Below are 57671 nucleotides of genomic sequence, written 5' to 3' on the forward strand. Positions count from 1 at the left end.
GCTGATGTTGCCGGTGTAAGTGCTGATGTTGCTGAAGTTCAAACTGGACTAGCAGACGACATCGCCACCGTTCAATCATACTTGGCTGGCGATATCGACGCCGTTGAATCAAGCCTAGGAAGCAACATCGACGCCGTTAAAGCAAGCTTGGCTAGCGATATTGACTCCGCTAAGGCAAACCTAGCTTACGACATCGACGCCGTTAAAGAGGACCTAGCTTACGACATCGACACCCTATCATCAGATCTAACTTGGAAGATAGGAAACGTGAAAACTGATGTCGAGAATCTAAACGCAGAGATCGTCAACGACCTAACCGATGACATCGCCACCGCAACTTCTGCAGCTAATGCAGCGGGAGCCGCGGTTGATGGGCTGTCAAGCTCACTGGGTGATCTACAGAGTTCGGTGAGCGACATCGCGGATGTCGCTGACAACGCAGAGTCTGCGGCTAATGCTGCAGCCACTGCTGCCTCCAACGCTGCGAGTGCCGCTGAGAATGCGAACACTGCTACTAGTGGTTTGACATCTCTGGTCTACGGCGCTATTGGCGCTTCGCTGATAGCTGCCCTTGCGGCAATAGTATCTCTAATGCAAATAAGCAAAAGAATAGCGGGTTAATCACCCGTTACTTCCCTTTTATTTTTTTTACCCCTTTTCTAGTGGAAACTAGGGTCCGCTGGTAGACACCTGATATCCGTGCAGGGGAACTAGCTGAAAACCGGAATTCACAATCTAGAACATGAACCACAGAGTTTTAACCTATAACTGCCAAGACAGATTGCAGAGGAATCTATTTGTCCAAACCGGATCCCCCCGGAAATTCACCGCAATCCTTCGATCTCACCGCTCTGGACCTTGACCACCTCCTAGGCCTCTTCATAAACATTCTAACCGCCAAGGCCTGGCAGTATATGGGCCTCCGCCTTATCCCCGGCAAAGAGGAGGCTGAGAAGGATCTCGTGAAGGCAGCCGCTGCAATAGATAGCCTCTCAGTGATGGTGGACAAGCTGGCGCCGCGCCTTCCTGAGGAGGACCTAGCTGGCCTTAGGGCAATACTGACCGACCTCCAGATAAACTACGCCAGACAATCATGACTACCTTCTGAGGAGATTTCATGAGCGTCTCTTACGAATACTGAGCATGATAGAGCTCTTGGACTTGGTTCTAGATCTAATATTGAAATATGGGGGCTTAGACGTTTCTGACTTTGTCCAGGTAGAGCTTTCTCCTATAGAGGACCCCCATCACGTCGGCAGCCCTTTTTGGTGTGATGTATACTGGGATCTGTGCGGACTCCATGATCATGGCGGACTCGCGCTCCACGTCAGCTGAGGGGTCTATCACGATCACTGGTTTCCCATACTTTTGGTATCCGGTGATGAGCTGACCGTTGAGCCATTGGTAGATGCCTGCGAGGTCCTCTGGAGGGACGTCGGGGAACATTGTCTTGAGGATGGCGGTGCCAAGACCGATGGTGACCAGACCGTGTATCTCCGGCTGCTTCAGCACCATCCCTGGGACATTCAGGAAGCTGTTCATGTTCAGGGTAGCAGTGAGGTCCACCGGGTTCTTTGGGTTCCCAAAGGCTGGGATTACGCCGAGAATCTCTTCTTGTGCCTCTTCACAAAGGATAGGGACCTTCATCCCATTCTGTATGAGGCGGTCCGCAGTTTCCACGGCCACGCCACCACTGTTGGAGACGATGCCGATGTTGGGGCCTAGGGGGAGGTCACAGTATAAAAGCCCTTTAACGTAGTCGAACATCTCCACGGCATCTCCTGCCCTGATTACACCCGCCTGCTTGAAGGCTGCGTCGTAGATTTGGTCGCTCCCCGCGATACTCCCGGTGTGACTCGCAGCGGCCTTGGAGCCTTCATCTGTGACGCCCACCTTGATGACCACAATGGGCTTCTCTGGGGTGATCTCCCTAGCCTCCTCGTACCACCTACGCCCGGCTTTGAGCCCTTCAATATACATCGCGATGACCTTAGTGTCCGGGTCTTCCCCGAAATATTTCAGGTACTCCCAGCCCTTCAGGTCGGATTCGTTGCCGCTGCTCACAAACTTTCCCACCCCGACTCCCAGGGCGGAGGCTCGAAGATATAGCTGGAGGCCGTAGCCGCCGCTCTGGCTTATGAACGCGACATCCCCAGACTCATGGAGGAAGGGGATCATGAGGGCACTAAGCTTACCGGGGCTGCTGGTGACTCCCATACAGTTGGGACCGATGAATCTGAGTTTCCCTTGAGAGATCTCCTGGATCTGCCTGATAGCATTCTGCCCTTCTTCCCCGGTCTCCCCAAATCCACTTGTAATGACGACAACCCCCTTAATCTCCTTCGCGACTATATCCTCAAAGACGCTGGGTACGAAGCGGGCAGGTACCACAACGAGGGCGGAGTCGATCTCGCCTGGGATCTCCCGAACATTTCCGTAGCATTTTAGCCCGAGGATCTCTTCGGCCTTGGGATTTACGGGGTAGATCTTCCCCTCAAAGCCGCTTTTCTGGATCGCCGCCAGGAGCATGTTCCCCCACTTGAAGGGATCCGTGGATGCTCCTACGACGGCAACACTCTTAGCCATAAGTATCTTATCAAGGGCCTCCCTAGCGTCCATCCTTAGAACCTCTGAGACGAATCATCACAAAGCACCGTACCTCTATATAAATTTGGGTGACCAAGACTCCGTTACCAGCGACAATAGGGGAGCAACAGCCAGCCGCGCGCTGCCATCATGCAACCTATTTAATAACAGTTCTTTCTAGATGATGGAACATCTGAGGAGATTAGATGGTTAACTTCCTAGGCTTGGATTATTGGACCAAGGTAGAGGGTATCGCGAATGGGGACGAAGAGTTCAAGATCAAGTCCCGTGCTTTTGTTGCAAGCTTCACTTTCAACGTCACTGATAGCTCCGTCCTCCCGGCAATCTACATGAAATTCGATGACGGGAAGGTCACAGAAGTCAGGGAGCTCGCGGAGGGTGAGAGGACCGACTTCACGTTGGAGGGGCCCTATGACATTTGGATCCAAGTAAATAAGGGGGAGATTGAGGGCGCCAACGCGATCATGACTCGCCAACTCCAGTTCAAGGGGAACGTGAGCGAGATCATCCGCTACAGCAAAGCGTTCCTGAGGCTCTTCCAGGTGATGCAACAGGTCCCCGTTGAGTACTAAGTCAACATTCTGCAATATCCTTATTTTATCATCATGTCAGTCAGGCTGATCTTCAGGCCTTACCACTATTTCTTTTAAATCCTGAATCATGGCATAGGGATATTCATCCTTTCAGTGCCTCTCTGTAGAATTCATAGACCCAATATCTTGGTGGGAATGTCGACTGCGATGACCAGTTTCCCTGTATCCCTAACGGCGTAGAGAACGTAAAGGATCTCTTTAAACTATTCACCGGGCTGATGGTGTTGCCGTAGAATCAGGTATTCTCCTTCAGGTCCCACTGATGAAGTTCGCGAATTATCACTAGTATTCTCTTTATATCTGGAAAATAGTTTATCATGACTATAGGGGGGAGATTCTGAATGAACCTAGAAACACACCTCAAAGGACAAGACGAGGACCTTAGGCGGGTGATCCTCAAAATCAGCAAAGTGGCTAAGACAATTAGGAGGGGATTCAGCACTAGACAGGGTTCGTTGGCCTCCTCTAACGTCTACGGCGAGCATCAGGTTGCCATGGACGTCTGGGCCGACGAGCTGCTGATCTCCGGGCTGAGGGACGCTGGGCTAGTAAGACGCGTCGCCTCTGAGGAGCAGCCTGAAGTATTGACTTTTCACAACTCCACTTCGAACCTAGAAGTAACCCTCGATCCCCTAGATGGCTCCTCCCTCATCGGCGTCAACCTCGCCGTGGGAACTATCGTAGGGATCTACAGGGGAAACCTCCTTAGCCCCGGGAACGAGCTGCTCGGAGCGATATATGTCCTCTATGGACCTGTCACTACACTCACATATTCCCTGCGAAAGGGGGTCCACGAGTTCGCCCTGGATGACCTGGGAGATTTTGTCCTGCAGGAGGAATACGTCACTATCTCTGAAGGGAAGATATACTCTCCGGGTGCTTTAAGGAGGGACTACCTTCCGACCCATAGGGGATTTATCGAGGAGCTTGAGGATGATGGATATAAGCTGAGGTATAGCGGCTCCTTCGTGGCTGACGTCCATCAGATACTGCACAAAGGGGGAGTCTTCACATATCCCTCTTTCACCGGCAACAAGAATGGTAAGCTAAGGCTACTCTTCGAGGCAATCCCTATGAGTTTCATCATTTCCCAGGCTGGGGGCGCTGCAAGTGATGGCTATCGAGACCTGCTTTCAATCAAGCCCGAGGCGATCTCCCAGCTTGTTCCCGTTTACATTGGCGGAAAGAGAGAAATAGAGTTAATCATGAGAATGAACGAGGGATGATCAGGATGAACGAGCCAATACCTGGTAATTTACTGTTCAACAGTCTACGGGATAAGGATGCGATAATCCTCGCGTCAAACATCAGGATCCCGGCTGGTCTCCTTGAGGGGCTATTTAGGGCGGCAAAGAATTTAGATTCAGCTATAATCTTCGAGATCGCCCGATCGGAGTGTAACATCGGTAGGGGTTACACAGGTATGGTGCCAAATGAGTACGCCGAGGCGGTAAAGATGGCCGCGGAGGAGGTGGATTTCGACGTATGGGCGCTCCATGCCGATCACATCACCTTGAAGGAGGGTTCCCCCAAAGATATAGCCGAGACGGAGAAGCTTGTTGAAGCTCAGATTGACGCAGGGTTCACCTCGTTCGCCATAGATGCCTCGTATCTCTTCAACCATCAGGGCGGGAACGTTCGAGAGGAGCTGGCTCGGAACATCGATGTCACCACGGAGCTCGCTAAGCACATCGAGTCTCGAATGAGGGGGAGACCCTTTGGTCTTGAAGTGGAGGTCGGGGAGATAGGGAAGAAGGACTTCCAGGGTCAGGTAGTTACAACTCCTGAAGAGGCAGTTACATTCGTAAGAGCGTTGAACGAAAATGACGTTTACCCCCAAGTGCTGGCTATTGCCAACGGAGCCTCCCACGGGAACGTCTATGACACGCACGGAAACATGATGGAGCAGGTCTCCATTGACATACCCCAGACGAAGGCCGTCGCTAGGGCCCTGAGGGAAAACTATCTGGACGTGAGGATCGCCCAGCACGGCATAACCGGCACACCCCGGGAACTCATAAAAAGAGTCTTCCCCCGAGGGGATATAATCAAGGGCAACGTCGCCACCTTTTGGCAGAACCTAGTCCTGAACACCTACAAGGTGTATCAACCTGAGCTGTACCAGGATATCTATAACTGGACCCTCGAAACATATAGATCGAAGGACCCGGAAATCTCGGATAAAGAGCTCTTCGGGAAGAACGTGAAATACGCCGTGGGGGAGTTCCGGGAGCGCATTGACGATGTAGACGAGGAGACCGTAGACGCCATTGAGGCTCTTTCCTACGGGGAGTGCTTGATGTTCCTCAACGCGTTTGGCTCCAAGGGGACTGCTTCCATCGTCAGGAAAATGCTGTAGTGTATGTGTTTCCGTAATGCCACCCTATCTTGCTTACTTTATTTTGTATTGGTTTCCTAGGCGCGATTCGAAATCCCACAAAAGTTTAGGCCACTACAGATTGCTGTGCCTAGTGCTTGAGGGAGGTTTTGTGAGTATATCCTCCGGTGTCGTGGCGTGTACTAGATCTTGAATGCTCTTTTTCATTATCCCACTATAAGAGGAGAAATTTCAATCATGTCTTTTCCAACTAGACCCTCTATTACTTTTTGCATATTATTATCAGTATAAGCTTCGATAATAATATCGTATATGCCATAAGTTTCTAACACTTTTTCTACTCCTTTTATATTTTCTATTTTTTCTGTTATATCACTTGTTGATTGAGGTTTTACTTTTAAAAGATAAAATCCTTTTTCCGGACCCACATACTGTGATATTAAAGCAGTCGAAATTTTTACATTTATGACATCGTATATTAGATTCCTTATTTCTCGGTTGTATAATTTCCTGTTTAATAACGCTGATCTTCTGACAATTAAATTAATTATTTTCTTAACATTACTATCATTAACCTCATAAGTCTTTAATAACTGTTTTATTAAACGTTCACTCACAAATTCTCCTATGTCAAAAATCACTCTATTGTTAAAATCATATTCCAATTTTTTTTGTGGAATATAACCTTCTGGATTATTCAGTTGTTGTGCCTGGTGGGTGCCAGCTTTCTCCGTTCTGGCAAAATCTGATAGAGGGTGGTTCCAAGGTATTGGGATCTTTGTGGTGCTCTCAAACGTTTTGTATAGCTTTAGGAAACTCCCTCTATTTTCGCCGGTTTTGATATCTGAATTATCGAGCAAATTGGAGCTGAGTTCATAGTGATCCGTGATGCCTGCTCCAGCTCCCAGTCCATAAATGCTCACATGAGGCTCCGAAACTAGCCCTCGCTTGATCACAGCCTTAGTGTTTCCTAAAGCATTTCCGTAATCGTTATGAAAATGGGCCGATAACTCTTTATCGGTTATTCTATTGGCAAATTCAAACATCTCAATGGCTTCGTCTTCCTCTAGTAGACCAGCGGTATCGGGTAAACTGATGTTCGTTGCACCTGCTCTGTCCGTTTCTTCTATAATCTTTTTGAGATGGTAGAGATGATCCTCAACACTTTTACTCTTTGAGAAGAACCTTGATGCGTCTTCTAGAACCGCTCTCCTATATTTGAAGCCGCATTCTTTTAGGACGTCCAACGATTCAGTAAACCGTGTGACGGTATCCTCAACTGATATACCTCTTAATTTATTATTTCTATGCTCTTCTGATATGGCTAAATAAACTCCACATCCATCAACTTCCATTTTCTGAGCGATTTCTACATCTTCTCTGAGAGCCCTGCACTGAACAATTATAATTGAATCCTTGGTGCCTCCCTGAATGGTTTTCAGAACATCCCTCATCTCTCCGATACTTTTCCCTCTCTGAGGATATGCGATTGAAAATTCTATTCTGGGCGTCCCCAATTCAACTAAGGCTGATCCGATGGTCTCGAATTTATCTAAAGTGTAATATACACTCGAATTAAGTTCACCCTCTCTTAAAGTTGTATCTAGAATATTGATTTTTTTCCCTGCCATATCATATACCCCTGAGGCCAACACTACGTAGCCCATCTTGTTTTCGTAGTTTTAATAAAGATATCGGTAAAGATGATTGATTATCCTCAAACAATCGTTGAACTAATCAGTTTTTCGTAATAACTTTACAAAACCCTCACAGGGTAAATGTCCCATTCCTTATTTTCTGGATATACCACGCCCCTGATTGATATAGGCGAAGCTGATCTGCTCTTAATATGCTCAAGAAACTCAGAAGCATTACACTCGCGAAAAAATAGGGGTGGGGAGAGGCTCCTAAATTGCCTTCTTCAGCAGACTGCCCAGGATCTGGATACCTTCTACAATATCCGCCTCAGAGGGGTGACTGTAGTTGAGCCGCATATAGTTGTGCACCGGCTCGGCAAAAAAGTTGGAGCCCGGGATGTAGGCGACGCCATTCTCCACAGCATTCTTCAAGATCTTTGTGGTGTTTACGTGCTCCGGCATCTTCACCCAGAGGAAAAGCCCCCCTTTTGGGTCGTTCCACTCCGTCTCCTCTGGAAAGTTGGTTGCCATTGTTTCAAGCATTAGATCCCTCTTTCGTCTGTATATCTCTGTCACCTTTGATATTTGCCTCTCCACGTCCCCTCTCTTGAACAACTGTGTGGCCAAATATTGGGTGATCCCATCGTTGCAGATGCTAACATTACTCTTCGCCTCCACCATCTTTGTGATGAACTCACTGGGGGCCACAAGCCACCCGATCCTCATCCCTGGGGACACGATCTTGCTAAAGGTACTCGTGTACATCGTCCTTCCCGCCCTGTCCAGCCCCATGATCGGTGGTGGCATCTCCCCCTCAAAGCTAATGTAACCATAGGGATTATCTTCCAGGATGATGAAGTTGTGCTCCTCGGCTAGCTCCACAATCCTCCTCCGCCTTTCCTCCGTCAGCATTGTGCTCGTGGGATTCTGGAACGAAGGTACCAGGTAGAGGAGCTTGGCCCATTTCCCCTCCCCCTCAATCTCCTCAAGCTCTGCCTCAAGGGCCGTAATGTTCATCCCACCACCATCGATCTCCACTGACCTGATCTCTGGATTAAATTGCCTGAACGCTCCTAGAGCTGAGAGATACGTGGGAGCGCCCACGATAACGACATCTCCGGGATCCAAAAATACTCTCGCCACAAGATCCAGCGCCTGCTGGGACCCTGTTGTTATCATGATCTCTCTTTCAGGGTCGGCCTCAATCTCGTGGCCGGCCATGAACTTTGAGAGCTCCTCCCTGAGCTCCGGAAATCCCACTGTGCCCCCGTACTGGAGCATCGTCTTCCAGTCCTCCTCAGAGGCTTCAGCCAAGATCTCGCTGACCTCCTCCCCTGGCAGAGACGGTGGATCATACATGCCTCCCGTGAACCCAATGATCTTTTTCCCCTGCTTCGCCATATTCATCGCGGCGAGGACTACCCGGGTAATGATCCCAGGCTCGAAGGTTTTTCCCAGCTCCGAATAAAAATTTTCAGCATCAACCATTTAGATACTAGCTGTAGGCTTCAAAAGGTGTATAACTATTTTGCGACTAATCAAGGATGGCAAAAAGCCGTCTTCTTCCTAGGGAGAACGAATGAACGAGGAATTGAATCGGCTGCACGGGAGCCGATGACTATACAAGGAGTCAAGCAGATGAAGCCATACCTAATCTCGTGTTGGAAGGGCCAGTTTACTTCGGACTTTGAGATAGGCGAACTTTATGGCCCTTCGGTGCCCCTGATGGGGCTCGTAGACTCCTCCGCTGCCGTTCTCCTCTTAGGGAGGTCCCCTGTTATAGGCGACAATTCATACCTCTCAAACATCTGCATGATGGGGCACTCCTCACCCTTTTCGCGTACACCACTTTAGACCCCTTGAGGGATATGTGACATAGGATCCCATGCAGGTCCTCTAGTGGAACGCCTACCATCTAGGCCCCGGCGCGCGTGAAGTTACTGTCCTTGGTTCTCCTCACGGCTAACTTTGGCCTAATTCATCTCATCCTCAGTGACCGATTTTCCATCAGCATTGTATTTAAGCTCATATTCAGACGATTCATGAGAACTTCTACCAGAGAATTACTGATTTAACCTAGATCATCTTCTCAATTGACTTCAAAAGAAGCCTAATGTATCCAAGCTCCCCGTGCACGCGAAAAAAAGGCTAATCTTCAGCTAATTCAACAAAAAGCGCCTAAACAAGTCCCCTGTTGTGAGTGATTCAAGTAGTGGGCTTTACTAGAGGCCTGAGCACCAAAGATATCAATAGGTCTCCGTTATTCAAGGGTAACCACGGGATGGATTTTTGATATGTTATCTAAGATCGGGATTGAGGTGGTGGACGCTCATGCCCACTATTTCACCGCTAGCACGCTTAAGGCTTGGAGCCTAAGGGGGAGGAACCGGGAGAGCTTTGAGAATCGGACCCGCTCCAGGACGGACATGACCTCGATCGAGCTCCCCGACGAGTCCACAGACGTTGCCCAGCAGTGGGTGGACGAGATGGACCGATACGGAATCACTGCGATGGGATTCATGGTTGGCGCTGACGCATATGACGAGTTCCTTGAGACAAAGGCAAGGTTCCCCGGGCGCTTCATGGGATACGCCAACATCAATCCTGAAGACCCTGATGCAGCCGAGAAAGTTGGAAAGGTGTTCCGTGACGGTCTCCAGGGAATAAAACTCTACCCTTCATCATGGCCAGAGCTCCACGCCTATGATGCCGCCTGCTATAGTGTTTATGAGGCGGCATTGAAGCATCGGTTACCAATCTTTCTTCACTTCGGCATCACTATTGGGGGCCAGGCCGACCTCCGCCATGGAAATCCCTTGGATATCCAGGTTCCATCCCGTGACTTTCCCGATCTGAACTTTATAATCGCCCACTTCGGGGCCGGGTTTTTCAGGGAGCTCCTGCTACTCCAGTATCAGGCTGACAATATCTATATGGATTCCAGCGGCTCCAACTCATGGATGAGATATCTCCCATATGACCTCGACATCAGAAAGATATTTGAGAGAGCTATCACTGCTGGGGGTGCTAAGAAGGTAATCTATGGAACCGACTCCTCTTTCTTCCCCCGGGGTTATAGGATCAACATCTTAGAGCAGCAGTACGAGGCTGTTAAATCGCTGAGCGAGGGACCTGACGCCATCGCGAGCACTGAGGACATCGACGGTATATTCCGGGGTAACATTCTGGGGCTCACTGGCTTTATCCCCAAGAAGCTATAAGCCTCATTCTCTCAAGAAAAGGATATCATCCACTGCCTAGAACTGATCGTGGGTCTATCCCCACCGTACCGTCTCTACCGTAGAGACGCCATCCCCCCTCAGGGAGTCTCCGTCTTAGCCCTCGGCGAGGAAATTCTGTATGTCTTCAACAGGAAGGTGATCTGAGTGTTAGTGAACAGTCTGATGCTAGCTCGCGTAACAGGAAAAAGCAGACTCTTATCAAGACAACAAGTTGGAGTGAGATTTCCGGACAGAATACTGCGTTCGTGAATGATCGATTCTCTTTCTTTCACCTTTAGACCTCTGAGCCCCGAAAAACGATTTAAGACCTGACTAAGAATCTAATACGGGGAATCCAGATGGATCTAGACTTTCTCTTCGTGAATACTAAGGTGATTGATGGGGCTGGGAACCCCTGGTTCAGGGCTGACGTAGGTATAAAGGGGGATAGAATCAAGGCGGTGGGATCTCTATCAGGGGCTAACTCCGAGAGAACCATCTATGCCGGCGGGCTCGTGGTGGCCCCTGGCTTTATCGATATTCACAGCCACTCAGACTATAATGTCCTCATTGACCCTAGAGTGGAGAGTAAGGTTCGCCAGGGGGTTACCACCGAGGTAGTGGGAAACTGCGGGAGCTCCGCCGCTCCCATGAACGCCTGCGTCAAGGCATATAGGGAGAGATACATGAGGGCACGCCTAGGCGACGACTTCCATTTCAGCTGGGAGTCTATGGGAGACTACCTTGGGATCATCGACGCCTCGGGAGCCTCTTTTAACGTAGTCTCTCTCGTAGGTCAGGGTACTATCCGTCAGAACGTGATGAGATACGAGGACAGGGAGCCCACAAAGTCGGAGCTAGATGATATGAAAGCGCTTGTTGCGGGGGCAATGGAGGACGGGGCTTGGGGGATGTCTACAGGCCTAATCTACACCCCCAGTGCTTATGCGGGGACCACTGAGATAATTGAGCTCACGAAGGTTATCAGAGGTTATAGCGGGGTTTATTTCAGTCACATTCGTGGTGAGGGGGAAACACTCCTTGACGCGGTGAACGAGGCAATCCATATCGGTAAGGAAGCTAACGTACCCGTTCAAATAGCCCACTTCAAGGCGTCCGGGAAACCTCACTGGGGGAAGACTGTAGACTCCTTGAGGCTCGTAGCCGAGGGCCGCGAAGCAGGAATTGATGTCACATTTGACCAATACCCCTACATCGCTTCAAGCACGGGTCTCGCAGCATACATGCCTCACTGGGCCCAGGAGGGAGGAGCCCATAGACTCTTGGAGCGCCTCAAGAACCCAGAGATTAGGGAGAAAATCCGGGAGGACCAGGCCGTTATCTATAGGAACTGGGATATCATCATGGTGGCATCCGCAAAGAACCACCCCGAGTACGAGGGTAAACGCATTAGCGAGATCGCAGAGATTGAGGGGAAAGAGCCCTACGAAGCGGTTTTCGACCTTCTCCTAAACGAGGACGCTCAGGTCTCTGTGGTAAGCTTCGGGATGTCCGAGGACGACGTTCGTCGCGTCATGAGGAGTCCACACGGGATGGTGGGCTCCGACGGGAGCGCCGTCGCCTCCTGGGGTATTCTGGGGAAGGGAAAGCCCCATCCCCGATTCTACGGCACCTTCCCTAGAGTTATTGGTCACTACGTGAGGGAGAGGGTCCTGACCCTCCAGGAGGCGATCCGGAAGATGACCTCCGCCCCGGCCCTACGCCTTGGCCTTAGGGATCGGGGGCTCCTCAGGGAGGATTTCAAGGCTGATCTCACCGTTTTCGATCCAGAGAATGTGAATGATGAGGCCACGTTTGTTAATCCGCATAGGTTTGCTTCTGGTATACCCTATGTCATGGTGAATGGGGAACTTGTGGTGGATGGGGGAAAACACACAGGGGCCCTCCCCGGGAGGGTTCTGAGGAAATCCCACTGAGTCATCTATTTGCTCTATTGAATAATAAAGTAGGTCAGAACATATCGTCTTGCATTCGAAAGTCCTCTAAAACTGTGGTTAGGACTACATGGGTGTTTGTTCTTTCTACGTAAGGCATAGTGAGGAGTTTTTTGGTGAATTCACTGAGGGCGCTCCGGGTCCTGAACTTTGCGATCACCATCGCGTCGGTTTCCCCAGTAATATCATAAACAGCACAGACGTTTGGGATCTTTGAGATCTCCTCATCCGTCTCCAAGAGCTTTCCTTTTGAAACGATGATCTCAATTATCACCGTGAGCTCGTAGCCAAGCCTCTCGTGATCAAGTCGGACCGAGTAGTCCTGGATAATCCCCCCCGACTCAAGCCTCTGGACGTGATTGATCACCGTTGCGGGTGAAACTCCTATGGCCTTGGCGAGCTCCCTGAAGGATCTTTTAGAGTCTACTAGTAGCTCCTTGAGGAGCTTCGTGTCGATTTCGTCCAATGCAAACATATTTCCACCTTCTTTTCATGTGTGTTTTATATCTACATTATGTTGAACAGTTGTATATGAATTTACCTTTTTGCTTAATATATATTTATCAAAGAAACAACTTCATGCACACCCGTAAGCAACAAACTTCATACACTTCATTGAGGTTATTCAAGGTTTTTTTCGTTTATCATTTATGCATATAAATCGCCCCCCTTGGAATCCTCAATATTTCCTTAAGTCTAAACTGAATTTGTTTAGAAGAACGCCATTATGCCTTATAATACTAAACAAATATATAGTGTTTTACACTGAAAGCAATCATATGTATCGTTTTCACTCATAAATGTTAATATATGAGAAGTGCTTTGGTCAAAGCCACTATGGTTGATTTCAAGTTGACCCAGGGAGAAGCTGTCGAGGCCATCGACAGCCTACTAAAAAAGTGGGATATTAAATACATCCGGCTTATTGTAGTGGACCTTGACGGCAAACCACGGGCCATGCTCATCCCCGAGTACGAAATGGAGTTTGCCCTCACCTTCGGGATAGGCTTTGACGGCTCCAGTATTGCTGGGTTCAGAGATGTGAACGAGAGCGACCTTGTTGCGCATCCCGATCCCTCGACGTTCCTAGTTCCCATGTGGGAGACCCCTGGCATCGCCACAATGTTTTGCTATATCGGAAAACCCGATGGACAACCCTTCGAGGGGGATCCTAGGGGACTCCTCAAGAAGACTGTTTTAGAAATCGAGAACGAAGGCTACGGCTACAATACAGGTCCAGAACTCGAATATTTTTACATATCCGAGGAGAATGGAGGATACGCACCTTTCGGCTCAGGAGGCTACTTCGATCTCCCTCCTCTAGACCCTACCGAGGAAATCAAGATGGAGACTATGATGTGCCTCGAGGCTGCAGGCTTTCAGCTAGACAAAGTCCACCATGAAGTAGCCCAGGGCCAGCAGGAGATCAACTTCCGCTACTCAGACGCTCTCAAGACAGCAGATAATGTGCTCCTCTACAAGTTGTGCGTGAAGACTATCGCCCAAAAGCATGGCAAGCTCGCTACCTTCATGCCTAAGCCCTTCTGGGGTGTGAATGGGAGTGGGTGCCACGTCCACCAAAGTCTCTTGGATCTGGAGACTGGGACAAACGCTTTCTCGGGCTCAGTAGAAACTGGAGGCCTCTCGGAGATGGCTATTAGGTACATCGGGGGTATCTTGAGCCATGCCCGTGGCATGTCTCTCATAGTGGCCCCACTGGTCAACTCCTACAAACGTCTCGTGCCCCATTACGAGGCTCCAGTCTATATTGCTTGGGGATTCATGAATCGGTCGGCCCTTGTCCGGGTGCCCAGGTATCCTGAGGGGATGGATAAGACTGCTAGGATCGAATATCGCCACCCCGACCCCTCCTGTAACCCCTACCTCGCTGCGGTTGCCATGATCAACGCGGGAATGGACGGTGTAAAGAACAAAATCGAGCCTCCCGAACCCCACTCCGACAACGTGTATGAATTCTCCAAGGCGGAGCTCGAAAAGCTGAACATAGAGATGCTCCCTGAGCACCTTGGAGAAGCTATCGACTCCTTCCTGAAAGATCCGGTAATCACCGAAGCCCTAGGGGATTATCTTACTGAGAGTCTGGTCAAATTGAAGACGAAGGAGTTCCTTGATTACGGGGAGAACACGGGAAAAAGCTGGGCGGAGAGCCGGCCCGGGATCACCCAGTGGGAGCTAGACCGATATCTAGTGAGCTGCTAATCCTAAAGGTCCATGTAGCTCCTCCCTATCTCGTTTAGCTTCTCTAGGCGTGCATCCGGTTAGCTGCTCATCCTCTTACAACATCTATCCAGGGATACTTTTATGATCTTTTTCATGATTTTAGGTGAGACGGGCCGATAGAGGTACCGGTATCTCCCCAAGGCCGATGAGTGGCTCTTCCCTGTTGGCGAGCCCCTTATCTACGAGGTTCCGGAGGACCCACTGGGCCGTGGACCTGCTCTTCCCAAGCCTTTCCGCGATCTCGGACCATGGAAGATTTTCTTGTCAAGACCGCTCAATATGCCTCAAACTTTGGTTCTAACTCCAAGAGTGTGTCGCATGATCTCTATTGCGCTCATGGCGGGGGTGGTGATGAGGGACTGGAGGTCTTTTGGCGACATTTTATGTTCAATGGTGTTGAGTATCTGTATTATCTTTATATTTCACCCGGACGAAGCACATTCTCGATTATCATGGTTGTAGAAGTCACCGACGAGACCTTTGACAGCTTCGTTGCCAGCAATAAACACGCGGTAATCGATTGTTGGGCGGTTTGGTGTGGGCCCTGCAGGATGCTGAGCCCCGTTATCGAGGAACTATCCCAAGAGCGTGAAAAAGTCGCTTTCGGGAAGCTCAACGTCGACCAGAACCGGGCAACTCCTATGAAGTACGGCATCATGAGCATACCCACCCTCCTCTACTTCAAGGACGGACAACTAGTAGACAAGACCATAGGCGCCTTGTCAAAGTCTGCCCTCGGAGACAGGCTAGACAAGCTCACGGTATAATTTGCTTGATGGGAATAGGCGAATTACCCTCTTTCTTGTATTCACGCGCGCGAATTGGAAGCCGGCAATTATCATGAAGGTGTATGTCCCGCTAGTAACTCAGATAAATGCCGACAATAATGAAAACGACGGGAAGAACACCTCAGGCTAAACTAGAAGCAATAATAGAACGGTTCTAAATCAATTAAAATCTCTATGGATTGACAGCATGGTAACGTAAAGAGAAACGGGCAGGATAGGAATAACGTGCACTCTAACGGTTCACAGGATAACTGGTAAACAAACAGCTAAATGATGACTTACTCGTCCCATTTTTCTCCTTTTCTATTATCTTGAAACACATTTATAGCGGGGGCACCTAGTGGAGAGAATTACGGGGCTCTTGCATGTTAGCTGTCCTCGGCGTCCTCGCCGCTTTCGCGATGATAGTCACTCTGCGGCTTAGGAATGTAGATTTCTCATTATCCATTCTCACGGGATCCCTCATAATTGCTATGACCTCCGTGAACACTTTCATGGTCCTCATCGAGGCTGCCCATCTGACTCTCACTGACTACAACACTCTCAACCTTTCCATGGCAGTGGCCCTAATCTCCATTCTTGGGTACAGCCTTAAGGTGACGGGTATGATGACTGATCTTATCGAGGGGCTTAGGGGGCTCCTCCCCGCTAGGGTCTTTTTAGCAGCTATCCCGGCAATGTTCGGGCTTCTCACGATGCCAGGGGGTGCATTGATGTCGGCACCATTTAATGATCCTGAGGGTGACAGGCTGGGTCTCAACCCAGAGCAAAAGACCTATATCAACATCTGGTTCCGTCACCTCTGGTACTGGGCCTCTCCCCTTTCTCCAATACTAATACTCACGGCGAGCATGGCGGGTTTCTCTGTCACAGAATATCTCTATGCCCAACTCCCTCTTCTAGTAGTGGTCTTGGTGATAGGCTTCCTCATCGGAGGGACATTCATCAGAGACGAGCGTTTTGGAAGGAGGAGCCCGGGTGGCCTGGGGATAGTTGCCCGAGGTCTCTCCCCCATAGCCACGGCGATACTCCTGACACTTATAGGAGTTCCCGTCTGGCTGGCCTTAGTGCCTGCCATCGCCCTGGTTTTCCTTTTGAGACGGGTCCAGCTGGGTGAAGCTATGGATATTGCCAAATCTGGAGTGAGATGGGATCTCACCACCGCGGCGGTTTCTATGTTCTTCTTCAGGTTCGTGGTAGCATCTTCAGGTTCGGTAGTCGCCCTCTTCGATTCGGCGATGGGGCTCGGGGTGCCCTTGATAGCGATCTTGGTTGTGGTCCCCCTCCTAGCGGGATCGATCTCGGGGACCCCCACCATGGGGGTCGGTATGATCCTTCCCCTGCTTCTCCCTCTTCTCGGGAAGTACGGTATTTATGTCGTAAGCATGATCTACGTGGGACTCATCGCGGGGTACATAGCCTCTCCGATGCATCTCTGCTTGATACTCACAAATAGCTACTATAAGTCTGAATTGAGCAGAGTCTACCGCTATCTGGTGCCTTCGACCATAGTACTTTACCTGGTGGCGATGGCCTACTATATCTTCAGGAATGGAGGTATTCCCGCCTAGCGCTTGGATTACCACTCAATTTATTCTGTACAGAGGGACTCCTAAGCACTCTAGTTGGACGCCAACTTCACTCCATCGTTATGAATCTAATCCCCCGCCTTGGATAATGCGCGGGAAATCCATGGCGATGGACACCACAACGTTCTCCATGCGACAAGTCTCTCTTATTGACCTCAATTATAAATCCGGGAGTTGACCGTCTTTGTACTATCTCTCTTTTGATCTAGAACATACAGTCCATAATCGGTTCATGAAATGTTCCTAGAGAATCATTGAGAGATGAACCATGACAATTAGTAAATATACTGACACAAGTGGTTCCTTTGATGATAGGCAAGCAGGGCTCCCTATGGGGCATTAGGTTCAATGTCTTCGTCTCGGGCGCCGTGGTCATGGCTCTCGAGCTCGTAACGAGCCGGGTCCTCGCACCTGTCTTCGGGGACAGCATCTTCGTCTGGGGAGCTCTCATCGGGGTGGTGATGGCCGCTCTGGCTCTGGGATATTACGTAGGGGGGAGACTGGCAGATCGACAACCTAGCTATGGAACCTTTACACTGATCCTGATCTCAGCAGGGATACTGATCATGCTCATCCCCCTCTCCTCCCCCATAATTCTAGAGGTGATCTATCTCTCCGGGGCAGGGAACAGGTATGGCCCCCTTTTCGCATCCTTATTGCTTCTTGCCGTCCCAACCACTTTACTGGGTATGGTCTCACCTTATTCTGTACGGATATCAGCGGAGAACATCTTTAACGTGGGGGGCCTCTCTGGGAGCCTTTATTCCATCTCAACGGCAGGTAGCCTCTTTGGGACCTTTTTCACGGTCTTCGTTCTCCTCCCCAGATTCGGGGTGAGACATATAGTGTTCTCTTTGGGCGTCGTCCTAATTGCTGTGGCCGTCGTCGGGATGACTTGGTTGGAGAAGGGCCTCCTCTTTTCCCTAATACTGATCCTTATGATTCCCTCCCTCTTCGTGGGCGAGGGCCCCTTTCTGGGGGCCTCAGGAAACGTGCTGGTCCGCAAGGACACACCATACAGCACACTGACCGTGATTAACCACAAGGCCGAGGGGACAAGGGCGCTCTATCTGAACAATATGCTCCACAGCTCCATGTACCTAAACGGATCCAACAGGGCTGTATTGAGATACACCGACTACTTCAATATAGCCTTCCTGTTCAACCCTTCAGCTGAAAGAGTCCTCTTCATCGGGGGCGGCGGCTTTTCTGGACCCAAGCAGTTCCTGGAGTACTACCCGAACGTGACAGTTGATGTTGTGGAGATCGACCCGGATGTTGTGGCCGTGGCCAAGGCGCACTTTGGCGTCACTGACAATTCCCGCCTAAGGGTTTTCGTCATGGATGGTCGAACGTTCCTCAGGGAGGCTGGGACCTATGACATCGTGGTTTTGGACGCCTATTCGAAGACCTACGTCCCCTTCCACCTCATGACTATAGAGTTCTTCGAGGCACTCAATGAGCACCTGAGCCCGGACGGCGTCATCGTCTCTAACCTCATATCTTCCCTAATTGGGGACACTTCGGACCTAATCAAAGCGGAGATCGCTACCATCAAGGAGGTCTTTCCCCAGGTTTACCTCTTCCCCACTAAAACCAAGCAGCTCTCTCTAATTCAGAACATTAACCTCATCGCAACTAAAGCACCCGTAAGACAAGAAGGGCCTGATCTGCAGCGTGTAGCTGTAGCTCATCCTGTACGCGGAGTTCCATTTGAACGGTATATAGCTACTCTCTTAGTCTCAGAAATAACTGATATAACTGAGCTCATATTAACCGATGATTACGCCCCGGCGGAGGCACTTCTAAACCCTATCACCGCGGCACCTTATGAGGAGCATACAGGTCTTGTACCTCGGAGCACATTGAATCCTTTGTGGATTGCGGGAATCTGGTTGATATCTTTGACGTCGCTTTACTTTATTTCAACCCGGTTGAGGTCGGTTATCAAGCTCTGAGATGCTCCCTACTCTTGCTCTCTAGAGAAAGCAGACCCGCTGTTCCTCGTTGTTAAGGAATGGGGTCAGAAGGGAGTTAACTCCTCAAGCTCCTCAGAACGTTACCTCTTATCTTGTTTTTATATCCGACAGGATTACGGCCCCCGTGTACGTGGTAAGGACCATTTAGAGGACTATGAAAATAACTAAGGCCACAAAGGAATGTTGCACTACGTTCACGATACTGACTTACTCCATAGCGCGCACAAAACCTAAGACGGAGAAGCTTGATTTTGCGCCTCATTAAGTTTAATGGTGGTCCCTGTGAATTTTTTTTTAGCAGGTAAAGTATATGCATTAATTCAATATCTTTGAGCGGAGTCAATAATCTCCTCAGGATCTTTCTGAGCACCCTGAACGACGACCAGCTTCTTATTCTGACCCGCATGGCTTTCCCAAGACGGTTATTGACTATCCTCCCGAAGGATCTCTCCTAGAAATGGGAGATCTTCCTATCCCCGCTGAATTAACTCCAAGATCCTACGGTAGATAAGCCTCCTCTTCTAAGGTTCAACCCGGGAGAAGAGGCTCGCTGAGATATAGCAGCTGGACTCCTTCGTTCTACGGTTGCTCAGAGGTGAACCTGCGGGGGCAACAATCCGCTTCACAGACTAGGGACCGGAAGTCCAGTGTTCCTGGAGGCGCCGCTTGAGCGCTGCCTCTACAGCTACGCGGTCGACTTTTCCGATGACAGTGAGGGGTAGGCTATTCACCACCGTGATCTTGGCAGGGACCTTAAAGTAGTCGAGGCACCGGGCGCAGAGCTCTAGGAGGTCGTCCTCGATACCTTTCTGTTCCACCCCGATCTTGAGGGTGACGAAGGCCTCCACTTCAGTGGCACACCTTAGGGGGTCGGGGACCCCGATTGTGACAACCTTATTGACACTTGGATGAGTCCCAAGAACCTCCTCTACCTCAGAGGGCCATACGGTGTGTCCGGCTGCTATGATCCGGTCCAGCTTTCTCCCGACAATGTACAAGAATCCCTCAACGTCCTCCTCGACGATATCCCCGGTGTGGAGCCAGCCATCCTTAAGCACCAGGGCGGTCGCCTCTGGGTCATTCCAGTACCCCTTCATTACTTGAGGGCCTCTAACCAAGAGCTCCCCCTTCTCCCCTGGGCCTAGATCGATCTCCCCGAGCTGGAGATCCACGACACGGGCTTCAGTGTCTGAAAAAGGAAGGCCAACAGTACGCCGATTCGGGGATCCCTCAATTGGGGTGCAGTGGGTGCCGGGACCAGCCTCGGTGAGGCCATAACCCTGATAGATTGTAGCTCCAGTTAACTCCTCAAATCTATTGACGAGCTCTGGTTCAATGCGGGACCCTCCGGAGACCACGCTCGTCAGACTTGTGAGGTCCTTGCCGGGGAGGTCTGGGTGGGAAAGGATCTCCCGGATGAACAAGGGGATGGTTGGGAGATGGGTTGCCCTATAGTCTCTGATAGCGTTCATAATGGTATTTGCGTTGGGCTCTGGAATCAGGACAAGGGTGCAGCCGAACTGAATTGATTCGTTGAGGCCGACGGTCATTCCGTAACTGTGGAAGAAGGGGACAGCACAAACCACAACAGGCCACCCTGCCGGCTGAGGCTTAGCACTGTACCCCCAGCCCCTGAGCCAATGGTAAGACTGGAGAGCGTTTGCGACAAGGTTGCGGTGAGTGAGAATAACCCCCTTAGGGGGGCCTGTTGTCCCGGAGGTGAAGAGAATTGTTACAGCGTCCTTTCTAGGGTCGATCTGGGGTAGTTCCACTAACGGCGGCTCTTTCAGCAGTCTCTCGAGGCTCAGAGAACTCTTGGGACTCCACCTTTCTCCTCTCAAACGACTCAAAGTTCTCAGGTGCCAGGGGACATAGGCTGCGGCCTCAGCAACAATCAAGTTCCCCGGCGGCTTCTCTGAAACTTTATTTAGCAGCCGATCGAGGATAATGATATTTTCTGCTCCTGACTCTTTGATCTCCCTTGCGATCTCCTCAGAGGGGTTAAGAGGGTTTATGGGGACGATGACACCGCCAGCTGCCATGATGCCATTATATGCGATGATAAACTGAGGGACGTTGGGAAGGAGAATGGCGACCCTGTCCCCTTTCTCGAGACCTAGTCTACTAAGGGCTCCGGCTAGGCGGAGGGATTCGTTCCAAAGGCGGCAGTAGGGGATCCTATTGCCGTAGAAGATTGCTGCGGTCCTGTTTGGGTACTTCCTTGCTGAGTTCTCCAGGAAGGCGTAAAGTGGAATTTCAGGGTAGCTGAGGCTGATGGGAACACCGCCAGGATGCTTGCCAACCTCCATGATTCCATAGAGTTAGAGATTGAACCTGTTAATAACGTGGTGCCAAGCAATGTTTTATCTGGTTCTATCTCATTTAGTGTCGTGGTATCCATGGATCTTAACGGAATCTTTGTACCTAATGTCACCCCGTTCACAGGTCAGGGGCAGATCGACTTCGAGAAGCTTGGGGAGTTAGTGGATTTCTGGCTCCGATCAGGTGTTTCTGGGATCGTGGTGAACGCGAGCACAGGAGAGGCCCCTCTGCTTTCCCCGGAGGAAAGGATCGATCTCATTCGCTATGTAAAGGATAGGCTGAGAGGAAGGGGGAGTCTTATTGCCGGTACGGGGGCCATCGGGACCAGAGAGACAATAGACCTGACCAGAGACGCCGAGGAGGCCGGGGCAGAGGCCGCTCTTGTGCTCCCTCCTTTCTTCATTAAGCCCTCGGATATGGAGGTCTACCAGCATTTCACCTCCCTTGCCGCTTCCGTGGACTTCCCTCTGATCTTCTACAACGTCCCTAAGTTCACCGGGTACGGAGTCCCGCCCATGGTGGTGAATAAGATCGCTGATGAGCACAGCAATCTAGTGGGTATCAAGGACAGCAGCGGGAGCCCTGGGAACATGGCAGAGAACATCAGGCTCTTCGGGTCCAAGATCAGCGTTCTCTCAGGGGCTGCAGATATGACGCTTCCCACCCTTACAATGGGTGGAAAAGGGGCTATCCTCGCAGTAGCCAACGCGATCCCAGAAACCTGTGTCTCCCTCTATGAGGCCGTTAAAAGGGGAGACCTAGAGGGGGCAGGAGGGTACCAGCGTGTGGTGTCATATGTCAACAAGGTACTCGTAAGGGAGCACAGCCAGATTGCAGCAGTGAAAGCTGCCCTTTCCTCTCTAGGTCACCCCGCGGGTGAGCCAAGGCGACCCCTCAGGTCGTTGCCTCCAGGGGAGAAGAGACAGGTTGTTGAGGAGTTCAGGCAACGGCAGACCCTGTGAGCCCTGCTCTTTTCACCATTAGCTTAATAAGAAAATGGATTTCCTGCCATCTATTGCGGACCTCTTGGAGAAATTCTAATGGTCTCTTAACTCTATTGATTGTGCCAGAGCTTTTCTTGACACAAAAAATCCTATACTCAGGTGTCGTTGGATGTTTTCTCATTTACGGACAGGGAGATTTTAGTTTACGTCAAGGGGCCACGGAACGTTGACGTAAACGATATCATGACTACACTAAGCCTCTCGGTCACGCGTGAAGGCGATCCATCACTCTCGGGGCTTACAAATGATCTCTAGAATCCGCGAGTCGAAGAATTTGTGGGTGTTACTGGTCTTTAAGATGATAGCCGTGTCTGCGCCCTTTCCGGTGCCTGCGATGGAGATAGCCTCTACGCCTGCCCTAACAAGCCCTGCATCCACTGCCATGCATGCGCATTCGCAGCCTACTTTTACACCTGGTCCAAAGAGCCTTAAGACGTGAGCGATGATCTCATCGACTTGGATCACCTTGAATCGGCGGTTCACTGCCCTCCCTAGGGTACCGAAGGCATGGGCTGCACGGACAACCTTTCCTCCTCTCGCCTCAATTTCCGCCTTGACCTCGGACGGGAGCCTGTCCTGGTTGGGCTCCCTGTATCCGAAGACCCCGGCCACCACAACGACGTTGTATCCTTGGAAGATCTCAAGGGCTTTGAGGGCCGTGAATCCTGTGTAGCTCGCGAGAATGATGTCCCTTATACCGAGCTGATTCGCCCTCCTCTTTGCCAAGAGGCACGTCTCTTCAGTGAACTCCTTCCCTCTCCCCTCAAAATATACCGTAGTTACCTCGTTGGACATGGATATTTCAACAAGGAGCATCTCGAGTCACGGGGGTAATAAGACTTACAGCTGGGTTCCTGTTTTTAATAGAACCTCGGATAAGCGAAGTTAGATGATTAAATGAAGCCCTTTATTATTGGGACCCGTAACTCGAAGAACATGCTCCACTTGGGGGTCGAGGTCCTCCGGCAAGGAGGTTCGGCCGTAGAGGCTGTGGAAGTCGCGACTAACGCAGTTGAGGAGAATCCTGAGGATAGCAGCGTCGGCTTGGGGGGTCTCCCCAACCTGATGGGGGTGCCTCAAATGGATGCCTCTATCATGGATGGACAAAGAATGCGCTCTGGATCTGTGGCTGCTCTGGAGGGATTCCTTCATCCAATCTCCGTCGCCCGCCGGGTCATGGAGGTTTCCCCTCACGTTCTCTTAGTAGGCTATGGGGCGTCGATGTTCGCAGAGGTGGAGGGATTTCAGAAGGCCGATCTCGTCACAGAGAGGAGTAAGGCCGCTTACGAGGCCTTTGTGAACGACACTTTCGAGGACCTCGACGACGATACTAAGAATAGGACCAATTGGGCCCATAATTATACCAGATTCAAGCTCCACGACTGGTACGAGAAGCTCAGCGACGATCAGCACGGCACAGTGAACATTCTTGCCATGGATTCCAAAGGGAATATCTGCAGTGGTGTCTCCACAAGTGGCACAGCCTATAAGATGCCGGGGCGGGTTGGGGACTCTCCCATCATTGGGGCCGGGAACTATTGCGACAATAATGTCGGCGCTGCGACCTGTACCGGCAGGGGGGAGCTCGCGATCAGGCGATCCACCGCCCGCACTATTTTAAGTTACATGGAAAACGGGAGAGACCTCGAGGAAGCATGCATCCAGGCCATGAAAGACATCCTCTCCCTTAAAGAGGTCGGAGGGATGAACTGCCTAGCTTTTGACAAGAATGGCAACACAATGTCCGCCTCAATATCCCGAGAGCCCATCCATTTCTACATGGACGTTGACTCAACAGAGCCTGAAGAACGCCGGGGCGTCTGGATAGCGGAGTAACTACGGTGGCTGAGTTTCCATATAACCTGAATATTCTCACTCCCTCAGTTTATGGGGACCGCCGTCCTGTCAGAGGGGAGATCGTCGCCCTTCTCCATATTACCTTCGATCACAGGAACCTTGAGCTCATCGTTTCCAGGAGCAGGGGTCTTGGTAGAAATGAGATCCACGAGCTCATGATCACTGACGATGACAAGGCCGGCCCTGGGAGTGGGGTGGACCGGGTTTCAGCGATCGCGTTCTTCGAGGTGTTGGTTGGGGGTCTCGTCGTCGTCGGAGATAAAGTCTCGATTGGGGGCAGACCGATGGGTTGGGTTTCCGGTTACGATATGACTCATATGCCTAACCATATGAACGTCCTCGTGAAGACTGAGACCCTTGACATAGACCCCATCAGTGTTGGAGACAATATAACGATAAAGAAAACCTAAATCTTAGACTCACTCTAGCCTTTATTGGGTCCACCTACGCCGAAAACCCCCTGAACGATCCCGGTCTCCCCGCGTTCCCCGTAGCACATTCTAAGACTTGAATGACCGCTGATGAAACTGTTTTGTTCAAGAATCGCCCCGGAAATCAGGTTCCCCCTCCAAGAATCCTGAACCAAAGTATTTTACTTGATACTTCGTCCATTAGTTGATGTAAAAACTTCTCTGCGATCGTCTACTCTCCAGGATCGCAGACCCAGGGCCCGATCTTGGTGTATTCCTTGCCTTGCTTGACCATTATATACCCAACAACCCTCAGCTTTCCCGACTAAGAAATAGTGCTGGGGGAAATCAGTGAGGACCCTCCTCAAGACCTTGGCTCTCGGGGCTTCGAAGAGCTTGAGATCGAGCTCCGAGACCTCGGGCAGAGCCTTTTCATCCATGCGCATGCATCTGGTGGCGCCTTTCTTTGGCGTTTGCCCTGTGAACCTAAGGGATAGGCTCACCCCTTGAACTCAAGGCGTTTGTAGAAGCTGATCGCCTTTGGAACAGAGTCGAATCGGATTGATTTCACTCCAGAGACAAGGAGGTGCTCCATGGCCTCATTTATCAGGGCTGCCCAATTCCCCTTTGTTCTGGTTGGACGATCAGATTCCCCAAATAGCCCACCTTTCCATAGCCGATATGCCCCACCAAACCACGTCCTCGCCACCAAAACAGGCGAAGAAGCAACCCCTCCGTAATTATGAAGTCCTTTTTAGGACCTCATTGGTAGTATTTTCCCACCCGTGAACCAGGAGATCTGAGGCAAGGTTTAGGTCATTTATTGTCATCTCTCTGATCTTGATACCTTTCATAGAATGAATCCTTCCGATTGACTCGATCTAGGACGCAACGATTTAGACCTTTCAGCCAGAACCTTAATCCGTGGCGGGCGCATGACGGAGAGACTAACGGGATTCTGGTCTCTGACTCTCGATAGTTGTTTATGTGGGTATGGTCCATCTACTGGGGGGCCGGTGGTCCAGTCTGGTAGGACGCCGCCTTTACGAGGCGGAAGCCGCCGGTTCGAATCCGGCCCGGCCCACTTTTTTTTTATGGTTTGTTTTTCTGTGGGGCCTTTTATTTTTACGGTGGTTTTCTGAGTTGTTTTTTCTGTTTGCCAACACTTATTGGCTACTAGCTGGCTACTATTTTACTCGAGGCTATCTCGCGCGCATGGTATTGGATGAGGATAGTCATACAGCGACCTGTTGACCGCCCAGCCAGACAGATTGGATCTCACGCAATGCCCCGATTTTTTCAGTGGGATCATTTGAAACCACCAAAAAGTCCGCCTTTTTACCCGGTTCCAAGGTACCAACTATATTGTCACATCCTAAAGCCTTGGCAGCGTCTCGTGTCGCCGTTAAAAGAGCATCTTTAGCGGATAACCCGGCCGAAACAAAGGCCTCAAGTTCACTTACAAAATCCCCGAAGGGATTCATTACCCATCCTGAATCTGAACCGGCTACCATTCTTACTCCATGCTCGACCATTTTGACCACCTCGTTGAACCACCAGTCGTCATATTTTTGGAGCCTTTTTTGTTCCTCCGCTGTCAATGGTTCGGTTTTAGCTTGAATTTTTCGTACTCGAGTCATATTCACGTTAAGTGTTGGATTTACGTACACGGGTGAGTTAGCTAAGCGTCGTGCAAGTTTAGGTTGGAAGTTCAATATACCTCCAGGCTCGTTGAAATGTGCGTGGACGATTACATCAAACCCGGCTTCCAGCGCCATTCGGATCCCCTCAGTAGAACCGCAATGGGCTAAAGCCTTCTTCCCTAAAAGATGAGCAGTACTACTCGCAGCCTGAAGTTCCTTAAAATCGTAAGCAAGTCGAGATGAATCCGTGCCCCGTGTACCCCCGCCGGTGACCATCATCTTTATGATGTCTGCGCCCTCACCCACGAGCTGACGCACGGCGCGTCGAATCTCATCAGGGCCATCCGCTTCACCCTTGAAGTACCAGCAGTGCCCCAAGGTGCGCGTTAGAGGACGACCACACAAGATAAGCCTCGGCCCTAGGGTTAGCCCCATTTCTATGGCCTTTCTAAGGGAAAAAACTACTTTGTTCCTTGCACCCAGATCAGCTTGGGTTGTGACGCCCGTCATCAATGCAGTATGGGCGTTTTTCGCGGCCTGCATAAGCAGAATACCGTCGCTGTGTTTCATCCATGTTTCTATAACGCCTCCGTCGCCGGGTAGAACAAGGTGTGAATGTATATCAACCAGCCCGGGTAGGACGAAGACGTGACCTAGGTCGATGTGCTTCACGTCTGACCCTTGAGGAACCGTCATCTGACCCTTTTCACCAATAGCTACAACTTCGTCCCTCTCAACAACGATGATGCCATTCTGGATTGGGGGTTGTCCGGTGCCGTCAAATATCCAGTCAGCTGTGAAAACTTGTATTTCCGTTGTTCGCGTCAATATCAACCAGTTAATACGGAAATGATGCGGTCTTTTATAAGGTATGTAACTTTCTCATCTATACGTGCTTGCCGGTACCAAATACTCAATAAACCTATCATTTAACCTTCTTAATGTACGCGCCTTTCCTATGCGCCTGTAAATAAGGGAAGACCCCTACCTGTGACCCTTCCCACCACCGGGGAAATGGAGGCCTATGATAGTAAGCTTTTCAAGTAACCCCCTCGAAGAAGCAGCGATGAATGAAATCCTCCGTAAGGAGGTTCTTGCCGAGAAAATAAAGAAGATAGAGGTGAGGGCCCCTGAAATCGCTGCAAAAGCCCTGCCGGGCCAGTTCGTTGTCCTCAGGATAAACGAGCAAGGGGAACGCATACCCCTCACGGTGCAGCAGTCGGACAACGCCGATGGAACAATTAACTTGATCTTTCTCGAGGTAGGAAAGACAACCATCAACCTTGGTGAGCTTGAAGAGGGAGACGCGATATTGAATTTGGCTGGCCCTCTAGGAACTCCCTCAGAGATCGAGAACTACGGAACCACCGTTATCGTAGGCGGCGGGATCGGATTGGCTTGCGCCCTTCCTGTGGCCAAGGCCCTCAAGGAGGCTGGAAACTACGTCATCTCAATTATCGGCGCTAGAACCAAGGATCTCCTGGTTCTAGAGGACGATTTCAGGCACATCTCTAATGAACTCTACATAACGACGGACGATGGAAGCTACGGGAGGAAAGGATACACCGTAATGGTTCTCCAGGACCTATTAGAGTCAGGAAAGAAGATCGACTACGTTTATTCTGTAGGGCCCGTGGTCATGATGAGATCGGTCGCCAATACAACCCGGGAACACTCAGTTAAGACGGTAGTTAGCCTCAATCCCATTATGGTGGATGCAACTGGGATGTGCGGTGGGTGCAGAGTGGAAATAGGCGGAGAGACCAAGTTCGCCTGTATCGACGGACCAGAGTTCGACGCCCATCAAGTGGACTTCGATCTCCTGACGAAACGGCAAAGATATTACCATGAGGAGGAGGAGTGTTCCCTCTACAGAACCGGAGCATGATATTTTGCCGACCCCCAGTAATCCCAAAACCAAAATGCCCAAACAGGATCCAAATATCCGTATCGAGAATTTTGACGAGGTCGCTTTAGGCTATTCTCCTAAGCAGGCCATCTCCGAGGCAAATCGGTGCTTGATCTGCAAGATTCCCCAATGTGTAGAGGGGTGCCCCGTGAAGATCGATATTCCGCTGTTTATAGAAAGCATCTCAAAAGGTAATTTCAGGGAGGCTATAATTAATCTCAAGGACAAAAACGTTCTCCCTGCAATATGTGGCAGGGTGTGCCCCCAAGAAAGTCAATGTGAGGAACGCTGCATTCTGGGAAAGCGATGGGCGCCTGTGGCAATTGGACGCCTTGAGAGGTTTGTGGCTGACTGGGAGGCTGACACCAATGACGTTTACATGCCGGATCGTGAACTCCCGACGGGAAAGAAGGTAGCCGTGGTTGGGTCCGGCCCCGCAGGCCTTACTGCAGCGGGTGACCTCGCCCGTAAAGGACACGAGGTCACAATATTCGAGGCACTGCATAAGTCTGGGGGCGTACTGGTCTATGGTATCCCGGAGTTCAGGCTCCCGAAGCTAATAGTCGAGAGGGAGCTTGATAATCTTAAGGGCCTCGGAGTCAAGATCCGCACGGATTACATCGTGGGACGGACTGCGTCAATTAACGAGCTTATGGATTCCAGATACGATGCAGTTTTCATCGGCACCGGAGCTGGCCTGCCGAGCTTTCTGGGGATCCCGGGTGAGAACCTCTCCGGAGTTCTCTCTGCTAACGAGTTCTTGACCCGCACGAACCTGATGAAGGCCTACATGTTCCCTGAGTATGATACCCCCCTCAAGATTGGGAAACGGGTAGGGGTAATAGGTAGCGGCAACGTCGCTATGGATTCTGCTAGGTCGGCCATCCGCTACGGGGTTAACGAGGTCACGGTAGTCTACCGTAGATCGAGGGCAGAGATGCCTGCGAGGCTAGAGGAGATTGAAAACGCTGAGGAGGAGGGCATTAAATTCGAGTTTCTCGCGAACCCTGTTAGATTCATAGGAGATAACGAGGGAAGGCTCACCGGTATGGAGTGTATAAGGACGGAGCTGGGTGAACCCGATGAATCAGGGAGGAAGAGACCAATACCGATACCCGACTCGGGGTACACCCTAGAGACAGACACTGTAATAATAGCTATCGGACAGACCGCCAACCCCCTCATCTCGTCAACGACAAAGGGCCTTAAGGTGAACCAATGGGGCTACATCCTGGTCGATCCGGAAACAGGCGAGACATCTAAGGACGGCGTTTTCGCAGGAGGCGACATTGTTACAGGAGAATCGACGGTCATAGAGGCTATGGGCGCCGGGAGAAAGGCCGCCACTGCCATACACGAATACTTGGGAGTCTAGGTTGATTGATTCGGACAGGGGTAGTGTGCGCGATGCAGTATTAACTAATATTCTGGATTAGCGCAAGCTGTTGATCCAATGAAACGGCGACGGGAATTGATACCCGAGGGTGATGTTTTATTGTATTGGAGTAAATATCCCCTCCATAATCTGTCTTTATTAAGAGTCCACAAAAATTAGGATTTTCACCTGCAACGTGCAATGCCCCTCCTATACGCGAAGCCCTAACAGGAAGGTACTGCATACTGGATTTCTCTATCTAGTCAGTGGCAATTGGAGCGTTCCTATCAGCCCTTTTGTTGTTCCAGAGGAGATCTCCCTATGATTCGATCTCCTTACACTATATTGATAAATGGCCAATTCCCATGTCCTCAGGTTACAGATGGAAAAACAGATCCAGATCATGGTCATAGTTACAATGATTGGCCTAGCTGTGGCAGCGTACTATATCATGCACTCTGGCTTTGGGAACTCAAGCTACGGGAACGTTGATGTGAGGGAAGCCAGGAACCTCCTAAGGGAGAAGGGGAGTCTCATGGTCCTTGACGTGAGGACGATCTCCGAATATGATGGTGGCCACCTGCAGGGGGCTATCAATATCCCGGTTGAGGTTTTAACTCAATACCTCTCACAGCTTAACAAGAATGATGAGCTGTTAGTCTACTGCAGGACGGGAAATAGGAGCACCACCGCTGTGGGGATCCTCAGGGAGAACGGCTACGACCGGATCTACCATATGGATGGAGGTATAGAGGCCTGGGACAGTGCGAAATTCCCCATAGTCTCTTGAATCAGGCCTCCGCGCAATAGCAAGACAGATGTAACAACCAGGGCACGGGAACTTTATGGCCCTTAAGGTGATCCTGATGGGTCGCCCAGGGAGAAACATCGTTTTTATCGCATGTTGCCCAGCCTCCGCCAAGAGGAGTTCAGAATGACTCTCTTGGTCACAAGGATCATCCCAGCACGCGATCTTCCCATCAAAGGCCAATGCCGTGTTATGGCAAATTCTTAATAAGCACATTGCCTTAGGTAAATCCACAATTTCAGAGGAATTCAATATGGAAAACAAACAGACCATGTACGCTGCAATAGCGGTTATAGCAATAGTCGTCATTGCCGGCGGTGGTTATTTCTACATGCAAAATCAACAGAAAGGACAGGCAAAAGAAGCTTTAGCAGCTAGATGGGATGAGTGGTCGAAGACCCTTTACATGGGCACGACTTCCACTGACTTCCACCCTGGCATCAACATGGGCAAAGGATATATGAACTCCCTCGCCAAGCACCTTTCAGGTACTAAGCTTTTCTGGGTCGACAGGACGAATGGAGACGCTTACAACCCTGTTGTAGGTGAGACTTGGGATCTAAAACAGGATGCTGATGGGCTCTACTATGTAGAGTTCAAGCTAAAGGAGGGATTAACATTCCGAGATGGCACACCCATTAACGCTGCGGCGGTAAAGTATTGCTGGGAGCAGGAGCTCTTAGAGATGCCTAACCGTGAGCAGAACAGGGAGACATACCACATCTACGGCCACGAGGTATCTTGGGGCAAGAAGAGTAAGGGACTATTCGTAATAGATGACCTGACACTTCACATGTATACCAACCCCGGATGGCCTAACTACCCACCTGTGTGGCTATGCTTCCTCATGTCTTTGGACCATTCCTTCATCTATAGCCCAACTTCTACAAATGAGTGGGCTCTAGAGGCCAACCCAGTCGATGACTTCATAAACCAGGTTGGATGGGGCCCTGCCTACCTAGAAGACTGGGTAGAGGGAGAGCGGATAGTAATGCTCAAGAACGAGGATTACCCCGTGAACCCATTAGGTCCCGAAGCCGGACCTAGCAATATGGAGCACTTAGACAAGATTGTCGTTAGTCATTACGGAGATGCGGCATCTCAGAGGATGGCACTAAAAGCAGGAACAATTGACACCACCTTGGGTAAGGGCTTGGCAAGAGCCGATGTCCCCGATATGAGAAAAGATCCAGACATCAATACGGTGTTTGTCCCAGGTGTAGGCGCGCAGCAGAACTTACATATGAACTTCGCACCTGAGTTTGCACCTCTCAACATAAGAGAGGTCAGACAGGCGATTCAGTGGATAGTCGATCCAACCGAGATTGTTGACAAGCTGATGTTCAACACAGCCACAGTTGCACATTCAATGGTGCGACCATTCCAGTTCTACTTCAAGCCGGTCCTCCAGCCCATCAGGGACACCCCGATGGCGCAGAGAATCGAGAAGGCTAAGGAGCTCCTGACCGCAGCTGGATATCCAGACGGATTCGAAACTCAGTTCTGGTATCCCGCTGGTCGTGGAGAGGAGTTCAGCAGGGACGTAGGAACAATTCTACAGGCTCAGTTTGCAAAGGCCGGTATCACTCTCGAGCTAAAATTCATCGAGAGGGGGACCTTCTTTGACATGGCGAGAGCCGGTGAGCTACCAATGTTCCTTAGGGGATGGACTTACGACTACTACGATCCAGATACGGAAATATTCTATCAGATGCACTCTTCAAGCGTTGACCTGGCACAGCGAATCAGCTTCAATGTTCCAGAGATAGACGCTATGTTAGAGGAAGCCAGAAACACCTATATGGCTGCTAAGGGAGCAGGCGCGTATCCTTCAGGCGACATGACTTTGGAAGCAAGAAGGGACCAAATTTACACCTACCTACAGGACTACATCATCGACGAAGGCTTCTCAGTGCCGCTGTACTACGACGGCTTTTGGGACGCACACAATAGCTGGGTCAAGGACTACAATCCATGGATGACCTGTGACAAACCTTGGCAGGGCGTCTGGCAGATCTCCAAAGAGATCCCCGCTGATTGGGAGACAACCGAACCACCAGTATAAACCACCAAAAAATCCTTTTTTATTTTTTTATTTTATTATTTTTTATTTTATTAGAGATAATAAGGCATGTTATCACTCTTACTTCTTTTCTTTTAATCTCATATATTCACTAGCCGATTATCACAGGAAACCTTAACCACCCGCTTCTGGACGATTAAATCAATGTCCCTGGATAATTCGTGCTCCCAAAACAGCCCACGCCGCAACCTTACTCGTCTCGAAATAAACAGCGAAGTAGTGGTCACCATACCGCTTCCTTTTTTCATGCTTCGGCTTCACCCATTCCCCCGTCTGGCGGACCCCAATGAAGGTGGAGTCCACCGCGGTGGTTATGGGCTAATTGCTTTCTCTTAACGCTATAGGGTTGAGGCAAGCTAATGCTGCGTTTATTGGCGTCCGAGTAGTCTGGATGTGGTTGGGGTATAACTCTGTGGAGATTCCGGATGAATGTGAGAAATTAGATATAGGTGGGTGTGAGCCTGTAAGGACTGCTTTCATTCGCGCGAGTAATTAGGAAAAATCTGATGGAAAAACTACCAAGCTTATTTTTATATTTTATTTTAACAATACCCTATCTAGTTATTATAGATCTAATATGCTCTTGTTTGCTAGAATAATGATTTAGCGGGGGGCAGATAATGAAATTAAGGTATTACGTAATTTTTAGATTGCTCTTAGCAATTCCGACGCTCTTTATTCTACTGACATCCGTATTTGGCATCATGCACATACTTCCGGGTGACCCCATCGTGATCATGTATGGCGACCAGTACCCGACTGCCTATGTCGATGAGATCAGAGGCAAGCTTGGTCTTGACAGACCCGTTTGGGAACAGTACCTTGATTTCCTTAAGGACCTTTCAAGGTTCAACCTTGGGATATCGATGATATATAAGGTGCCGGTAATTCGGAAAGTACAAGATGTCTTTCCAACGACATTAGAAGTAGCACTAGGAGGTTTATCCTTGGCGGTTATCATGGGGGTGCCTATCGGTGTCATCTCCGCCTTGAAGCGGGACAGCTTTTTTGACCACGCAACTAGACTTCTAACACTCTATCTTCACTCAAATCCTGGTTTCTGGCTCGCTTTGCTTTTTCAGTTGGTGCTGGGATTATGGTTAGGCCTGGTTCCAATCAGCGGCCGCTCTCCACCAGGTTTCCGTCTAACAGAAATAACAGGTATGTATGTGCTCGATAGCATTTTAACATTTAACTTTAAAGCCCTTGGCCAGAGCCTGAGCTATCTCTTCTTACCCTGTTTCGTTATAGGAATAACAAGCGTGCCCTATCTGAGCCGTCTTACACGAGCCGCTATGTTGAATATTCTTGGGGACGATTATATCACCACTGCTAGAGCTAAAGGTCTGCCGAGTAGGGTGATAACTTACAAGCATGCTTTTAGAAATGCCATGTTGCCCGTAATCACTTCAGTAGGTGGTTCATTCACAGGGCTCCTCGGCGGTACCGTCATCACGGAAAGAATATTCGCCTTACCCGGGCTTGGGAGTCTTCTTATGGAAGCTTTAACCTCTCGAGATTTCACAATGATCCAAGGGGTGGTGACTATTTACGCCCTCATAGTAGTTGTGATGAATACTTTGTTAGATATCGTTTATGCTCTGGCAGATCCAAGGGTAAAATACTAGGGTGATGAGTGATGAGTGGTGGAAGTAAAAGTCTTTTTAGATCAGGCATAAATTTCCTTGAACTGTTTAAAGCAGCTCCAAGATCTGCACAGCTTATGGTAATATTCGGCGGAATACTCGACTTAATTCTTGTAATCTTTATAATATTTGGACCCAACATCGTGCCCTACGATCCACTGGCGATGGATCATGAAACCCTACTTCCACCCTCAAAGACAAATTTCATGGGTACCGATAACTTGGGAAGAGATCTATTCAGTCGGCTTGTTGTAGCCTCCAGGTACTCTCTAGGGATCTCCCTCATAGCAGTTGGTGTATCCTTAGTCATAGGCCTGGTCCTAGGATCGGCATCCGGTTTTTTTGGGGGCACACTAGACCGAATATTGATGCTATTTATGGATGCTCTGTATATTTTTCCAAGTTTCATCTATGTGTTGATTATGGTTGTAGTACTTGGTCCCGGTCTTTGGCAGACTGCTCTGGCGATCTCAATAGGGAGGATACCCTATAACTTCCGACTTATACGAAGCCTGACTATATCTGTAAAAGAGCGTGGCTTCATCGAGGCTGAGCGAGTTATTGGCGCAGATAACTGGCATATCATTAGACATCACATCGCTCCCTACTACATTTCCATCTTGTTCGTAACAATCTCCCTTGGAATGGCAAGGGGGACACTGGCTATAGCCGGGCTTGGGTTCCTTGGGTTGGGAGTGCCACCTCCAACACCCGAGTGGGGCACAGACCTAGCTAGCGGTCGAGCTTTTTTGCTAAGTGGTAGATGGTGGCTCGTAGTTTTTCCCGGACTCTTTGTTCTGATTGCCATGCTCGGATTCAACTTGCTAAGCGAGGGGCTCGATACCGTGATGAACCCGACCGTTAGGAGACTAAAATAGAGCAGGGTGAGTTGTATGAGTCTACTGAAAGTTAACAACCTGAAAACCCACTTCTTCACCCCATTTGGCACGGTAAGAGCCGTGGATGACATAAGTTTTGAGATGGAAAGCAGTGTAGCTCTTGGCCTCGCGGGTGAATCCGGGTGCGGAAAGACAACTGCGGCATACTCTTTAATGAATTTGGTTCCGCTTCCTGGGCGTATTGTTGGAGGACAGATTAATTTCAAGGGAAAAAACATCGTCGAATACAATGAAACTCAGCTTCGAGACATCAGATGGAAAGAGATCTCAATGGTGTTTCAGGGAGCCATGGCATCCCTAAACCCCCTATACACGATTGGGGATCAGATTTCTGAGCCAATCATTTACCATGAGGATGCCGACAAGAAAGAGGGCTGGAAGCGAGCTGAAGAGCTGTTAGAGCTTGTTGGAATAGAGGCCGCTAGGGTCGATAATTACCCTTGGGAACTGAGCGGAGGCATGAGGCAAAGAGCCATGATCGCTATGGCCTTAGCCTGTAATCCATCACTTCTGATAGCCGATGAGCCAACTACAGCCCTAGACGTCATTGTTAGCGCTCAGGTCATGGACTTAATAAAGAACCTAAGGAAGAAGCTGGATCTGTCCATGCTGTTAATCACTCACGACATCTCCGTTATTGCCCAGACATGCGATGAGCTTGCGATAATGTACGCTGGTAAGCTTGTAGAAAAGACCGATGTGCCCACGATATTCAAGACCCCTCTCCACCCTTACTCAAATGCACTGATCAAAGCCTTCCCTAATATCAAGGGAAAGAAGAAAAAGCTTTCAAGTATTCCTGGAAGTCCGATTGACCTCATAGCTCCCCCACTGGGATGTAGGTTCGCTCCTCGCTGCCCCTTCGCACAGCCTTTATGTTTAGAGGATGAACCGATACTTGATCAGATTGAAAAGAACCATTTCGTAGCCTGCCACTTTTGGGAGGATATTCAGTCGAAGCGGTGAAAACTATGGAGAAAACACCAGTTATCCGCGTAAAAAATCTGTCTAAATGGTTTGAAATCAGAGAGAGTTTCTTAGAGTCGATATTCTCGAAAAAGAAACGACACCTGAAAGCCGTAGATGATATTAGTTTCGATATCTACGAGGGCGAGATATTTGGCTTAGTTGGAGAGAGCGGATGTGGCAAAACGACCACCGGTCGGCTGATAATGCACACCATTAAACCGACTAGTGGACAGGTGTTTTACAAAGATAAAGACCTAGCTTTAATTAAAGACAAGGTAGAGTTGAAGAAGCTCGCACTAGAGCTCCAGATGATCTTCCAAGACCCTTACGAGTACCTAAGTCCCTGGCTCACCATCAAGGACACCTTAGCGGAACCCCTAAGGATCCATAATCTTGTTGAAACACCGGAGGAGGAGCTGGAAATGGTAAAAGAGGTTATGGAGGTGGTTGGTCTCACACCCGTTGAGATGATACTGCCAAAATACTCGTACCAGCTGAGCGGAGGCCAGAGGCAGAGGGTAGTTATTACTCGCGCACTTTTGCTAAAACCTAGCTTTCTCGTAGCTGACGAGCCTGTTTCTATGCTGGACGTATCGATTAGGTTGGGCATCCTGAACTTATTGCTGGACCTCAAGGAGAAATTGGAACTCACCAGTCTCTTCATCACTCACGACATCGCGGTATCTAGGTACATGTGCGACAGGATCGGCGTCATGTACCTGGGCAAGATCGTTGAGTTGGGTCCAACAGAGACGATTATCGAGAATCCGACTCACCCCTACACACAGGCACTAATAGCCGCGGTGCCGGTACCGGATCCGGAAATAAACCCCTCCGAGATACCTATAAAGGGAAGGATTCCGAGCAATGCCCTAGACCTACCGCCCGGATGCAGGTTCTCATCGAGATGCCCTCACGTTTTGGACAAGTGTATAGAGATAGAGCCCAATCTGGTCGAGATTGGGAAAGACCACTCCGTTTCATGTCACCTTGTGAACTAATCACTTCTTTCCTCATTTTATTCTCATTTATGCCAAGCAGTTTGGCTGAGACTGCCCACGTGTTATTTTTGACTTAAAAACGTTCTAAAAAATTTGGACTATATTATTATGGAAACCTTAAATCGCTAGGGTCATTTGGTATGTCGATAATGAGGAAACTTTTTATGATTACTAGGAAAAAAAGATTATCTGCTTTTTTTATAGCTTTTCTCTGCGTCCAGATGATGACCCCTCTTGCGTTCGCAGCGGAGAGAGATGTAAAGATCAACACACCGTTCCCTAATATCGTCTTAGATATTGGGCAGTATGCCGAGTTCAAGATAAACCTGATCAACAATGGGCAGGAAGAGGAGGTCCTCGATCTGTCCCTATCAGGACCTTTAGATTGGGAATATAGCATTAAAAGTGGGAGATATCTCGTCAAGAGCGTATACCTAGATGTTAATGAGTCTAAGTCTGTAATTTTCGAGGCAGTACCCCCCTCCGGTGAAGACTCGGGGTTGTATACCTTCATGGTTTATGCAGAGAGTCGCGATGGTAAGTTGAGTAAATCCCTAACTGTTCAGGTGGAGCTAATGGCAACGATAGCCGAGTCCGGCATTAGGGTCAGTACTCCTTATCCTTCTATTGAGGGAGCTGCTGGGCAGGACTTTGAGTTCAGTGTAGAAGTTGTAAACAAGGATACCAAGGATATGACTATCGACTTCACGGCCCTACATCCTCCCAATTGGCAGGTAACCTTCAAACCTAGGTTCTCAGATAATCTCATACGCTCTCTAGAGTTCAAGGGTGGCGCAAGTGAAGTATTGAATATGTTAATCTCTCCCCCTCCCGGAGTTGCCCCCGGATATTATGACATCGAGATGAAAGCAGAGTCGGATGAATACTCCAGTAGCCTTGTCTTCAGTATCTATCTAATTGGAACCTACTCCCTTGAGTTTATCCCCTCAAATGGTAGACTGAGCCTAGATGCCCAACAGGGCAAGGCAAGCGTCATCTCCTTGAATGTGAATAACACTGGAACTGCCCCATTAAAGTCGGTGATATTCTTATCCGATCAGCCCGTAGGATGGGACGTTGAATTTGACACAACAGAGATACCCCTCCTTGATCGCTCAGGATCTAGGCAGGTAAGGGCGAGAATTACCCCTCCTACGGATGCCATCCCTGGAGACTATATAATGAAACTTTACTCGTCTATACAGAAGGAAGGGATCTCCGAGAGTATAAATTATAGAGTTACCGTCAAGGGTGATGTCTCGTGGGGATTCGTTGGTATCGGTATTATTGTCGTATTGGCTGTTGCACTCGTTGGCATCGTCTGGCGGCTGGGCAGAAGATGACAATATCCGCAAAGGCCATCATCAACACAAATGGTCTTTGTAAAAAGTACGGCGAGTTCACAGCAGTTGATAACCTTAACTTATTCATCTCAGAGGGAGAGATATTCGGGCTCCTTGGACCGAATGGTTCCGGTAAGACCACTATCATACTGATGCTCCTCGGCCTGACAGAGCCCACATCGGGTACGGTTAGTGTATTCGGCTTTGATCCCGTCAAAGAACCTTTCAGGGTCAAACGACTTTGCGGATATCTGCCAGAAAAGATTGGATTCTACGAGAATCTCACCGCTGGTCAGAACCTGCGATACTTCGCCCGTTTGAACGGTATGCCCCAAAACGATATGATTACGCAAATCGACAAGACTTTGCACGATGTGGGGCTTGGAGTTCATAAGGATACAAAAGTGAGTAAATTCTCTAAGGGGATGAAGCAGCGTCTGGGTCTAGCTAACGTGTTGTTTAAAGAACCTAGGCTCATCATCCTCGACGAGCCCACTCAGGGGATAGACCCTAAGGGTATTGAGGAAATATTGGATCTTCTCACCGAAATCAACAACGAGGTGGGCGCAACAATACTACTCTCGTCTCATCTCATACACCACGTTCAGCAGGTCTGCGACAACATAGGTATCATGGGAAAGGGCAGGATGAGAAAGAGGGGGAAGATCAAGAACATAGAAGATACGTTTGAGAAGAATTGGATAATTGAGATTGAAGTTCGTGATATTAACGAGAGTATTCTTAGGTCCATCTCCGAATTGCCAGATGTCAGATGGGTGAAAAGTGATGGTAACATGATCTTTGTGGAGTGCCAACGAGATATTAGATCAGAGCTATCGTTGGCTATAATCTCCAAAGGCGGGTCGTTGATGGGGCTCAGGTTGGTGGAGCGAACTCTGGGTGATATCTATAAGATGTACTCGGAGGTACCGTAATTAATGGTAGGTACCCTAGAGGTCTTCCGGAAGGAGATGGCCGATCATCTCAGCAGTTACAGGCTGTATATTATCACTTTCCTCGTCTACATCATCGGCTTCTCCATGTCTTTTTCCTCTATCTCTTCAATCAGGTTACAGCTCAAGAGGACTCTGGGAGAGTCCGTTTTCCTCAAAGTCTATTCGTTACAAACTGGTCTCATCCCGTCATTCTTAGGGTTCATTGCCTATTTTGGCCCACTCATTAGCCTGATACTTGTCTTCGACGCTATAAACAGGGAGACCTCTCAGGGAACAATGGGGTTGCTTGTCTCCCAACCAATACATCGAGATTCCATAATAAACGGGAAGTTCTCCGCCACCTCTGCGACCGTTGCTATCCTCTTGATGGGGGTCTTCGGTATCATCACAGGGTTTACTGTCATGACACTGGGCACGCTACCGACCATGGAAGAAGCACTTAGAATTACGGTGTTCTACTTCGTGAGCGTGATCTACCTTTCTTTCTGGATCGGACTGGGGCTATTGTACTCGATAGTTTTCGAACGGGAGGGCACCTCAGCCCTCGCCTCGATAGCCACCTGGATATTCTTCAACGTATTTGTATATATGATAGCTGACATAGTCAAGAGTACGGGGGGGTCGTCTCAGAGCTTGCTCCTTTTTACTCCTACACACATCTACACCCAAGCTTCCTCGGTCATTATGATCCCGAACATGAGGTTGCTTGGGCCGATATCTTATGAACGTGTTGTGGGGATGCTTCCAACTCCCCTCTCCTTCACTCAGAGCATATTGTTGATCTGGCCTCACCTAACGACGTTGACCGCAGCGATGATGCTCATATTTACCGTATCGTATCTATTGTTCGTCAAAAGGGAAATCAGGTCGACCTGATGCCTTTAAATCTCCCAAGAGCTTCTCCGGTGTATTTTCTCAAATCCTCTTCTGGCAAGAAAATGATAATATGTACAAGGCAATTTTTCAACACCTAAATAGCAATATACTCTCACTAGAGTAATAGTGCCATTTGTACGTACGGAGTTGATATATTTTTCATGAGGCGCTTAATCGGTAGGAGAAAAGTCAACCGACTGGGAGTGATCGTAGCTCTTGTGATCCTCTTAGGGCTGTTAGGTCCGTGGATCACCCTAGACTACGATTCTTACCCCGTTTTTAACCTAAAAACCAGGCTAGGGGAGAAGCATTATCATGCTAGGATCGAGCTAAGCCCTTTCTTCGGGACTCTATATAGGGATAGACAGATGGTCACCAGAATTTGGTACCTAAGCACGGGCACCGCTATTGGCGGGGCTATCCTAGCAGTGGCCGCAATACTAACCTCTTTCAGGTATAGCAGGAACTGGGCCAACTTTATGATCTTCTTTACCTGTTTGGGGGGTCTTGTCGTATTCTTTCTCAGTCTCGGCAGGGGGATATCCGTCGGGGTGTTCACTCACGTCGGTTGGGGTTTAGGTGCATGCATCCTAGGGATCTTCCTGATGTTCATCGTTTCCTTCATAGAGATCACCCGGAACAGCGTGTCAAGATTCATAGATCGCTGATAATCGATATATAACACCGTTCCTGATTTTGATCCACTTTGGAAACGGTAATAGAAGTCGACAAGTTAGTAAAATATTTTAAAAATCATCTGATTCTCGACGGCATAGACCTCAAGGTGGTCAAAGGCGAAATTCATGGTCTCATAGGATCTAACGGCGCAGGGAAATCTACTACCCTGAAGATATTATGTGGTCTGATCAAACCTTCTTCCGGCATAGTAAGGATAAATAACTTAATTTTAGATAAAAATAGGCACTCCATAAGTAAAATCTTGGGGTATATTCCAGAAACCCCCGAGCTGTATCCTTCATTGACGGTCCGGGAGACTCTAGATTTCATAGGAGCGATCCACTCAATACCCGCGGATGTGTTAAATCTTAGAATCCTGAATTACATGCAAAAATTCGAGATACAGCATCTAAGCAAGAAATTTATAGGTTCACTTTCAAGGGGAGAGCTGCAGAGGGTCTTGATCTGCTCCGTGATGATGAGAGAACCGAAGATATTCCTTCTAGATGAGCCGTTTTATGCTCTAGACCCCAAGAGTGCCAAGATATTTTGCGAGATCTTAAGGAGAAAGAGTGAAAAGACCGCAACAGTACTCCTCGCCACACATTTGCTGGATGTTGCTGAAAAGATCTGCGACTCCATAACTATTATAGATGGTGGAACCACAGTCGCCAGCGGTAACCTTTCAGATATAAAGAAAGTTGGTGACCGGGAGTGTACTCTAGAAGAGGCCTTTATTGAGTACACGGGCTGATAGGGGCGCTAAGATGAGACTCTTTGTTCTGCTCAGGCTGGAGCTGAAGAGGCTGGGAAACGAACTGAGGCTATCCATGCGGGAGTCCTATTTTGTAGCTAGTTTTGTTATTATGCTCGTAACGCTGTTGTTTCTCAATCAGGGCCTAAACCTTTTCTTCAGGGTTCCTGAGCTATGGCAGCGAGTCCTAGGTGCGGAGCTTTTCCGGAACGCAGAACTTGTAATGTTTGCTTTCCCCCTCTGGATCTTGTATTCTGTTATTAAGGGATTTATCTCAAATGATCTTTTAAATAAGTTCAACCTTGCGGACACTCTTATACTTCTCTCATCGCCTGTTTCAAGGAGAGAGATTTACCTTTCCAGGTATTTCAGAAATCTAGTGAGAAGGCTACCCAAAACCATCCTATTATTCGTATCGAGTAGCCCAGTGTTTTTATTTTTCAACCTAAACAGGTTAGAGATAATCGTACTGTTTTTCACAACTCTAGTATTCATCGAGCTGAATCATAAGGTGAGCAATGTGACCTTTCTGGCCACCAGAACTGCATCCCACGGAGTGGGAGCTGAAAAGAATGTCGCCCTGGTGATAGTTGTCTTGTCTTCTCTGGGTTTGATAGCGACTGTTTTTTCCCCGTTATCAGGAACGATTCATCCACTCAACAGGGTGTTTAATCCCTCTTCAATTGTCAGCGACACACTAACGTTGTTAGCTAGCGATTCTACAAACACCCATATGATTATAATTAATCTCATAACCTTGTTGCTGATTTATGCTTCGTTGATTGTATTTTCTTACTTGACAAGTGGCAGTTTCGATGTTATCTTGGCGGAAACAAAGGAGAGCCCCAGAAATTTACAGCAAAGCTCAATTAAATGGATTCCCTTCTGGAAACGTCTTGATGGAGGCTTTAGGTCTATCCCGATCCTCTGGAAGGATGTGATAACTTACCTACGCGAGCGTTGGATGATAGGCACTCTGGAATTGATGGCGAATTATGGCATGTTTATTCTTCTCTTCACTAGATTTGAAGTATTTAGAGAACTTGCAGTCATAGGTGGTGCATATAACTATACACCAGTATACCTGCTCCCTTTCATAATCATTCTCTTTCTGCACCTATTCTCGCCAGGTGCGTTAATCTTTAGGGATGAGGCGAGGCTGATGTGGCTGCTCAAGACTTCTGATCTTTCAATTGAAGCTCTTCTGGTCGCAAAGTATGCGTACAGCGTCGTCATGACTTTGCTCTACACTCTACCATTAATCTTGATGGTCTTATTGGCCGCGATCGACAACAAGCTAACCGTGATATTTTTGGTGGTTAACGTGATCTTTATCCACAGCTCTATTCAAATGGTAGCAAGCTCTTTCTTTTTCTCTTACTCGAAGAAGGTCCTTGATGGGGGATTCATGCTCTCTTTCGTCCAGATTGCGGTCTCATTCGCCATTGTAGGATTGTATCTCTCAATACTGTTTCTTCATCCCTCCGTGTTGTTATTTGTGTCCTGCATGGTAATCTCCCTGGTAATCACCAAGTACGGCAAGCCAAAATTATACTATATTATAGATCTACTATCAAATTTCTATGTTGTCGGGCTGATATCATCACTCTTGATAGGGTTCACTTTAATATCCTTCTCATTTCTACAATTCAGCGTCCTGCGCGACGCCCTCTCAAGCTCCTATAATCTCGTCTCTTTCTTTATCATAAGTCCGATATTCACTTTTATTATTTTCAAGGTGTCCTCCACGATAACCACAAAAAACCTGATCGAACAGGAAGGGTTCCAATAAAAGTCTCCGTGGTCGCATTTTAACGTCCCAACTGCTAGCGCGCGAGTTATCGATAGCCCGAGCTCAGCATCCCCGTAATCTCCCCATGGAGGGCCCACATACGACCCAACGCCGGGTGGTCCGCCCCAAGCTTCTTCGCCATCCTCCCAACTGTCACCCCAAACTCTACCTCCCCCGGTCCCTCCGCAAGCTTATCCGCGTAACAAACTACCTTCTCCTCCAGCGACTTTGGCACATAAATGCCATCAGGAAACCCCAGCTCTTTCGCCTCATCCGCCGGGACCCCCGCTCCCATGTGCCTTTCCACGATCTTAACAACCGATAATGGCAGCCCCCTCTCTCTTGCCAGCTTCCCCCCAATTACTGCATGCTTTGTCCCATGGGTCACGCTTCTGCCCAGATCATGGAGTAAAGCCCCAGCCTCAACCAAAGTGAGATCCATTTCAAACCCTGCCCTGACTAGGCTTCCCCCGATTCGGGCCGCCAACCCCGCCACATTCAAACAGTGGCTGATGACGCTGCGATTACAACCAGCACTTTTTAGAATCCCTATTGCTTCGCCTCTCCCAGGGGGACTCAAGCCTACAGCTCTCCCTCGATCTCCGCGATCTTCGCCTTAAGAAAATCAATATAACTATCGTTTCCCACCGGCTTGAGTGAGTCCCCGCAAACAGAACAATTAAATACAGTATCCATGGCATCCTCAAAGGTGATCCGAACACAACCCTCGGATCCACACTGATAGAACTCGTGATTCAACTCGTGGCTTAGCCTCGACTTTAGCTTCTTCAGGATTTTGGTCTTTAATCCTGTGATGAAAGCCTCAATTAACTCTTGCTGTAGCCTCCACAGAAAGATAAACCAGCCAGTTTCTTTATCCCTGAACCGTCTAGATGCCACCATACTATGATTGTAGAATTTGTAAAGGATTTTCCTGACCTCGTTTATCTGAATTTCCGTCTGCCCAGCGATCTCCTCCACCGTGATCTCGTCCACATTCCTGATCACATCAATAATCAAGACTCCCTCCTCCCCCCCTAGGATAAATGCGATCTGGTCTACAGTACCATCGCTGACGTTACTAAATAAGCTCATATTTCTTCCCGGATTCCTCTAGTACCTAGCCACATCACCGGACTTAAAGCTTAAACCCCTGCCTCAACCAGCTTCCCTCGGGCTTGGGGGACCACCCTTAACCTAGCCCCTGGGAACTGAAGGTCCACTTCCCCCCCCTCCCAGAATTCGTGGAGAAACACAGCTAGAGCGCTCACCTCCGAGTGAGGCTGAGAGGTCACCCCAACATTCCAATCTACTATATTATATACCTCCCTAGGCACTTTTGCACCACCAACAACTATAAGAAGATCTGATCCCTCCCCTCTAATCTTGGGAATTACCTTTTGAATTGAAAGCCCATACATTGTGAGATGAACGACCTGCCCCCGCCATCTGGAGATCACGCTTCGCCAGCTTTTGGAGAACTCAAGATTGAACGGCCCTCCCCACTCTGAGGTTACCTTGCTGATTGACTCTTCAAGGCCTGGGTCACTTAACCCAGAATAGGTTGCCCCTGAGGCACCAAAAGCCCGAGCCGCTAGGATTACGTGGGTGCTTAACCGCTTATCCCTAGAGGGTCTATGCCCGAGTCGGAGGACGTGTACATCCATATAGTGGCAAGAGAGCTGTGATACGCCTAAGCATTTTCGGTCTCCAACGAGTCATGCGTGGTAATATTCATTATTGATCATATATAGCCCAGCATCTAATATATCCCAGAACACAATACTTCTTAATCATGACCTCCATGATAAAATACCCATTCATTTTGGTCAATCTCAAGACTTATGAGGAGAGCCTCGGACCCAAGGCAGTAGCCCTTGCAACCATTGCTAAGCTAGTATCTCAAGAGACTGGAGTATGCATAGCCGTCGCACCTCAGATAGTTGACCTTACCGCTGTTATTAATGCTGTCAAAATCCCCATTTTCGCCCAACACATGGACCTCGCGGGATACGGCCGCTTTACCGGTCACATCCTACCCGAGGCTCTCGCGATGGTCGGATGCGTGGGGACAATTATCAACCACTCGGAGAGACAGCTCCCCCTGAAGACAATCGAAGCTACGGTGAAACGAGCAAGGCATGCCGGCCTATTCCAAGTGGTTTGCGTGGGCTCGGTTGAAACGGGGCGTTCTGTCGCTCCATTCTCCCCCGACGTCATCGCGATAGAGCCTCCGGAGCTCATTGGATCCGGGATATCCGTCTCAACTGCAAGGCCCGAGATCGTCTTAAGATCTGTTGAAGAATGTAGAACGGTCAACCCTAACGTCAATATCCTATGTGGAGCGGGGATCACGAGCGGAGATGATGTCGCAGCCGCCTTGCGACTCGGTGCTACTGGGGTTCTGGTCGCTAGCGGAGTCGTAAAGGCTGTTGACCCCAAGGCGAAGCTCCTAGAGTTGGTCGAGGCGATGCGGGAATAGCCTCCTCTAGGACAGGGAATCAATTACCGACTCCATTAGAGATTTATTCTCCTTGACGATGGCCTCAACCGTCTCAGAGCTCTCGGCCTCTGCATAGATCCGGAAGATTGGCTCCGTCCCGCTGGGCCTGAAAAGCACCCAGCTCCTGTTATTATATATCAACTTCACCCCGTCGATGGTTTCCACTCGAGGTGCATCTACCTTATTCCGGAGGTCCCTCAAGACTGCCCTTTTTATTCTCTCGGGGCATGGTACCTTTACCTTAAGCTGGTAGTACTGGGGTAGCTCTCCTAAGAGTTCCGAGAGGGGCTTACCCGTCTCGGCCATGATCTCCATGACCAAAGCTAGCGCCATGGAGCCGTCCCGGACCTGGAGATGGGGACCATACATAATGCCTCCGTTCTCCTCCCCCCCGAATGGTATTCCCTCCTCTATCATTTTCCGGGAGACGACGACGCTCCCAACCTGAGTCCACACAATGCTCCCTCCAGCCCCAGATACCACCTCCTCAAGTGCTCTGGACGAGTTCACGGGGGATGCCACACGTCTACCGGGATTCTTCAATATATACTCCCTTGCTATAAGCGCGAAGGAGCGGTCCCCCCAATGGGCCTCTCCGCGCTCGTCCACAAAAATGGATCGATCCCCGTCACCGTCATAGGCCACACCAAGATCAGCCCCCGATGCCATCACGAGAGACTGCAGCCCCCCTAGATTATCCGGTCTGGGCTCGGAATCTCTGTTTGGAAAGCGACCATCTATATTGACGTTCAAGGTAGTGACCCTACTCGCAAGGGCCCGGGCGATCCCAGGTGCAGAGAATGCGGCAACTCCGTTACCAGGGTCAATAGCGACTTTCAGACCCGCATCCCTGATTCTCTTGATGTCCACATGGGACAGGATCGCCTCCTGATATGCCTTGAGGACTTCTAGCTGCTGAACCGTTCCGATACCATCCCACGGCGAGAGCTCGGGAACTCCCGCAAAAAAGATCTCCTCGATCTCAGCCTCCTGACTCCTTGAAGCCTCCACACCATCCGCAGCGATCACCTTCAGACCGTTAAACTCCGACGGATTATGGGAGGCGGTAATCATGATTCCCGCGTTCAACCCATTTTCCTTCACAGAGTGCTGTAGTGCTGGGGTGGGGAGCATCCCGGTGTCGTAGACGTTGCACCCAACGGAGATAAGACCGCATACGACTGCGTCCCTGAACATAGAGCTTGTAGTTCTCCCGTCCCTCCCAACTGCGATACTCCCCCCGAAATATGTGCCGATGGAGGCAGCGAGGCTCGTGACCAGCTCTACCGTCAGCTCACTGTTAGCAACTCCCCGGACTCCGTTAGTTCCGAAGAGGCGCGCCATCACCTCACCTGGCGGGTCTGAAGAATGCTTTCGCTTACCGTCTTGGAGGGGCAGATTGTGACCCCCTTGGTTATTGTAACTCCATCAGTGATAGTGGCGTAGTCCCCGATGAGGCTTCCGGACTCTACCTTTACCCACTTTTCTATGCTCGCGTTCTCTCCGATGATGGCATTCCTCACCGAGGAATAGTCCCCGATGGTTGCCCCGGGAAATATAATAGAGTTATCGATCCTGCTCCCCTCACCAATATGGACATGGTTTGATATTGAAACGTTAGGCCCGATAACAGAATGGGCCCCCACTTTGACTCCTGTTCCCAGATACGTGGGCTCTAGAATCTTTGCGGTCTCATGGACCACGCGATCCTCACGCATATCCTCGCAGTTGAGTTGCTCGAGGATGAGCCGGTTCGCTTCTAGGTATGATTCTGGGACCCCGACGTCAAGCCAGAGACCGTGGACCTCGTACCCGTATAGCTTCCCCTCTTTTGCTAGGATCGGGAATACCTCCTTTTCAGTGGAGACCTTCCCTCCGTCCTCAATATAGTCCATGATCTCCTTGTCGAATACATAAATTCCGGCATTAATGAGGTTGCTAGGTGCCTTTCCAAACTCTGGTTTCTCAACAAACCTTGAGACCTTGTTGTTGTCATCAAGCTCTACCGCACCATATCTACTCGGGTCCGATACTCTGACAAGGGCGATGGTTGCTATCCCATCATTAGACTTATGGAACTCAACGAGGCGCCTGTAATCGATGTCTGATATTACATCGCCATTAAGGACTAGGAAAGGCTCGCCGTTTACAAGGTTCTCTTTAGCTTTCTTAATGGGGCCCCCTGTTCCCAGGGGCCTTGCTTCCCTAGAATAAATTATTCCCACGTTGAATTTCGTCGGGCCAAAGTATCTCACCAATGCCTCTGCCATATAGTTAACCGCGAGGACGATAGTGTCAACTCCTCCCTCTGAGAGATTTTTTATGGTCCAGTCTAGCATGGACTGGTTGGCCAACGGAAAAAGCATCTTTGGACGGGTACAGCTCAAAGGCCTAAGCCGTGTTCCAAACCCCCCCGCTAAAACAAGGGCTTTCAACAATGATCAATTCTATCAAGACACAGAACGGTTTATGAACGTTTTGTGGGCCAGAGCATTTAACAAGGATATTTTAGCATTCTATCGAGCTTGTCTTTCTCAAATTGCTCGTAGCGTTCCAAGGAACCAAGGTCGTACCAGAACTCTTCGCTCACGTAGGCGCCAACTGGTTTTCCCTGCTTGATAAGGTGTGGGATCACATCACCCATCATATCAAAGGATCCCATGGCTTCACCTTTATGCATCTTATCCATCTCTTTGACTACAGATCCACTGATCACCAGCATACCAACACTCACGGGTGCCTCTATCTCTGGCTTTTCATGGAACCCCTTAATGAGCCCGTTCTTAACATTAGCAGTCCCGACCCTGATTCGGAACCCGTTGGCCAAGGCTACTGTCGCCGCGGCCTCTGACTTGATGTGTTGTGAAACCATCTTCTTCAGGTCGAAGTTTGAGAGAATATCTCCATAATAGACTACGAGATGATCGTCGGTGTTAATGATCCCCTGCCTATACACGTTCACGATGGCTCCTGCGCTCCCCTTGAAACCTGGCTTGTCAAGCATATAATGGAGCTTTACGCCGAATCTGCTGCCGTCGTTGAAGTAGTTTTTTATCTGCCGATATTTGTAATCCACTAGGAGAACTAAATCGCGTATTTCATGGTGGACGAATAGACGAATGATGTGTTCAAGGACTGGTTTTTCTTCCTCACCGACGGGAATCATGCATTTCTGTAGGTAGTATGTGAGGGGGCGGAAGCGCGTCCCCTGGCCTCCGGCCAAGATCACGCCTCTGACCTCAGGTTTCCCTATCTTTATTCCTCCCAAGCAGCTACCATGACTCCGCCGGCGAGGGCGATGAGGACGCCTACTGGTGCGAAAATGTCCGGGTCGATGAACCCCACATCTGCTTGAATCGAGTAATATGTGATGATAAGGCCGAGGGCTAGTACTATTACTCCGAAAAAGTTCACTGCAAGCTTCGATAGGGTAAGCCCTTCACCATCTGACATTGATCCTTCCCCTGTTACTTCACGTGGGCTAATATAAAATTGAGGCGGATCAGATGCTCGCAAGCTTCTCCGGGAGGTACTCGTCTACTATGTAGGTAAGCCCCAGTGCGCTGAAGGCCTCGAGCTCTGCCTTCTTTCCCATTTTAAGGAATATATCAATCTCCCTCTGCCAGAGATTATCTACGTACCTGGGATCCTTTTTGAGCTCAATGAGTCTCTTTAGGTCCTTCTCCGTTAGATTCTCCGTAGGCAGTTTGTACTTAAGGACATCCGTTCCCCAGACCCCGATCCACTTGGCGTCCGGGGTGGTTAATCCCCTGAGGTGGGCTGCAACGGCTGAGCCCGATATGATGACCATCGCTATGTGGAGCCCCCATGGGTCCCCGTCAGTGAAGATGTATACCGGGAGCCCCATGTTCTGATTCAGCCGTTGAATCACCATGCGGGCGGAGCGGCTCGGAGTCCCCTCCGTCTGTATCAGTATTGCGTTGTGCTTTTCGTGGACCTTTTCCTCAACAAACCGGGAGAACATAGCGTCCTTTTCAATAACTATAACCTTGTCTGCAGTTGTGTCAAGTAGCTGGGAGCTTGTGAGACTGCGTCCAATGGGCGCCCCATCGGGATTATCTGTGAGATTCTTCACTCGCCCTTCGTAGGCAGGTGGGAATGTATATTGGATGTTTAGGTCTCCAAAGATGGCGCCCCTATCCTTGGGGTAGATATTCAAGGACTCCCGGGGGATATTCAAGGCTACCTCGAGGTCGGTGATTATATAGTCCGACTCCGTTTGGCCTGAAAACTCAATGTCCCTTTGACCCCTGGCAGAGTAGTAGACCTCCCTGAGGGTACTGGTCTTTTTGAGGCGGACGAGCTCCCTAGCAAACCACGCCGTCCATAAAAACTGGGTAAAGGGCCGGATGTTCTTAACGTTCCGGCTGTGCCGACGGACCGTTCTATCGCCAAGTATAAACTGGCGGACCTCGTTGTCATACCTAATGTTATCGGAGCTCCTGCTCTGCATCATAATCCAGGGAAACTCACGATTCTGGATCTGCTCATAGATAAGGGCTCCCAGCTGATTGAGGCTTGTTTCCATGGTTTCTCTCTTTCGCTCTGCATCATTGATAACTTCATCCGTCAATGGTAGAGACCTCATTGATTTTTTTCTTCACATCAGGGATCTTTCCACCAACCGCTATAAGTAGAGGCTTGATGTCAGGGGGGGTCTCCTTGTCGGAGAGCTTTGTGGAGAACTCTGCTATCTTGGGAAGATATTTGGCGAATATATCCAGCCTCCGCCGCTCCTTGGCTATCCTAATGCTACGAGAGATGAATAGCCTCAGGCTCCGAGCAGATGTCCTGATCACGTTGGTGATTTCCTTCTCCACTTGTGGCTGGTCGGCCATGTACTCCTTCCCGACTGTTTTATAGGGGATCTTAGTGGAGCAAACGTGGACGACGACAACCATGGGGGTATCACTGGAGACGTTGTAGGTATTCCAGTGGATGTTTTTGTTGACGACCTTCCAAATGACTCCGCTTGACTCGTCGAAGAGGAGAGGTATCCTGTTTGCGAATCTGATTATTGTAGTTCCCGTCTTGAACTGCTTCCGGATGGTAGGCCCAGTTGCGATAGCGGTTTCGACTATGAACGGGAATCCAAGATATGTAGAAGGTTTCCTTGAGACCACTTTTAGGAAGTCGTTCTCAGTGAGTTCTAATTCCTTCCTTATTCCATTCTCGAGGAGTTCCTCTCCTATAGGTGAGAGACAAGTCGCGTCAGGGCGCTTAAAATCCTTGAAATCCTTTGCAGCCCGAACAAGGGTAACTATGTCCTCCGGTTCCATTGAGTTGGGCCTCGTTTTGTTCCTGATCCCCGCGGATTTCAAGAATCTATCTGCGGTTTTCGAGCCAACTCCCTGGAAATGCCCCGTCATGAACTCCTTCATGGATCTAGCCTTAGTAATTGTGACTAGCCTGCGAAAGTTCTCCACATCGATCCCGTGGGGATGAGGCTTCACTGGCTGGGGAAGCGGTGGCATTGTCTCGGTCCCCCTTTCGAATCGGAATAGTCTCCCCATTGGATCCACGAAGGTAATATCCGCATAGGGGCTTACCATTGCAGTCTGCTTCAGATAGTCCAATAGGCGACGCTTGATCCTGCTATAGTCGCCCTCCATTTGGAGGTGGACAACAGTGCCCCTCCAGCCCTTCTTATTTTCCATTACCTTATGCTTGAGGATCATGGGCTCATTGCGCTCGATGTCGATCATCATCGTGAATTCATGGATGTCACCGCCGGTGCTCGAGGTGATTACGACGGGTTGATGGGTGGTGATCTGCCCGTAGAGGATCGTTATAGTGCCCCCGAGGCCGAAGGTTCCTCTAGCCTGTTGAAGGGTATACTTTGAGCCGTAGAATACCCGGCAGAACGCTGATGGGATTTGCTTCGGCGGGAGGCCTGTGCCGTTATCCTCGATCCTCATAATGTAGATGTTTGTGCCTCCCTCTGATGTGGAGACCTCAGTGAGTCTCAGGAAGATGTCAGGTGGGACTCTCTGCCTCTCACAGGCATCTAGCGCATTCTCGAGAAGTTCCCTAACCGACGCGTATATTGCCCTACTAGGGTTGCTAAACCCCGCGATCTCCCTATTCCTGTAGAAAAAGTCCGAGGGGCTAATTGACTGGTAAATTATCTCTGTCATCTTTTTCTCAAGTCCGCTTTTTGCCCTGGTTTTTCATACCATAGTTCCCCCTTGTCTTTTTTCATCTTCCTTCGCCACGCGTAAAGGTAGTTCCACACGGTCTTGTGGAACGAGCCCTTGATGAGCCGCATGATGGCTTCCCGGGCCGCCTCAAGGCCCTCGGGGCTCCCGATGTAGGCAATAGTGCCCCCGTATACGCTTATCCGGGTTTCCGTGATCTCCTCAATGAGCTCCCGGGAACGACCATTCTTTCCTATAATTCTACCTTTCACCCTTTTTATGGTATTTTTTGAATCGCCGACGAACTCGTCAAGATAGATAATATGAAGGTCAAAATCCTCTTTAGCCAGGATCTCTGCGCGCTGGGGACTAAAGCCCCTCCCGATGGCTTTGACGACGTTCCGGACCGTGAAGCTAGATGTAACATTACTGTTTTCTGGGTTGACAGTGATCTCGACGGCCCCAGACTCACTATCGATTTCCAGGGTGACGCCGAAGTAGCGCTCTATTCTCCTCTTGGCCTTCCCCTTGGGGCCGATGAGAGCGCCGACCCGATCTCGGGGGATCTTAAGATAGGTCTTCTGATTCACCCTTCACCCACCTCTCCACTTCCTCGGAATTGATTACATCCACTCCGAGGCGGTTGAAATATGTGTTTATGTTGGATATATCTCGCTTCAGGAGGGGCTCCGCCAAGGCGTGCTCAATGAGTAGGGCTTGAGAAACATCAAAGATTATAGGGGCCTCCTTCCAGATCATGATATTGTACTCGCTCAGATCGCCGTGGACCACACCGGCTTTGGTATAGAGCAGTTTGGCCTCTGCGAGGAGCTTTAAGTAGAATGTGTTAGGGTCCTCGGGAGCGATCTCCCTAAGCAAGGGAGCTGGGACACCGTCCTCCCCAATGAACGACATGACGAGGATGTTCCTATTGAACGCCTTAGGCTTTGGGCTGTTTACCCCCGCTTTCTCCGCGAGCTGGAGGTTCTTGAACTCCTTTTGAGTCCAGGCATATACTAACCCTCGTGGAGTTCTCTTCACCCGCTTAAACCTTCGATCACCCTCTATATATTTCAGCATCCCTTTTCGGAAGTCGGCCGTAGTGGTATAGTAGATTTTAATGGCTATCTCATTATCCTCGGGGTCGATACCCCAATAGACCCGTGCCTCCTTGCCTGCTTTGATCACACCCTCGAGGTCCTTGATTGTTCCACGGCGCATGAGCTTGTCGATACCCTCAACAGTAAGGAGGTCGAAGACCTCCTCGATAACCTTATAGTCTTCCTGTCGTTTAGTGAGCATTCGATCTCTCTCCTCCATTCTCCTCTCGGCAGCTTCGGCCTTATCGATCCACCTACCGTCTGACATTTGTATTTGCCTGTCTTGTCTCCGTTCTGTTTCCATCTTGAACTTTGAAAGAGGCAAGGACGATATCCCCAGATGCCTACATCAGGAGTTGGTTTTCCTCCCTGTCCTATCTTTTCTCTTAAAGACTTGATACGAATCTTAAAAATCGTTTCCATGCCGATTTCTCAATAAAACAGTTTTTTACCTCAATATCCCTAAATCCGTTCGGAAATTCACCTTATTTCGTGGATAAAAGAGGGAATCCATTTTCCTTAGGATTTCATTATTCTCAAGTCGATAGGAACCCTGCACCCAAGGAACACTCCATCAAAATCTACCTGGGAAGAATACGCGTATACTTCGACTCCCTTTTCCTTTGCCTCTTTAAGACTAGCTGCGAAATCGGGGTCAGTTTCCACGTTAGGCCTGAAGCTGCTTACATCAGGCCGCTGGATAAGGAATAACACTGCTGACCTACCCTGTCCGAGGCCTTCGGTTAGAGTCCGGAGATGGCGGTGCCCTCTTTTTGTGGGTGCGTCTGGGAATAGCGCTATTCTGTCTCTAATCAGGGTGCACGACTTTACCTCAAGGAGTAGCTTTCCAGAATCACTTTTGAGGAGAAAGTCGAGGCGTGACTCCCCAAAAGTATACTCCGCTTTTTCGACATGGAACTCTTTGAATGGTTCGATGATACCTCTGTCAACTGCTTCTCCAATAATCTTGTTCGGGACACTGGAGTCAACGCTCACCAGGATCCCATGATGGTCAACAAGAGTGAGGTTGTAATGGGTTTTCCTTGTATCCGATTTTACTGGGAGGATATAGACCCTGGCTCCACGAAAGAGGAGCTCTTTCATCCTGCCTGGATTTGGAACAAAGCAGAGGGTCTCAACGCCTTCCACGAGGACTACTCCCAGGAACCTGTTAGGTCGAGACTGGAAAACTGCTGGTACAAGACGTCTGCTGAACCTCAAAGTGTTAGTCCTGCTCCAGGGTCTTAAGGATCTCCTCAAGAGTCCAACGGCTATTAGCAGCTATGAGTCTTAATGTAGTCTCCCTTTTGAGCTCCAAGTCGTCTTCCCCGGAGCTCTCGGTGATATATGCTCCCCCAGCCTCCCCGAGGATGAGGAGCCCAGCAGCGACATCCGTGATCCTGAGCTTCTCCCTTAGGTCGACGTGGGCATCAATGATTCCTGAAGCAAGATGGCAAAGGCTGAGGGCGGAGCACCCCGTCTGGCGGAGGTGTCTTGAGCTCACTATTAGCTGTCTGATCCTGTCGACGGAGGTGCCCTTGCTGATATCCAAGGAAACAAGGGCCTCTTTAACGAGCTTCGATTTTGATGGAGTGATATGTTGCCCTGCTCTCCATGCCCCTTTGCTCCTTTCGGCCCTATAGACATCCCCGGAGTATAGATCTTTGATCAATCCCAACTTTACTCCGGACATATGAGGTGTCGTCGATAGTGCCATGCTTGTGCAAGCTAAGGGGATGCCCCGCGCTAGGTTTGTGGTCCCATCGACGGGGTCGAGGACAAGAACGGGGCCATTCTCTCCGATGTCGTAATCACCCTCCTCACTCACGACCCGGACTGGAAATTCGGCGTTGCTAAGGGTTTCCCTTACCGCCTCCTGAGCCTCTGAGTCTAGGAGTTGTTTAAGGCTGTTGACGTCGAGGGAGGCCTTTCTCAGGAGGGCATTCCTAACCTTGGTTCGGACATTCTCCGCGGCCTCAAGCAGAACTGGTGTCCATCGGGCGCTTACAATGGGTTGAGCCATACTATGTCATCATATGGTATCCTTATGGTTAACTTTTTTCAGTCAAGGAGATCCAAAGTAACCAACTGATTCATAGAGAAATACTGATAACCAAAGAACCAAGTCCGTTAAAAAGAGACCATTGATTTATAGAAATTGTAACGTCTCTCAATATCCTTGATGGTTAGAGGAATGAACCTGTTGATGCTGAACTCCTCAACCGCGAATGAGCCCATCACATTACCGTACACCACAGCCTCCCTCATGGCTGGTTCGTTCAGGCTCCCGCTTCGGGCTAGATGGCCCATAAATCCCCCTGCAAAGCAATCCCCTGCCCCTGTAGGATCCCTAATCTTTTCCAAGGGATAGCCGCAAGTGGGAAAGATCTTTTTTCGGGTGAAGAGGATGGCGCCATGTTCTCCCTTCTTGACGATGACAAACCTCGGGCCCCAATCAAGGATCTCCTTAGCCCCCATGATCAGGTTTGAGGTCTGGCATAACTGCCTCACCTCATTGTCATTGAGAACCATACCGTTGACCCTAGAGATAACCTCGATGAGCCCAGCCCTGTCGGTGTTGATCCAGTACTCTATGGTATCCGCTACAGTAAGGCGGGGTCTGTCCACCTGCTCTAAGACACTGAGCTGCTGGTGGGGGCCCACATTGCCTAGGTATAAGAACTCTGCATTCCTGTACTCCTCGGGTACGATGGGATCCCAGTCCCCAAAGACGTTTAGCTCCGTGGCTATTGTTGTCCGGGCCCCCAGATCATATCCGAAGCTCGAGACGAAATGGAAGCTCTTTCCTTCCCCGATCACGAGGCCTGCGAGGTCGAGCTTTTCTCTAAAGAGGTTTATGTATTCCTCCGGGAAATCGTCCCCTATGATGCCGATCAGCCCCGACTCGGCGAAGAAGCTTGCAGCAATGCTGGAATAGGTACCCGAGCCCCCGACTAGTCTGGATACGCTCTTAAAGGGGGTCTCGGTTGTATCGAGGGCTACACTACCTAGGTTGACGATCATTCATCAATCAGGAGAAAAGATAGGGGATTCCCTTTATTATTTTACCCAATTTTCAATAAGTCTAATAATCAATCACGGGCATAACGGAATTCGTCTGACTTGCATGTTATCTTGAGGGTGTTGCCCTCCTCACTTTTTTCGCAGCGCCCGATGACCTGGACGCCTATGCCAAAGTTCTCTGCGATCCTAATCACTTCCTCGGCTACTCCAGGCTCAACGATGAACTCGAAACCTATCCCCATGTTAAAGTCCTCATACATCTCCCTCCACTCCACATGTCCCTCCCCTTGGATAAGGTGGAAAATTGGATCAGGCTCCGGTAGGGTGTTCTTGATATAATCTACCCCATTCCCGAGGCTCAAGCACTTTGTCTGGCCTCCACCCGTGTTATGGACCATGCCGTGAACTGAGTCTCCCACACTCTCCAAAACCTTTGCTGCGATTGGGGCGAATATTCTGGTGGGTGACGTCAAGGCTTCACCGACGGTCATGCCGAGCCCAACCGGGTTATCGTCGATGTTATAACTCCCCGTGAACCTTGCCCTGTCCGGGTGTGCGAGCTCTGGATATTTCTCGAGGTATTCTCCACTCATAAGGCAGTTTCTCGCGAGGGTGTGGCCATTGCACATAATCCCACTGTTAACTTCATTCTCATAGCTGACTTTTCCGCCACTCCGTAGGCCCACTATCACATCCCCGGGGGAGATCTGGTAACCCGTTACTGCTTTCTCTAGGTCCACTCTAGCAAAGAGAGCCCCGCAGACATCTAAGGTCTTCATCTGATCAGGGAGGTCAGCGGTCTCCCCGCCCCCGAATAAAACGGGTAGCCCAATCTCCTCTAGTTTTTTAAACGTTCCCTCAAATCCCTGGGAGAGGGCTGCCAGCATCTCAACCCTTTCGATGAGAATCGGGTTATATGCTATGTAGTCGATGAATGAAATGGCTTCAGCTCCGACGCAGATGGTGTCATCGATGTTCATCGCGACGGCGTCCTGGGCCAACCCTTTAAACCATGAGGGATCCCCTGACTCTTTGTAACCTAGGTAGCTTATGATGGGCTTGCTCCCAGCAGAGTCAGTGTGGGCTACAAGACCCCTCTCAGGGTTCTCTGGATCCCGGGTGATAACACAGAAGGCTCCTGGGTAAAGGTTGTTTACGACACCTTTGAAGACGTGGATGCCCTCCTTTTTCACGTCAACCCCAAGGGCCTTGTATCGGGACATCTTGGCGAGAATATAGCGTCTGTTATCTTAAGGTTATTGACGAGTGCGGTTAGGCCTAGGGCTGGGAGATGGAACCTATGTGATCAATGATGGCCTCCTGGAGCCGGATATAGTCTCCATCATTTATCCATCCTCCCCGCCGGAGCCTCACGAGCCCGAGCATAATCTGATCCACCGCCTCCCTGCTTCGGAAAAGGTTCAGTCTCTCTGCCTCCTGACGGTATGCCCGTCCCACAGGGTTATCCCTACCCAGGCTCTTCACCGCCCTCTCTAGGAACCTATTCGAGAACCCGCCCCTGGGCCTGATGAGCTTGCTCACCTTACTCTCTAAGCCATCCGTTAGCATCAGTCTGAACCTTGAAAGGAGGCTGGGGCTATCCACCACCTCTA

The 57671-nt window shown here is 49.7% G+C and carries 55 protein-coding genes and 1 tRNA gene (1 of these 56 running past the window's edge); 30 read left to right on the forward strand and 26 right to left on the reverse strand.

What is annotated here, in order from left to right:
* Together QGG23_00005 and QGG23_00010 are read left to right on the forward strand one after the other, a co-directional pair.
* A partial coding sequence (locus QGG23_00005) for a hypothetical protein (protein MDP6047820.1) occupies nt 1-621 on the forward strand: 621 nt, incomplete at its 5' end.
* Between the two features lie 176 nt (nt 622-797).
* Nucleotides 798-1097, forward strand: a complete 300-nt coding sequence (locus QGG23_00010) for a DUF1844 domain-containing protein (GenBank protein MDP6047821.1) — start codon at nt 798-800, stop codon at nt 1095-1097.
* A gap of 97 nt (nt 1098-1194) precedes the next feature.
* Here the strand turns inward: QGG23_00010 and QGG23_00015 are convergent, their stop codons facing one another.
* Nucleotides 1195-2619: a CoA-binding protein gene (locus QGG23_00015; GenBank protein ID MDP6047822.1), complete on the reverse strand. Its 1425-nt coding sequence runs from the start codon at nt 2617-2619 to the stop codon at nt 1195-1197.
* Nucleotides 2620-2792: 173 nt separating this feature from the next.
* On the opposite strand from QGG23_00015, the gene QGG23_00020 reads away from it, so the two are divergent.
* From QGG23_00020 to QGG23_00030, 3 genes are all read left to right on the forward strand, one after another.
* Complete coding sequence (locus tag QGG23_00020) at nt 2793-3179, forward strand: SCP2 sterol-binding domain-containing protein (protein ID MDP6047823.1); 387 nt, start codon at nt 2793-2795, stop codon at nt 3177-3179.
* A 362-nt stretch (nt 3180-3541) separates the two neighbouring features.
* On the forward strand, nt 3542-4426 hold the full coding sequence (locus QGG23_00025; protein ID MDP6047824.1) for a class 1 fructose-bisphosphatase: 885 nt from the start codon (nt 3542-3544) through the stop codon (nt 4424-4426).
* On the forward strand, nt 4423-5559 hold the full coding sequence (locus QGG23_00030) for a class II fructose-bisphosphate aldolase (protein MDP6047825.1): 1137 nt from the start codon (nt 4423-4425) through the stop codon (nt 5557-5559). The genes QGG23_00025 and QGG23_00030 overlap by 4 nt, the downstream gene beginning before the upstream one ends.
* Nucleotides 5560-5744: 185 nt before the next feature.
* On the opposite strand, the gene QGG23_00035 is transcribed toward QGG23_00030, so the two are convergent.
* Nucleotides 5745-7205 carry a hypothetical protein gene (locus QGG23_00035; protein MDP6047826.1) on the reverse strand — a complete coding sequence of 487 codons (1461 nt, stop codon included), beginning with the start codon at nt 7203-7205 and terminating at the stop codon, nt 5745-5747.
* Nucleotides 7206-7445: 240 nt separating this feature from the next.
* Complete coding sequence (locus QGG23_00040) at nt 7446-8663, reverse strand: PLP-dependent aminotransferase family protein (protein ID MDP6047827.1); 1218 nt, start codon at nt 8661-8663, stop codon at nt 7446-7448.
* 806 nt (nt 8664-9469) lie between these two features.
* On the opposite strand from QGG23_00040, the gene QGG23_00045 reads away from it, so the two are divergent.
* Together QGG23_00045 and QGG23_00050 are read left to right on the forward strand one after the other, a co-directional pair.
* Nucleotides 9470-10396 carry an amidohydrolase family protein gene (locus tag QGG23_00045; GenBank protein ID MDP6047828.1) on the forward strand — a complete coding sequence of 309 codons (927 nt, stop codon included), beginning with the start codon at nt 9470-9472 and terminating at the stop codon, nt 10394-10396.
* A gap of 359 nt (nt 10397-10755) precedes the next feature.
* Nucleotides 10756-12333 carry a D-aminoacylase gene (locus tag QGG23_00050; protein ID MDP6047829.1) on the forward strand — a complete coding sequence of 526 codons (1578 nt, stop codon included), beginning with the start codon at nt 10756-10758 and terminating at the stop codon, nt 12331-12333.
* 34 nt (nt 12334-12367) lie between these two features.
* On the opposite strand, the gene QGG23_00055 is transcribed toward QGG23_00050, so the two are convergent.
* Nucleotides 12368-12826, reverse strand: coding sequence for an Lrp/AsnC family transcriptional regulator (locus QGG23_00055; protein MDP6047830.1), 459 nt, complete (start codon nt 12824-12826; stop codon nt 12368-12370).
* Nucleotides 12827-13173: 347 nt separating this feature from the next.
* Here QGG23_00055 and QGG23_00060 point away from each other — a divergent pair, with 347 nt between their 5' ends.
* From QGG23_00060 to QGG23_00075, 4 genes are all read left to right on the forward strand, one after another.
* Entirely contained in the window at nt 13174-14571 is a 1398-nt protein-coding gene (locus QGG23_00060) for a glutamine synthetase family protein (protein ID MDP6047831.1), read from the forward strand.
* A 473-nt stretch (nt 14572-15044) separates the two neighbouring features.
* Nucleotides 15045-15359 (forward strand): thioredoxin, encoded by a 315-nt coding sequence (gene trxA / locus QGG23_00065; GenBank protein ID MDP6047832.1) that lies wholly within the window; start codon nt 15045-15047, stop codon nt 15357-15359.
* A gap of 386 nt (nt 15360-15745) precedes the next feature.
* Entirely contained in the window at nt 15746-16951 is a 1206-nt protein-coding gene (locus tag QGG23_00070) for a DUF401 family protein (protein ID MDP6047833.1), read from the forward strand.
* A gap of 326 nt (nt 16952-17277) precedes the next feature.
* Nucleotides 17278-18927 carry a fused MFS/spermidine synthase gene (locus tag QGG23_00075; GenBank protein MDP6047834.1) on the forward strand — a complete coding sequence of 550 codons (1650 nt, stop codon included), beginning with the start codon at nt 17278-17280 and terminating at the stop codon, nt 18925-18927.
* A 650-nt stretch (nt 18928-19577) separates the two neighbouring features.
* Here the strand turns inward: QGG23_00075 and QGG23_00080 are convergent.
* Nucleotides 19578-21257 (reverse strand): AMP-binding protein, encoded by a 1680-nt coding sequence (locus tag QGG23_00080; GenBank protein ID MDP6047835.1) that lies wholly within the window; start codon nt 21255-21257, stop codon nt 19578-19580.
* On the opposite strand from QGG23_00080, the gene QGG23_00085 reads away from it, so the two are divergent.
* A complete protein-coding gene (locus QGG23_00085; protein MDP6047836.1) occupies nt 21240-22232 on the forward strand; it encodes a dihydrodipicolinate synthase family protein in 993 nt (330 codons plus the stop codon). The two genes, QGG23_00080 and QGG23_00085, sit on opposite strands and share 18 nt — an antisense overlap.
* A 267-nt stretch (nt 22233-22499) precedes the next feature.
* Here the strand turns inward: QGG23_00085 and QGG23_00090 are convergent, their stop codons facing one another.
* Entirely contained in the window at nt 22500-23090 is a 591-nt protein-coding gene (locus QGG23_00090; protein MDP6047837.1) for a pyruvate kinase alpha/beta domain-containing protein, read from the reverse strand.
* A gap of 81 nt (nt 23091-23171) precedes the next feature.
* On the opposite strand from QGG23_00090, the gene QGG23_00095 reads away from it, so the two are divergent.
* Nucleotides 23172-24110, forward strand: coding sequence for a N(4)-(beta-N-acetylglucosaminyl)-L-asparaginase (locus QGG23_00095; GenBank protein ID MDP6047838.1), 939 nt, complete (start codon nt 23172-23174; stop codon nt 24108-24110).
* A gap of 5 nt (nt 24111-24115) precedes the next feature.
* The gene (locus tag QGG23_00100) at nt 24116-24541 is read left to right on the forward strand and encodes a hypothetical protein (protein MDP6047839.1); all 426 of its coding nucleotides are present in this window, start codon (nt 24116-24118) and stop codon (nt 24539-24541) included.
* Nucleotides 24542-24723: 182 nt separating this feature from the next.
* On the opposite strand, the gene QGG23_00105 is transcribed toward QGG23_00100, so the two are convergent.
* Nucleotides 24724-25044, reverse strand: coding sequence for a hypothetical protein (locus tag QGG23_00105; protein MDP6047840.1), 321 nt, complete (start codon nt 25042-25044; stop codon nt 24724-24726).
* Complete coding sequence (locus QGG23_00110; GenBank protein ID MDP6047841.1) at nt 25041-25250, reverse strand: hypothetical protein; 210 nt, start codon at nt 25248-25250, stop codon at nt 25041-25043. The genes QGG23_00105 and QGG23_00110 overlap by 4 nt, the downstream gene beginning before the upstream one ends.
* 301 nt (nt 25251-25551) lie before the next feature.
* Between QGG23_00110 and QGG23_00115 the strand changes: the two genes are divergently transcribed.
* Nucleotides 25552-25625, forward strand: a tRNA-Val gene (locus tag QGG23_00115).
* Nucleotides 25626-25776: 151 nt separating this feature from the next.
* Here the strand turns inward: QGG23_00115 and QGG23_00120 are convergent.
* The gene (locus QGG23_00120) at nt 25777-27012 is read right to left on the reverse strand and encodes an amidohydrolase family protein (protein MDP6047842.1); all 1236 of its coding nucleotides are present in this window, start codon (nt 27010-27012) and stop codon (nt 25777-25779) included.
* Nucleotides 27013-27250: 238 nt separating this feature from the next.
* On the opposite strand from QGG23_00120, the gene QGG23_00125 reads away from it, so the two are divergent.
* The 4 genes from QGG23_00125 (at nt 27251) to QGG23_00140 (ending at nt 32341) form a co-directional block, all read left to right on the forward strand.
* On the forward strand, nt 27251-28072 hold the full coding sequence (locus tag QGG23_00125; protein ID MDP6047843.1) for a sulfide/dihydroorotate dehydrogenase-like FAD/NAD-binding protein: 822 nt from the start codon (nt 27251-27253) through the stop codon (nt 28070-28072).
* Between the two features lie 34 nt (nt 28073-28106).
* Nucleotides 28107-29468, forward strand: coding sequence for an NADPH-dependent glutamate synthase (gene gltA / locus QGG23_00130; protein MDP6047844.1), 1362 nt, complete (start codon nt 28107-28109; stop codon nt 29466-29468).
* 382 nt (nt 29469-29850) lie between these two features.
* Nucleotides 29851-30258, forward strand: a complete 408-nt coding sequence (locus QGG23_00135) for a rhodanese-like domain-containing protein (protein ID MDP6047845.1) — start codon at nt 29851-29853, stop codon at nt 30256-30258.
* 271 nt (nt 30259-30529) lie between these two features.
* Nucleotides 30530-32341, forward strand: a complete 1812-nt coding sequence (locus QGG23_00140; protein MDP6047846.1) for an ABC transporter substrate-binding protein — start codon at nt 30530-30532, stop codon at nt 32339-32341.
* A gap of 159 nt (nt 32342-32500) precedes the next feature.
* Here the strand turns inward: QGG23_00140 and QGG23_00145 are convergent, their stop codons facing one another.
* Nucleotides 32501-32662, reverse strand: coding sequence for a hypothetical protein (locus QGG23_00145; GenBank protein MDP6047847.1), 162 nt, complete (start codon nt 32660-32662; stop codon nt 32501-32503).
* Nucleotides 32663-32979: 317 nt separating this feature from the next.
* Between QGG23_00145 and QGG23_00150 the strand changes: the two genes are divergently transcribed.
* The 10 genes from QGG23_00150 to QGG23_00195 all read left to right on the forward strand — a co-directional run bounded on the left by QGG23_00150 (nt 32980) and on the right by QGG23_00195 (nt 43273).
* Nucleotides 32980-33987, forward strand: coding sequence for an ABC transporter permease (locus tag QGG23_00150; protein MDP6047848.1), 1008 nt, complete (start codon nt 32980-32982; stop codon nt 33985-33987).
* Nucleotides 33988-33998: 11 nt separating this feature from the next.
* On the forward strand, nt 33999-34883 hold the full coding sequence (locus QGG23_00155) for an ABC transporter permease (protein MDP6047849.1): 885 nt from the start codon (nt 33999-34001) through the stop codon (nt 34881-34883).
* Nucleotides 34884-34898: 15 nt separating this feature from the next.
* Nucleotides 34899-35870 (forward strand): ABC transporter ATP-binding protein, encoded by a 972-nt coding sequence (locus QGG23_00160; GenBank protein ID MDP6047850.1) that lies wholly within the window; start codon nt 34899-34901, stop codon nt 35868-35870.
* Nucleotides 35871-35875: 5 nt separating this feature from the next.
* Nucleotides 35876-36874, forward strand: a complete 999-nt coding sequence (locus QGG23_00165) for an ABC transporter ATP-binding protein (GenBank protein MDP6047851.1) — start codon at nt 35876-35878, stop codon at nt 36872-36874.
* Between the two features lie 221 nt (nt 36875-37095).
* Nucleotides 37096-38217, forward strand: coding sequence for an NEW3 domain-containing protein (locus tag QGG23_00170; protein ID MDP6047852.1), 1122 nt, complete (start codon nt 37096-37098; stop codon nt 38215-38217).
* Nucleotides 38214-39152 (forward strand): ABC transporter ATP-binding protein, encoded by a 939-nt coding sequence (locus QGG23_00175; protein MDP6047853.1) that lies wholly within the window; start codon nt 38214-38216, stop codon nt 39150-39152. The genes QGG23_00170 and QGG23_00175 overlap by 4 nt, the downstream gene beginning before the upstream one ends.
* Before the next feature lie 3 nt (nt 39153-39155).
* The gene (locus QGG23_00180) at nt 39156-40049 is read left to right on the forward strand and encodes an ABC transporter permease subunit (GenBank protein MDP6047854.1); all 894 of its coding nucleotides are present in this window, start codon (nt 39156-39158) and stop codon (nt 40047-40049) included.
* 161 nt (nt 40050-40210) lie between these two features.
* Nucleotides 40211-40717, forward strand: coding sequence for a hypothetical protein (locus QGG23_00185; GenBank protein MDP6047855.1), 507 nt, complete (start codon nt 40211-40213; stop codon nt 40715-40717).
* A 38-nt stretch (nt 40718-40755) separates the two neighbouring features.
* A complete protein-coding gene (locus QGG23_00190; protein ID MDP6047856.1) occupies nt 40756-41481 on the forward strand; it encodes an ABC transporter ATP-binding protein in 726 nt (241 codons plus the stop codon).
* A 13-nt stretch (nt 41482-41494) separates the two neighbouring features.
* Nucleotides 41495-43273, forward strand: a complete 1779-nt coding sequence (locus QGG23_00195) for a hypothetical protein (GenBank protein MDP6047857.1) — start codon at nt 41495-41497, stop codon at nt 43271-43273.
* Between the two features lie 46 nt (nt 43274-43319).
* On the opposite strand, the gene QGG23_00200 is transcribed toward QGG23_00195, so the two are convergent.
* The 3 genes from QGG23_00200 to QGG23_00210 are packed head-to-tail and all read right to left on the reverse strand — an operon-like array spanning nt 43320 to nt 44940.
* On the reverse strand, nt 43320-43853 hold the full coding sequence (locus QGG23_00200) for an HDIG domain-containing protein (GenBank protein ID MDP6047858.1): 534 nt from the start codon (nt 43851-43853) through the stop codon (nt 43320-43322).
* A 2-nt stretch (nt 43854-43855) separates the two neighbouring features.
* Complete coding sequence (locus tag QGG23_00205; protein ID MDP6047859.1) at nt 43856-44368, reverse strand: transcription factor; 513 nt, start codon at nt 44366-44368, stop codon at nt 43856-43858.
* Between the two features lie 50 nt (nt 44369-44418).
* Nucleotides 44419-44940: a tRNA (cytidine(56)-2'-O)-methyltransferase gene (locus QGG23_00210; GenBank protein ID MDP6047860.1), complete on the reverse strand. Its 522-nt coding sequence runs from the start codon at nt 44938-44940 to the stop codon at nt 44419-44421.
* Nucleotides 44941-45080: 140 nt separating this feature from the next.
* Between QGG23_00210 and tpiA the strand changes: the two genes are divergently transcribed.
* Nucleotides 45081-45755 (forward strand): triose-phosphate isomerase, encoded by a 675-nt coding sequence (gene tpiA, locus QGG23_00215; GenBank protein ID MDP6047861.1) that lies wholly within the window; start codon nt 45081-45083, stop codon nt 45753-45755.
* 6 nt (nt 45756-45761) lie between these two features.
* Here the strand turns inward: tpiA and glmM are convergent, their stop codons facing one another.
* From glmM to QGG23_00280, 13 genes are all read right to left on the reverse strand, one after another.
* Nucleotides 45762-47120 carry a phosphoglucosamine mutase gene (glmM, locus tag QGG23_00220; GenBank protein MDP6047862.1) on the reverse strand — a complete coding sequence of 453 codons (1359 nt, stop codon included), beginning with the start codon at nt 47118-47120 and terminating at the stop codon, nt 45762-45764.
* Entirely contained in the window at nt 47120-48214 is a 1095-nt protein-coding gene (locus tag QGG23_00225) for an NDP-sugar synthase (GenBank protein MDP6047863.1), read from the reverse strand. The genes glmM and QGG23_00225 overlap by 1 nt, the downstream gene beginning before the upstream one ends.
* Before the next feature lie 56 nt (nt 48215-48270).
* The gene (locus QGG23_00230; protein ID MDP6047864.1) at nt 48271-49044 is read right to left on the reverse strand and encodes a nucleotidyltransferase family protein; all 774 of its coding nucleotides are present in this window, start codon (nt 49042-49044) and stop codon (nt 48271-48273) included.
* On the reverse strand, nt 49032-49229 hold the full coding sequence (locus QGG23_00235) for a hypothetical protein (protein ID MDP6047865.1): 198 nt from the start codon (nt 49227-49229) through the stop codon (nt 49032-49034). Before QGG23_00235 ends, QGG23_00230 begins: the two co-directional genes overlap by 13 nt.
* A gap of 49 nt (nt 49230-49278) precedes the next feature.
* Nucleotides 49279-50370, reverse strand: coding sequence for a DNA topoisomerase IV subunit A (locus QGG23_00240; protein ID MDP6047866.1), 1092 nt, complete (start codon nt 50368-50370; stop codon nt 49279-49281).
* Nucleotides 50360-51934, reverse strand: a complete 1575-nt coding sequence (locus QGG23_00245) for a DNA topoisomerase VI subunit B (GenBank protein MDP6047867.1) — start codon at nt 51932-51934, stop codon at nt 50360-50362. The genes QGG23_00240 and QGG23_00245 overlap by 11 nt, the downstream gene beginning before the upstream one ends.
* Entirely contained in the window at nt 51931-52524 is a 594-nt protein-coding gene (locus QGG23_00250) for a KH domain-containing protein (protein ID MDP6047868.1), read from the reverse strand. Before QGG23_00250 ends, QGG23_00245 begins: the two co-directional genes overlap by 4 nt.
* Nucleotides 52502-53359, reverse strand: coding sequence for a serine protein kinase RIO (locus tag QGG23_00255; protein MDP6047869.1), 858 nt, complete (start codon nt 53357-53359; stop codon nt 52502-52504). Before QGG23_00255 ends, QGG23_00250 begins: the two co-directional genes overlap by 23 nt.
* Nucleotides 53360-53553: 194 nt before the next feature.
* Nucleotides 53554-54294 carry a DNA/RNA nuclease SfsA gene (sfsA, locus tag QGG23_00260; GenBank protein ID MDP6047870.1) on the reverse strand — a complete coding sequence of 247 codons (741 nt, stop codon included), beginning with the start codon at nt 54292-54294 and terminating at the stop codon, nt 53554-53556.
* Nucleotides 54260-55057 carry an inositol monophosphatase family protein gene (locus tag QGG23_00265; protein ID MDP6047871.1) on the reverse strand — a complete coding sequence of 266 codons (798 nt, stop codon included), beginning with the start codon at nt 55055-55057 and terminating at the stop codon, nt 54260-54262. The genes sfsA and QGG23_00265 overlap by 35 nt, the downstream gene beginning before the upstream one ends.
* Nucleotides 55058-55164: 107 nt before the next feature.
* Nucleotides 55165-56058: a PfkB family carbohydrate kinase gene (locus QGG23_00270; protein MDP6047872.1), complete on the reverse strand. Its 894-nt coding sequence runs from the start codon at nt 56056-56058 to the stop codon at nt 55165-55167.
* Between the two features lie 68 nt (nt 56059-56126).
* Nucleotides 56127-57281 carry an AIR synthase-related protein gene (locus tag QGG23_00275; protein MDP6047873.1) on the reverse strand — a complete coding sequence of 385 codons (1155 nt, stop codon included), beginning with the start codon at nt 57279-57281 and terminating at the stop codon, nt 56127-56129.
* A gap of 55 nt (nt 57282-57336) precedes the next feature.
* Nucleotides 57337-57671, reverse strand: partial view of a hypothetical protein gene (locus QGG23_00280; protein MDP6047874.1) — the final stretch only. Its footprint extends 1231 nt past the window's final position; 335 of the gene's 1566 nt are visible here — the last part of the coding sequence; the start codon falls outside the window, past its right edge; the stop codon is at nt 57337-57339.

This window comes from Candidatus Bathyarchaeota archaeon, assembly GCA_030739585.1.
GTDB lineage: Archaea > Thermoproteota > Bathyarchaeia > TCS64 > TCS64.

Coding starts and splice junctions, on each gene's coding strand:
- QGG23_00055 (MDP6047830.1), bottom strand. CDS start 12,826: ATGTTTGCATTGGACGAAATCGACACGAAGCTCCTCAAGGAGCTACTA.
- QGG23_00185 (MDP6047855.1), top strand. CDS start 40,211: ATGAGGCGCTTAATCGGTAGGAGAAAAGTCAACCGACTGGGAGTGATC.
- QGG23_00265 (MDP6047871.1), bottom strand. CDS start 55,057: ATGGCTCAACCCATTGTAAGCGCCCGATGGACACCAGTTCTGCTTGAG.
- QGG23_00205 (MDP6047859.1), bottom strand. CDS start 44,368: ATGAGCTTATTTAGTAACGTCAGCGATGGTACTGTAGACCAGATCGCA.
- QGG23_00035 (MDP6047826.1), bottom strand. CDS start 7,205: ATGGGCTACGTAGTGTTGGCCTCAGGGGTATATGATATGGCAGGGAAA.
- QGG23_00245 (MDP6047867.1), bottom strand. CDS start 51,934: ATGACAGAGATAATTTACCAGTCAATTAGCCCCTCGGACTTTTTCTAC.
- glmM (MDP6047862.1), bottom strand. CDS start 47,120: ATGGCGCGCCTCTTCGGAACTAACGGAGTCCGGGGAGTTGCTAACAGT.
- QGG23_00080 (MDP6047835.1), bottom strand. CDS start 21,257: ATGGAGGTTGGCAAGCATCCTGGCGGTGTTCCCATCAGCCTCAGCTAC.
- QGG23_00075 (MDP6047834.1), top strand. CDS start 17,278: ATGATAGGCAAGCAGGGCTCCCTATGGGGCATTAGGTTCAATGTCTTC.
- QGG23_00020 (MDP6047823.1), top strand. CDS start 2,793: ATGGTTAACTTCCTAGGCTTGGATTATTGGACCAAGGTAGAGGGTATC.
- QGG23_00050 (MDP6047829.1), top strand. CDS start 10,756: ATGGATCTAGACTTTCTCTTCGTGAATACTAAGGTGATTGATGGGGCT.
- QGG23_00210 (MDP6047860.1), bottom strand. CDS start 44,940: ATGGATGTACACGTCCTCCGACTCGGGCATAGACCCTCTAGGGATAAG.
- QGG23_00150 (MDP6047848.1), top strand. CDS start 32,980: ATGAAATTAAGGTATTACGTAATTTTTAGATTGCTCTTAGCAATTCCG.
- QGG23_00040 (MDP6047827.1), bottom strand. CDS start 8,663: ATGGTTGATGCTGAAAATTTTTATTCGGAGCTGGGAAAAACCTTCGAG.
- QGG23_00030 (MDP6047825.1), top strand. CDS start 4,423: ATGATCAGGATGAACGAGCCAATACCTGGTAATTTACTGTTCAACAGT.
- QGG23_00180 (MDP6047854.1), top strand. CDS start 39,156: ATGGTAGGTACCCTAGAGGTCTTCCGGAAGGAGATGGCCGATCATCTC.
- QGG23_00195 (MDP6047857.1), top strand. CDS start 41,495: ATGAGACTCTTTGTTCTGCTCAGGCTGGAGCTGAAGAGGCTGGGAAAC.
- QGG23_00125 (MDP6047843.1), top strand. CDS start 27,251: ATGAATGAAATCCTCCGTAAGGAGGTTCTTGCCGAGAAAATAAAGAAG.
- QGG23_00270 (MDP6047872.1), bottom strand. CDS start 56,058: ATGATCGTCAACCTAGGTAGTGTAGCCCTCGATACAACCGAGACCCCC.
- QGG23_00275 (MDP6047873.1), bottom strand. CDS start 57,281: ATGTCCCGATACAAGGCCCTTGGGGTTGACGTGAAAAAGGAGGGCATC.
- QGG23_00235 (MDP6047865.1), bottom strand. CDS start 49,229: ATGTCAGATGGTGAAGGGCTTACCCTATCGAAGCTTGCAGTGAACTTT.
- QGG23_00140 (MDP6047846.1), top strand. CDS start 30,530: ATGGAAAACAAACAGACCATGTACGCTGCAATAGCGGTTATAGCAATA.
- QGG23_00155 (MDP6047849.1), top strand. CDS start 33,999: ATGAGTGGTGGAAGTAAAAGTCTTTTTAGATCAGGCATAAATTTCCTT.
- QGG23_00090 (MDP6047837.1), bottom strand. CDS start 23,090: ATGCTCCTTGTTGAAATATCCATGTCCAACGAGGTAACTACGGTATAT.
- QGG23_00070 (MDP6047833.1), top strand. CDS start 15,746: ATGTTAGCTGTCCTCGGCGTCCTCGCCGCTTTCGCGATGATAGTCACT.
- QGG23_00175 (MDP6047853.1), top strand. CDS start 38,214: ATGACAATATCCGCAAAGGCCATCATCAACACAAATGGTCTTTGTAAA.
- QGG23_00170 (MDP6047852.1), top strand. CDS start 37,096: ATGATGACCCCTCTTGCGTTCGCAGCGGAGAGAGATGTAAAGATCAAC.
- trxA (MDP6047832.1), top strand. CDS start 15,045: ATGGTTGTAGAAGTCACCGACGAGACCTTTGACAGCTTCGTTGCCAGC.
- QGG23_00165 (MDP6047851.1), top strand. CDS start 35,876: ATGGAGAAAACACCAGTTATCCGCGTAAAAAATCTGTCTAAATGGTTT.
- QGG23_00045 (MDP6047828.1), top strand. CDS start 9,470: ATGTTATCTAAGATCGGGATTGAGGTGGTGGACGCTCATGCCCACTAT.
- QGG23_00160 (MDP6047850.1), top strand. CDS start 34,899: ATGAGTCTACTGAAAGTTAACAACCTGAAAACCCACTTCTTCACCCCA.
- gltA (MDP6047844.1), top strand. CDS start 28,107: ATGCCCAAACAGGATCCAAATATCCGTATCGAGAATTTTGACGAGGTC.
- QGG23_00135 (MDP6047845.1), top strand. CDS start 29,851: ATGGAAAAACAGATCCAGATCATGGTCATAGTTACAATGATTGGCCTA.
- QGG23_00015 (MDP6047822.1), bottom strand. CDS start 2,619: ATGGACGCTAGGGAGGCCCTTGATAAGATACTTATGGCTAAGAGTGTT.
- QGG23_00095 (MDP6047838.1), top strand. CDS start 23,172: ATGAAGCCCTTTATTATTGGGACCCGTAACTCGAAGAACATGCTCCAC.
- QGG23_00085 (MDP6047836.1), top strand. CDS start 21,240: ATGCTTGCCAACCTCCATGATTCCATAGAGTTAGAGATTGAACCTGTT.
- QGG23_00025 (MDP6047824.1), top strand. CDS start 3,542: ATGAACCTAGAAACACACCTCAAAGGACAAGACGAGGACCTTAGGCGG.